42 protein-coding genes are annotated in these 45,359 nt (G+C 40.6%); 41 read left to right on the top strand and 1 reads right to left on the bottom strand.

Annotated features, from left to right (window positions below; translation table 11 throughout):
• Window positions 1-155: 155 nt before the first annotated feature.
• The 24 genes from JOC28_RS04365 to JOC28_RS04480 all read left to right on the top strand — a co-directional run bounded on the left by JOC28_RS04365 (window position 156) and on the right by JOC28_RS04480 (window position 26,496).
• Window positions 156-1,019, top strand: a complete 864-nt coding sequence (locus JOC28_RS04365) for a helix-turn-helix domain-containing protein (RefSeq protein WP_205009422.1) — start codon at window positions 156-158, stop codon at window positions 1,017-1,019.
• 97 nt (window positions 1,020-1,116) lie between these two features.
• Window positions 1,117-2,208, top strand: a complete 1,092-nt coding sequence (locus JOC28_RS04370; protein ID WP_205009423.1) for an MFS transporter — start codon at window positions 1,117-1,119, stop codon at window positions 2,206-2,208.
• Window positions 2,209-2,318: 110 nt separating this feature from the next.
• A complete protein-coding gene (locus JOC28_RS04375) occupies window positions 2,319-3,644 on the top strand; it encodes a bifunctional metallophosphatase/5'-nucleotidase (protein WP_205009424.1) in 1,326 nt (441 codons plus the stop codon).
• An 18-nt stretch (window positions 3,645-3,662) separates the two neighbouring features.
• Window positions 3,663-4,304 (top strand): YutD family protein, encoded by a 642-nt coding sequence (locus JOC28_RS04380; protein WP_205009425.1) that lies wholly within the window; start codon window positions 3,663-3,665, stop codon window positions 4,302-4,304.
• Window positions 4,305-4,550: 246 nt separating this feature from the next.
• On the top strand, window positions 4,551-5,645 hold the full coding sequence (rlmN, locus tag JOC28_RS04385; RefSeq protein ID WP_205009426.1) for a dual-specificity RNA methyltransferase RlmN: 1,095 nt from the start codon (window positions 4,551-4,553) through the stop codon (window positions 5,643-5,645).
• A 2-nt stretch (window positions 5,646-5,647) separates the two neighbouring features.
• On the top strand, window positions 5,648-6,148 hold the full coding sequence (locus JOC28_RS04390; RefSeq protein ID WP_205009427.1) for a VanZ family protein: 501 nt from the start codon (window positions 5,648-5,650) through the stop codon (window positions 6,146-6,148).
• A 147-nt stretch (window positions 6,149-6,295) separates the two neighbouring features.
• A complete protein-coding gene (locus tag JOC28_RS04395; protein ID WP_205009428.1) occupies window positions 6,296-8,047 on the top strand; it encodes an ABC transporter ATP-binding protein in 1,752 nt (583 codons plus the stop codon).
• A complete protein-coding gene (locus JOC28_RS04400) occupies window positions 8,037-9,782 on the top strand; it encodes an ABC transporter ATP-binding protein (RefSeq protein ID WP_205009429.1) in 1,746 nt (581 codons plus the stop codon). Before JOC28_RS04395 ends, JOC28_RS04400 begins: the two co-directional genes overlap by 11 nt.
• 109 nt (window positions 9,783-9,891) lie before the next feature.
• A complete protein-coding gene (locus JOC28_RS04405; protein WP_205009430.1) occupies window positions 9,892-10,938 on the top strand; it encodes a hypothetical protein in 1,047 nt (348 codons plus the stop codon).
• 297 nt (window positions 10,939-11,235) lie between these two features.
• Window positions 11,236-12,351, top strand: a complete 1,116-nt coding sequence (locus tag JOC28_RS04410) for a hypothetical protein (RefSeq protein WP_205009431.1) — start codon at window positions 11,236-11,238, stop codon at window positions 12,349-12,351.
• 130 nt (window positions 12,352-12,481) lie between these two features.
• Window positions 12,482-12,697, top strand: coding sequence for a hypothetical protein (locus JOC28_RS04415; RefSeq protein ID WP_205009432.1), 216 nt, complete (start codon window positions 12,482-12,484; stop codon window positions 12,695-12,697).
• A 1-nt stretch (window position 12,698) separates the two neighbouring features.
• On the top strand, window positions 12,699-13,577 hold the full coding sequence (locus JOC28_RS04420) for an ABC transporter ATP-binding protein (RefSeq protein WP_205009433.1): 879 nt from the start codon (window positions 12,699-12,701) through the stop codon (window positions 13,575-13,577).
• Complete coding sequence (locus JOC28_RS04425; protein ID WP_205009434.1) at window positions 13,574-14,314, top strand: ABC transporter permease; 741 nt, start codon at window positions 13,574-13,576, stop codon at window positions 14,312-14,314. Before JOC28_RS04420 ends, JOC28_RS04425 begins: the two co-directional genes overlap by 4 nt.
• Window positions 14,311-15,393 (top strand): sensor histidine kinase, encoded by a 1,083-nt coding sequence (locus JOC28_RS04430; RefSeq protein WP_205009435.1) that lies wholly within the window; start codon window positions 14,311-14,313, stop codon window positions 15,391-15,393. The genes JOC28_RS04425 and JOC28_RS04430 overlap by 4 nt, the downstream gene beginning before the upstream one ends.
• A gap of 317 nt (window positions 15,394-15,710) precedes the next feature.
• Window positions 15,711-16,313, top strand: a complete 603-nt coding sequence (locus JOC28_RS04435; protein ID WP_205009436.1) for a response regulator transcription factor — start codon at window positions 15,711-15,713, stop codon at window positions 16,311-16,313.
• Window positions 16,314-17,019: 706 nt separating this feature from the next.
• Window positions 17,020-18,375: an anthranilate synthase component I gene (trpE, locus tag JOC28_RS04440; RefSeq protein WP_205009437.1), complete on the top strand. Its 1,356-nt coding sequence runs from the start codon at window positions 17,020-17,022 to the stop codon at window positions 18,373-18,375.
• Window positions 18,372-18,938: an aminodeoxychorismate/anthranilate synthase component II gene (locus tag JOC28_RS04445; RefSeq protein WP_205009438.1), complete on the top strand. Its 567-nt coding sequence runs from the start codon at window positions 18,372-18,374 to the stop codon at window positions 18,936-18,938. The genes trpE and JOC28_RS04445 overlap by 4 nt, the downstream gene beginning before the upstream one ends.
• A gap of 337 nt (window positions 18,939-19,275) precedes the next feature.
• Window positions 19,276-20,280, top strand: a complete 1,005-nt coding sequence (gene trpD / locus JOC28_RS04450) for an anthranilate phosphoribosyltransferase (protein ID WP_205009439.1) — start codon at window positions 19,276-19,278, stop codon at window positions 20,278-20,280.
• On the top strand, window positions 20,277-21,044 hold the full coding sequence (gene trpC / locus JOC28_RS04455; protein WP_205009440.1) for an indole-3-glycerol phosphate synthase TrpC: 768 nt from the start codon (window positions 20,277-20,279) through the stop codon (window positions 21,042-21,044). The genes trpD and trpC overlap by 4 nt, the downstream gene beginning before the upstream one ends.
• Window positions 21,031-21,612 carry a phosphoribosylanthranilate isomerase gene (locus tag JOC28_RS04460; RefSeq protein WP_205009441.1) on the top strand — a complete coding sequence of 194 codons (582 nt, stop codon included), beginning with the start codon at window positions 21,031-21,033 and terminating at the stop codon, window positions 21,610-21,612. Before trpC ends, JOC28_RS04460 begins: the two co-directional genes overlap by 14 nt.
• Window positions 21,609-22,811 carry a tryptophan synthase subunit beta gene (gene trpB / locus JOC28_RS04465; protein ID WP_205009442.1) on the top strand — a complete coding sequence of 401 codons (1,203 nt, stop codon included), beginning with the start codon at window positions 21,609-21,611 and terminating at the stop codon, window positions 22,809-22,811. The genes JOC28_RS04460 and trpB overlap by 4 nt, the downstream gene beginning before the upstream one ends.
• A gap of 3 nt (window positions 22,812-22,814) precedes the next feature.
• Window positions 22,815-23,597, top strand: a complete 783-nt coding sequence (gene trpA, locus JOC28_RS04470) for a tryptophan synthase subunit alpha (RefSeq protein ID WP_205009443.1) — start codon at window positions 22,815-22,817, stop codon at window positions 23,595-23,597.
• Window positions 23,598-23,827: 230 nt separating this feature from the next.
• Window positions 23,828-25,192, top strand: a complete 1,365-nt coding sequence (locus JOC28_RS04475; RefSeq protein ID WP_205009444.1) for a GHKL domain-containing protein — start codon at window positions 23,828-23,830, stop codon at window positions 25,190-25,192.
• A 137-nt stretch (window positions 25,193-25,329) separates the two neighbouring features.
• Window positions 25,330-26,496 (top strand): sensor histidine kinase, encoded by a 1,167-nt coding sequence (locus JOC28_RS04480; RefSeq protein ID WP_205009445.1) that lies wholly within the window; start codon window positions 25,330-25,332, stop codon window positions 26,494-26,496.
• Here the strand turns inward: JOC28_RS04480 and JOC28_RS04485 are convergent.
• Entirely contained in the window at window positions 26,474-26,848 is a 375-nt protein-coding gene (locus JOC28_RS04485; protein WP_205009446.1) for an A24 family peptidase, read from the bottom strand. The two genes, JOC28_RS04480 and JOC28_RS04485, sit on opposite strands and share 23 nt — an antisense overlap.
• A 293-nt stretch (window positions 26,849-27,141) precedes the next feature.
• On the opposite strand from JOC28_RS04485, the gene JOC28_RS04490 reads away from it, so the two are divergent.
• From JOC28_RS04490 to ileS, 17 genes are all read left to right on the top strand, one after another.
• On the top strand, window positions 27,142-27,648 hold the full coding sequence (locus JOC28_RS04490; protein WP_205009447.1) for a Dps family protein: 507 nt from the start codon (window positions 27,142-27,144) through the stop codon (window positions 27,646-27,648).
• Between the two features lie 266 nt (window positions 27,649-27,914).
• Window positions 27,915-28,130 (top strand): YqgQ family protein, encoded by a 216-nt coding sequence (locus JOC28_RS04495; protein ID WP_205009448.1) that lies wholly within the window; start codon window positions 27,915-27,917, stop codon window positions 28,128-28,130.
• A gap of 12 nt (window positions 28,131-28,142) precedes the next feature.
• Window positions 28,143-29,114, top strand: a complete 972-nt coding sequence (locus tag JOC28_RS04500; protein WP_205009449.1) for an ROK family glucokinase — start codon at window positions 28,143-28,145, stop codon at window positions 29,112-29,114.
• A 10-nt stretch (window positions 29,115-29,124) separates the two neighbouring features.
• A complete protein-coding gene (locus tag JOC28_RS04505; RefSeq protein WP_205009450.1) occupies window positions 29,125-29,502 on the top strand; it encodes a rhodanese-like domain-containing protein in 378 nt (125 codons plus the stop codon).
• A 184-nt stretch (window positions 29,503-29,686) separates the two neighbouring features.
• On the top strand, window positions 29,687-31,528 hold the full coding sequence (typA, locus tag JOC28_RS04510) for a translational GTPase TypA (RefSeq protein ID WP_205009451.1): 1,842 nt from the start codon (window positions 29,687-29,689) through the stop codon (window positions 31,526-31,528).
• A 35-nt stretch (window positions 31,529-31,563) separates the two neighbouring features.
• Window positions 31,564-31,887, top strand: a complete 324-nt coding sequence (locus JOC28_RS04515) for a DUF3165 family protein (protein ID WP_205009452.1) — start codon at window positions 31,564-31,566, stop codon at window positions 31,885-31,887.
• A 431-nt stretch (window positions 31,888-32,318) separates the two neighbouring features.
• A complete protein-coding gene (gene murD / locus JOC28_RS04520; RefSeq protein ID WP_205009453.1) occupies window positions 32,319-33,674 on the top strand; it encodes a UDP-N-acetylmuramoyl-L-alanine--D-glutamate ligase in 1,356 nt (451 codons plus the stop codon).
• Window positions 33,675-33,676: 2 nt separating this feature from the next.
• The gene (locus JOC28_RS04525) at window positions 33,677-34,747 is read left to right on the top strand and encodes a UDP-N-acetylglucosamine--N-acetylmuramyl-(pentapeptide) pyrophosphoryl-undecaprenol N-acetylglucosamine transferase (protein WP_205009454.1); all 1,071 of its coding nucleotides are present in this window, start codon (window positions 33,677-33,679) and stop codon (window positions 34,745-34,747) included.
• Between the two features lie 10 nt (window positions 34,748-34,757).
• The gene (locus tag JOC28_RS04530; protein ID WP_205009455.1) at window positions 34,758-35,894 is read left to right on the top strand and encodes a cell division protein FtsQ/DivIB; all 1,137 of its coding nucleotides are present in this window, start codon (window positions 34,758-34,760) and stop codon (window positions 35,892-35,894) included.
• A 131-nt stretch (window positions 35,895-36,025) separates the two neighbouring features.
• Window positions 36,026-37,417 (top strand): cell division protein FtsA, encoded by a 1,392-nt coding sequence (gene ftsA / locus JOC28_RS04535; protein ID WP_205009456.1) that lies wholly within the window; start codon window positions 36,026-36,028, stop codon window positions 37,415-37,417.
• Between the two features lie 21 nt (window positions 37,418-37,438).
• The gene (ftsZ, locus tag JOC28_RS04540) at window positions 37,439-38,752 is read left to right on the top strand and encodes a cell division protein FtsZ (RefSeq protein WP_205009457.1); all 1,314 of its coding nucleotides are present in this window, start codon (window positions 37,439-37,441) and stop codon (window positions 38,750-38,752) included.
• Window positions 38,753-38,754: 2 nt separating this feature from the next.
• Window positions 38,755-39,429, top strand: a complete 675-nt coding sequence (locus JOC28_RS04545; RefSeq protein ID WP_205009458.1) for a YggS family pyridoxal phosphate-dependent enzyme — start codon at window positions 38,755-38,757, stop codon at window positions 39,427-39,429.
• A 9-nt stretch (window positions 39,430-39,438) separates the two neighbouring features.
• Window positions 39,439-40,062 carry a cell division protein SepF gene (locus tag JOC28_RS04550; protein WP_205009459.1) on the top strand — a complete coding sequence of 208 codons (624 nt, stop codon included), beginning with the start codon at window positions 39,439-39,441 and terminating at the stop codon, window positions 40,060-40,062.
• Window positions 40,063-40,065: 3 nt separating this feature from the next.
• Complete coding sequence (locus JOC28_RS04555; protein ID WP_205009460.1) at window positions 40,066-40,320, top strand: YggT family protein; 255 nt, start codon at window positions 40,066-40,068, stop codon at window positions 40,318-40,320.
• Complete coding sequence (locus JOC28_RS04560) at window positions 40,320-41,108, top strand: YlmH family RNA-binding protein (RefSeq protein ID WP_205009461.1); 789 nt, start codon at window positions 40,320-40,322, stop codon at window positions 41,106-41,108. Before JOC28_RS04555 ends, JOC28_RS04560 begins: the two co-directional genes overlap by 1 nt.
• Window positions 41,109-41,125: 17 nt before the next feature.
• Window positions 41,126-41,941 (top strand): DivIVA domain-containing protein, encoded by an 816-nt coding sequence (locus JOC28_RS04565; protein ID WP_205009462.1) that lies wholly within the window; start codon window positions 41,126-41,128, stop codon window positions 41,939-41,941.
• 271 nt (window positions 41,942-42,212) lie between these two features.
• Entirely contained in the window at window positions 42,213-45,014 is a 2,802-nt protein-coding gene (gene ileS, locus JOC28_RS04570; protein ID WP_205009463.1) for an isoleucine--tRNA ligase, read from the top strand.
• The last annotated feature ends 345 nt before the right edge of the window (window positions 45,015-45,359 follow it).

Here is a 45,359-nt window from a genome sequence, read left to right on the forward strand (position 1 = left end):
GACTTAACAAGACACCTCTACTTTAGCATAAAGAAAAAGTAGTGAGTACTCTCTCCCGTCGGAGATTTCCTCACTACTAATCTTAGTATGTTTTTCTATATTGTATGCTATTATTGAGAAAATATATTCCCATATATGCGTAATGGAGGTGTGATATGAAAAATTTTGGAGAAATTTTTAGAACTTTTCGAGAATCAAGAGGATTGCGATTAAAAGATGTTGCAAGGTCTGGTATATCAACATCTCAACTCTCTAGATTTGAGAAAGGGGAGACCGATTTAACGATATCGAAGTTTATGTTTATCTTAGATGAGATTAAAATGCCGATTGATGAATTTATGTATGCTGTTCATGATTTTCATCGTGATGATTTAAATGAACTTCTGTCTAAAGTTCGACAATTTGTATCAAGTCATGATGTTGAAGGTTTAAAAAAGTTACTATACTCACAAATAGAGTCTCATTCTGAGCGAGAGAAATTTCATCAAATTAATATTATTTTGTTAAAAATTCGTTTGCAAGATTTGTCTGGAGAAAGCTATTATTCAGAACAAGATTTGCTGGAATTAACAGACTATCTCTTTGGTGTTGAATATTGGGGATATTATGAATTATTGATTTTTTCCAATACCCTGGATGTCTTAAAACATGATGTTTTTATGATTTTGGCTAGAGAAATGTCAAGGCGGTCTGATTTTTATAAAGAAATTCCAAATAATAGGCGCTTAATCTCTACAATGTTATTAAATGGTTATATCACTTGTATTGAGAGGGGAGCATTGCTAGATGCTTTGTATTTTGAAAAGCAGTTAGACCAATGTTTCTTTATAGAAACAGAAATGTACGAACGTTTGGTATTTCAATATGCAAAAAATCTATATCGATACAAAAAAGAAAAAGATAATAAGGTAATTATTGAAATGAAGAAATGTATCGCAGCAATGAAACTTGTAGGAAGTAATCATATAGCAAAGACTTATGAAGGACATTTAGATAAAATTTTAAGAGAAAATAGCTAGTCAGCAGATATGGGAATGAAATGCTTGACAGATTGATTTGATGTAAAATAACTTAAGGAGTGTTCATATTTTAAGTTAGCAACACAGCGAGTCATTTATGAATAAAACGTTTTTCAACCTATATGGAATGAATATATTCCTGTCTGCTTTACCATATTATTTTATAGAGATACTACTGCTGAATCATTTGGGTTTTTCTTTTACAGAAATAGCAACATTATCTGTTATTACTGAATTATTTGGCTCAGTTTTTGATATTCCTTTAAGTTTTGTCGCCGGCAAAATGGGCTATAAAAAGATTTTAGTTATATCAAATGTATTATTGATTTTAGCATTATCTTGTCTGCTATTTGGAAAATCAAATCTAGTCTATATTTCAGCTGTATTTTTTGGGTTGTCAGAATCACTATCATCAGGTGTTCTTAATGCATATAATTTTGAAATTATTGATGATGAGGTAGTTTATAAATCGTTTTTGAAATATCTAAATACAATAAAGTATATATTTATTGCTGTTATTACGATATTGTCACCATTTTTACTAAATAGGAATGACGATTATCCACTTATTATTTCTATTGTATTTGTGGTAGTTAGTTTATTGAATTTAAGTTTTTTACCTGAGATAAAGAAGAGCTCCAGTAAGGAAAGTGACTTTTTCACGATTAAAACGATTAGTAATATTCCATGGCATCTAATAGTGTTAGGGACAGCATTTTCAACTTTGATTATGATTAGTAATTCCTATGCAAGTATTTTTTTGAACAAACAGGGTCTATCTCTTGATTTGCTAGGAATTGTATTATTTCTATTCAATATATCTATGGCAGTGGGGAGTTATTTAAAAATTAGGTTTGAAATAAGTTTATTGTTGCCTTTACTAGCAATTTTCATATTTTTTCAAAATAGTTTACTCCTTCAGATTATTATTTTTATAGCCATGCGTATATTGAATGCAAACTACAATAATCACTTCTATGCTAAATTTAATGTGGCAATAGAAAATAATAGAGCGGTATCATGGTCAGTCTATAATCTGTGTATTTCAATTAGTTTTATGATATCGGATTTTCTTGCAGGAATTTTTGCAGATAGCTTTAGTATAAGGAGTAATTTCTTAATATTTGGTATCGTGGCATTTCTTTGTTTAATCGTTTATTTATCAACAACCAAAAAGCAGAACAATTAATATAAGGCTTGAAATCAATATTGTTGACATTTGATTTCAAGTCTTTTTTGTTTTTATCTTTTCTCATCCTTTTCAAACCCACTTTTGATAGAAAGTGCTACAATGAAGGTATGATTGAACAGATTCGACTCTTACATTTAAATGATTTGCATTCGCATTTTGAGCATTATCCCAAGGTCAAGCGATTCTTCGAGAGGGCTTGTCCTGATGAGATAGAGACTATTCGTCTTGATATCGGTGACAATGTGGACAAGAGCCATCCCTTGACGGCAGCAACATCAGGTCGTGCCAATGTTCACCTGATGAATCGGTTGCAGCTTGATTTTGCGACGATTGGCAACAATGAAGGGATTGGTCTCAGTAAAGCTGAGATGAATAAACTCTATGATGAGGCTGACTTTCAGGTCTTGCTTGGCAATCTTGAGGATGGTACAGGTCAGCCTGCCTGGGCGAGTCCCTATGCCATCTATAAGACCAAGGCTGGGACTAAAATCGCCTTTCTAGCCTACACGTTTCCTTATTATCTGACCTATCAGCCTAATGGCTGGCAGGTTCTGGACCCTTTGACCTGCCTAGAGCGTGACCTTACGAGAGAGGAAGTTGCTGAGGCAGATTTGATCGTCCTTCTCAGTCATCTAGGGCTTCCTTATGATGAAAAAATAGCAGAGCGTTTTGATCAGATTGACCTTATCATAGGTAGTCATACCCACCACCTCTTGGAGGAAGGAGCGGTGGTCAATGGGACCTATCTGGCTGCTGCAGGTCGTTACGGTGAATATGTTGGTCAAATTGACCTTAACTTAAAGGATGGTCAGATTGACCAGATAGAGATACTGGCACATAAGACCTCACATTTACCAAGTTTGCCAGAGGATGAGATTTGGATTGAGGAACAAGTGAAGAGAGGTTTTGACCTTTTATCTGAGGATAAGATTTGCCAGTTTGACCATGATTTAACGCTTGAAGCGTCAGCGGATTTAACCATGAAAGCTATGAAATCCTATGCGCAAGCTCCTTTTTGTATCATCAATTCAGGCTTGATTGTAGAGCCTTTTACCAAGGATTTGACCATGGCAGAGCTCCAAAGGTCGCTCCCTCATCAGATGCGTCTGGTTAGGTTGGAAGTGACGCTGGATGAGTTAGCAGAGATTTGTCAGGAAGTCTTTGGCAAGGAGGAGCTTCTCAGAAGTCAGCAGATCAAGGGAATGGGCTTTCGTGGAAAGATTTTTGGAAACGTTTTGACGAGTGGATTTACTTACAAAAACGGAAAAATAGTGTATAATGATAAGGTTATAAGAAAATCAGATCGCTACAGTCTCGTTCTTGTTGATCAGTATTATTTTGCCTCTTACTTTGAGACGATTAAGTCTAAAAAGGCAGAATTACTGTTCCCAGAGCTTTTGAGAGAGTTAGTGGCGGATGATTTGCGACAGTAGAGTCTATGGGAGGAGTTAATGAGAAAAGAAATCACGGCAGATATGTACAATTACAACAAGTTTCCTGGTCCGCAATTTGTCTTTTTTGACGATCAGGTCAAGAGTGATGACTACCAGTTCAGACTTGTTGAAAATGTCAAAGATGCCTTTGATGCGACTGTCTTTAGTCAGCGTTTTTCAGAAATTCTCCTCAAGTATGATTATATCGTCGGAGATTGGGGTAATGAGCAGTTGCGTTTGCGTGGTTTTTACAAGGATCGTGCAGATATCAAGAGACTAAGCCGCATCTCGCGTCTGGAGGATTATATCAAGGAGTACTGCAACTATGGTTGTGCCTACTTTGTTCTTGAAAATGATCAGCCGATTGAGATTGTCTTTGAAGAGGAAAAATTTCCTAAGCGCAAGCGTCGTCGTAAACCAAAGAGCAAAGCGCAGACAGAATCAGCTCAGCAGGAACAAGTTAAGTCGAAAAGGTCTAGAAGTAAGAAACCTTCTCAGGCTAAATCTCAAGACCAGTCTCCTAAGAGTGAAGCTAAGACCTTCACTAGTAAAAAGCGCAAGCCGTCTAGAAGTCAGAAAGCTAGACCTACTAGAGAAGAAAATCAGTCAGCAAACAAGGGACAGCAGAGCTTTACCATTCGTAAGAAAAAATCTGATTGATTGTAAGTCTGGCGTTTTGCTAGTTTCAGAGTTGAGTACAAGCTAGGAGCGGTATAAGAGGCTAGTAGCTTAAATGCTCTTTGTATCATTGTATTCGAACACGCCCTAAATACTGTGTCAAAAAGATGAACATTTCCTAGACGCTTTGCGTCTTCGTCAAGTTCCCTATTTTGACTATGCCCGCTTAACGCCCTTTGTATCATTAGAAAGGAAGGTCAGTCTTTGGGCTGATCTATGTAAAAAATCATGTCAAACAAACCATCTATTTACGGTCTTACTCGTGATGAACTTATCGAGTGGACAATCGAGCACGGCGAGAAGAAATTCCGTGCAACACAAATTTGGGATTGGCTTTATCGCAAACGTGTTCAATCTTTCGAGGAAATGACTAACATTTCAAAAGAATTTATCGAGACTTTAAATGCTAATTTCTGCGTTAATCCATTGAAACAACGTATCGTTCAAGAGTCTAAAGATGGTACGGTTAAGTACCTCTTTGAATTGCCAGACGGTATGCTTATTGAGACTGTTTTGATGCGTCAGCACTACGGTCTTTCTGTCTGTGTGACAACTCAGGTTGGTTGTAATATCGGTTGTACCTTCTGCGCCAGCGGATTGATCAAAAAACAACGTGACCTTAACAATGGTGAAATCACTGCTCAAATCATGTTGGTTCAAAAATATTTTGACGATCGTGGTGAGGGCGAACGTGTCAGCCACGTGGTTGTTATGGGTATCGGTGAGCCATTTGATAACTACACAAATGTGCTTAAGTTCCTTCGTACAATCAATGATGACAATGGTCTTGCCATCGGTGCCCGTCACATCACCGTTTCAACGTCAGGTCTTGCTCACAAAATCAAAGAATTTGCCAACGAAGGCGTTCAAGTTAACTTGGCGGTTTCCCTTCACGCTCCTAACAATGAGCTGCGCTCAAGCATCATGCGTATCAACCGTTCATTTCCGCTTGAGAAGCTCTTTGAAGCTATCGAGTACTACATTGAAACGACTAACCGTCGTGTGACCTTTGAATACATCATGTTGAGTGAAGTCAATGACCACCCTGAGAATGCACAGGAGTTGGCAGACTTGACTAAGAACATTCGTAAGCTCTCTTACATCAACTTGATTCCTTACAATCCAGTTTCAGAGCACGATCAATACAGTCGTTCATCTAAAGAGCGCGTGGCTGCCTTCTACGATGTTCTTAAGAAAAATGGTGTTAACTGTGTGGTTCGTCAAGAGCACGGTACAGATATTGATGCAGCCTGCGGTCAATTGCGTTCAAACACAATGAAACGTGACCGTCAAAAAGCTGTAGCGGATGCTGCTGGTAAATAAGCATGGCACTCTTGCCAAAGAATCTAAGTTCAACTTGGACTAGAATCGTCTCTTGCATAGCGATAGTCTACACCCTTTTTATCTGCCTGCTCTGCTTTTCGCCACAATGGGGACTGGCTGATGGCGTTACAACACCCAATATCATTTATTGGGGGCGTTTGAGATTGCTTTTGGTACCCTTTAATTCATTGGTTAGCGCTGGACAATTAACCAGTCTTAAGGAGATTATCTGGGTCTTCGGGCAAAATCTTTCTAACGTTTTTCTCCTCTATCCTCTAGGGCTTTGTCTGGTCTTTTTACGAAAAGAATGGCGGAGCGTCAAATCAAGTTTGCTTTACGGCTTTTTGATTAGTTTGGGGATTGAGACGGGACAGATTTTGGTAGATTTGCTCTATGATGCCAATCGTGTCTTTGAGATTGACGACCTCTGGACCAATAGTCTGGGTGTTCTCCTAGCCTATCTGACCTATCGTCTCTTAACAGGAAGTAGAAAGACTGACTAGGCGAGTAATTTGGCAGACAAGGCATAAGCAATCTTTGATAACTTATGTTATAATGAGACTTATTTTAAAGAACATGTGAAAAAGTGACGGTCAGACGCCGTCCTTTTTTCTGTGATATGACTTTGGATTATTTTAGAAAGGAAAGTTATGTCTATTATTAGGAAGCTTTGGTGGTTCTTCAAGCTAGAGAAGAAACGCTATATTTTGGGGATTTTGGCGCTGAGTCTGGTGTCGGTCTTGAATCTGATTCCTCCTGCGGTTATGGGGGATGTTATTGATGGTATCGATGTTAAGACTCTAACCAGCAATCAGCTTTTGCTGGATTTATTCTATCTGCTTTTGGCTGCTTTTGCCATGTATTATCTACGCTATGTCTGGCGAATGTTCATTTTGGGGACTTCATACCGTTTGGGGCAAATCATGCGTTCGCGTCTCTTTGAGCACTTCACACGTATGTCTCCGTCCTTTTATCAGAGTTATCGTACGGGTGATTTGATGGCGCATGCGACCAATGATATCAATGCATTGACTCGTCTTGCAGGTGGTGGGGTTATGTCTGCGGTGGATGCTTCCATCACAGCTTTGGTGACCTTGATTACCATGTTTTTCTCTATTTCTTGGGAAATGACGCTGGTTGCTATTATTCCACTGCCTTTCATGGCAATTGCGACCAGCCGATTGGGTCGTAAGACCCACAAGGCTTTTGGAGATTCTCAGGCTGCCTTTTCTGAGCTTAATAATAAGGTTCAGGAATCTGTTTCAGGGATCAAGGTGACCAAGTCCTTCGGTTATCAAGAAGAGGAGCTCCGCTCTTTCCAAGAGACCAATAAAATGACCTACAAGAAGAATATGGTAACCATGACCTACGACACGCTTTGGGATCCGATGGTTCTCCTCTTTGTCGGGGCATCTTATGCGTTGACGCTTTTGGTGGGTGGCTACATGGTTGCTCAAGGTCGTGTGACTGTCGGTCACATGGTGACTTTCATTACCTATTTGGATATGTTGGTTTGGCCTTTGCAGGCGGTTGGTTTCCTATTCAATATGATTCAGCGTGGGGATGTTTCTTACGACCGTATCAATCGTCTTTTATCTGAGGAGTCAGATATCAAGGATCCTGAAAATCCTGTCAAACCGATTGAAAATGGTCGTTTGGAATATGATATCGACAGTTTTTCATTTGAAGATGAGGAGACTTTGGCTGCTGTGCATTTTGCCCTTGAAAGAGGTCAGACACTTGGTTTGGTTGGGCAAACTGGTTCAGGTAAGACCAGTCTGGTTAAACTCCTCCTTCGTGAATACGATGTTAACAAGGGGAGTATTAAGCTCAATGGTCACGATCTTCGTGATTACAGTTTGGAAGACCTGCGTGGTCTTATGGGCTATGTTCCTCAGGATCAGTTCCTCTTTGCGACAACAATTATGGAGAATATCCGCTTTGGTAATCCAAGTCTGTCTGAAGATCAGGTTAAAGAGGCTGCTAAATTGGCTCAGGTCTACGATGACATTGAAGCCATGCCTGCTGGCTTTGAGACCTTGATTGGTGAGAAGGGTGTTTCACTTTCAGGTGGTCAGAAGCAGCGTATTGCCATGAGTCGTGCCATGATTTTGGATCCAGATATTCTGATTTTGGATGATTCGCTTTCTGCGGTTGATGCCAAGACAGAGTATGCTATTATTGATAATCTTAAGGAAACACGTCAGGATAAGACGACGATTATCATTGCCCACCGTCTCAGTGCTGTTGTCCATGCGGATCTGATTTTGGTTATGCAGGATGGTCGCATTCTAGAGCGTGGACGTCATGAAGACTTGATTGCTCAAGATGGCTGGTATGCGGAGACCTATGAGTCTCAACAACTTGAATTAGAAGAAGGAGGGCTAGAAGATGTCCAATAATGATCAACAATGGCGCGTCTTTAAGCGCCTGCTCAGCTATTTGAAACCCTATAAATGGTTGACCTTCTTTGCGCTGGCTTTCTTGTTATTGACAACGGTTGTTAAGAGTATCATTCCTTTAGTTGCTTCTCACTTTATCGACCACTATCTGACCAATATCAATCAGACAGCTCTGATGATTTTGCTAGGCTACTATGGTCTTTATCTCTTGCAGACCATTATCCAATATGTGGGGAATCTTCTCTTTGCGCGTGTGTCTTATAGTATTGTCAGAGATATTCGCCGTGATGCCTTTGCCAACATGGAAAAGCTAGGCATGTCTTACTTTGACCGCACACCTGCGGGCTCGATTGTTTCTCGTATCACCAATGATACTGAGACAATCAGCGATATGTTCTCAGGGCTCTTGTCAAGCTTTATCTCGGCTATCTTTATCTTTGTCACAACCCTTTATGCCATGTTGCTTTTAGATGTTCGTTTGACAGGTTTGGTAGCAATCTTCCTGCCCTTTATCTTTATTTTGGTTAACCTTTACCGTAAAAAGTCTGTTCATGTTATCAGCCGAACACGTGCCCTTCTTTCAGATATCAACTCTAAACTGTCTGAGAGTATTGAAGGGATTCGTATCGTTCAGGCCTTCAATCAGCAGAAGCGTCTTAAGGAAGAGTTTGACAAGATCAATGCTGAGCACGTTGAGTTTGCCAATCGTTCTATGGCCTTGGATTCTCTCTTTTTGAGACCAGCTATGTCACTTCTCAAGCTCCTTGCCTATGCGGTTCTCATGGCCTACTTTGGTTTTAGAGGGCTTGATATTGGGATTTCAGCTGGGGTTATGTACGCCTTTATTCAGTACATCAACCGTCTTTTCGACCCACTGATTGAGGTCACTCAGAACTTCTCAACCCTGCAAACCTCTATGGTTTCAGCAGGTCGTGTCTTTGACCTTATCGATGAGCGTGGTTATGAGCCTCATCAGGAAAATAGCGGAGCTAAAGTCGTGGATGGTAATATCGAGTTTAAAGATGTGTCCTTCTCTTATGATGGCAAGCATCAAATTCTTGATAAGATTTCCTTCAAGGTTAACAAGGGTGAAACTATTGCTTTTGTTGGACACACAGGTTCAGGGAAGTCATCTATCATCAACGTTTTCATGCGTTTTTATGAGTTCGCATCAGGTCAAGTTCTCCTAGATGGCGTTGATATCCGTCAATACGCTCAGCAAGAACTTCGTGACAATGTGGGACTGGTCTTGCAGGATCCCTTCCTCTATCATGGAACGATTAAGTCTAATATTGCCATGTATCAAGACCTTTCAGATGAAGAGATTAAGGCGGCAGCCGAGTTTGTTGACGCAGACCAATTCATCCAGAAACTACCTGACAAGTATGACCAAGCTGTTTCAGAGCGTGGCTCAAGCTTTTCAACAGGTCAGCGCCAGCTATTGGCCTTTGCCAGAACAGTTGCCAGCCAACCTAAGGTGCTAATCCTAGATGAAGCGACTGCCAATATCGACTCAGAGACAGAAAGCATCGTGCAAAATTCGCTGGCTAAAATGCGTCAGGGTCGTACAACCATCGCTATCGCCCATCGCCTCTCAACCATCCAGGACGCCAACTGCATCTACGTGCTGGACAAGGGACGTATCATTGAGAGTGGTAGCCACGAAGAGCTTTTAGCACTCAAGGGCACTTACTACAAAATGTACCAACTCCAAGCAGGGTCTATGGGGGAATAAGAATAAGCAATCAAGTAAAAAACTTGGTTGTTTTATTATAAAGTGTAAAAATAAAAGAAATTTGGAGTATAATGTATTCGTATAGTTTAAAGTTTTAGGAGGAAAAGAAATGACTACGGATAATATCTCTTCAGCAATTTCACGTCAAACTGAAGTGCTTAATAGGAATGCGATAAAAAATAAGATATTTCAAATTGAGTTAGCTCTGACACAAACAAAGGACCCTGAAGAAATTGAAAAATTACAGGCTCTCCTCGCAGTTTATAAGGCAGAGTTGGCTAAGTTGATAAGACGCCGTCGGATAATTCAATTAATCTCTTTTGTTGTTGCCTTTATCTTTATTATCATAGTCTTTTTATTTTGGCAATTTCAAGTTCATAGACAGGCTTCGGAGACTGTTTGGAATCCTTCAACGACTACAGTTTCTTCTAGTTCAAGTTCTCCAAGCAGCTCTTCTTCGTCCACTACAACAGTATCTAGTTCGACTGCAAGTTCAAGCAAGACTGTTTCAGCTGTTCCCTCTGCTCTAGTAGGAACTTGGGGTGGGACTTATTTTACAGGTCGAGTGACTGTCGTCGTTGACGAGTCAGGTTTGATTACTCGTTATGAAGCCGGTCGATATAGTTATAGCCAAATTTCATCCTATACTCTGGTGGGACAAAACACTTATCGAATTGATTCAACCACAAATAGCCTACCATTTTTATTTGCACAAATTGGAGATGCGGGTCTTGAAACTATTTCAGGAGTCTATATTTCAGGAGATACTCTATATCCTCAATATTGGCAGACTACAATCGGTGGTGAATATGATTATAGTAAGATTTCTAAAGATGTTGCCCTAACTAAGGGAGTTTCTTACCTGCCATCATCAAGTTCATCTTATGTTGATACAAAGAACCTAACAGAATCACAGGTTCAATCATGGGTTTTAGCAACTTATGCCTCTACTTATCGCTTATCAGAAAGTGAAAAGGCCAATTATTTTGTTAATGTAAAATCTTATAATGATGGCTTAGTTTATGCTAGTGTAAGACGATATAGTGATAAAAACACTAGGATTGCCCTTTATAGGGTTAATTCAGATGGTGAGCTGGAAGAAGGAAATCTTGACTCAACCAACTGGCGTATTGTAAGTAGTACTTTTACGGAATAGATTGAGAGAAATTAGTTTCTTTTTTCTCAAACTAATATTCAATTTTAGTTTTACTTGACCTATCATATTGCATACTAACTAGATTTATCGTTTTTCTGCGATAAATCTTTTTCTTTACGTTTGTCATCAAATTGTAAACTAATCTACAGTTCCGTCATGAAATAGATAGGTTCTTTAGATATAATGGAGTAAAAGTTTAGTGGGAGAGGGCTGAGAATAGGTTATGCTTGCTATCTCTCTTTTTTATCTTAGTGTTGTATGGAAATACTGTGAAATTATAGTTTAAGGAGTAAGGATTTGTCAGAACAGCAATTTCGTCGTCAGGATTCAGAAGAAAATCTGAATAAGAGACAAGTTAAGATTAAAATCAAAGAACTCGAAGCAGCTTTGAAACGAGCTGAAACAATGGAGCAAGTTCGTGAGATACAAAATTTACTCAAGGTTTATGAGTCAATGTTGGAAAAACAACCAACCTCGGCAGGCAAAAAAGCTTCAAAGAAGAAATCTTGGTTGAAGTATCTTATTGTTGTGATTGTCTTGGCTATTTTTTCAATTATCAGCTACCTTTTCTGGCAGTTCCAAGTACAAAGTCAACAATCGGATAGTACCAGTATGTCTACTGGCATGACCATGTCCTCAACTAGTAGCTCTACGAGTTCGAGTGACACGATCGGTCAAGCCATTTCTGGTGTTCCTTCTTCCCTAGTTGGAACCTGGGGCGGTACGACTTCGACTAGTAAGGTAACATTGATTATTGATGATTCTGGTTACATTACTCGTTATGATAGCAAAGCTGGTTACACTTATGGGCAGATTGAGTCATACCAGTTGATTGGTAAGGGACTCTTTAAGCTTAATTTTGTTTCTGGAGATGCTTCCGCTTTTCAATTTGACCAGACTGGAACATCTTATGGTGTCTTGATTTCATCAGAGAGCATCTATCCTCAAACATGGCAAACAAGTAGTGACCTCAGCTCAGACTATACGAGCTCAAAAGCGCTAGCTTTGACCAAAGGTACCTCTTATATCCCAAGCTCAAGCTCAAAATCATCAAGCAGTAGTTCATCGTCGAGCTCAAGTTCATCAAGTTCGTCATCATCGAGCTCATCTTCAACGACTGAAAGTTCGAGCTCAACAAGCTCAGTTGACACGAAAAGTTTGACGGAATCTCAAGTTCAGTCATGGGTTTTGGCAACCTATGCTAGTGCTAAAAATCTATCATCCAGCGACCAATCCAACTATTTTGTTAATGTCAAATCATACGACGACGGTCTTGTTTATGCCAGCGTCAGAAAGACAAGTGACAGCGGCACAAGACTGGCTCTCTACCGTGTCAATTCAGACGGACAACTAGAAGAAGGTAACCTAGATGCAACCAACTGGCATGTCGTCAGCGACAGTTTTAGTAATTAAGAAGGAAGAACTAATCTAATGTTGGTTCTTTTTTCTATGACAAATGTCATATCATCTTATGACTGATAGAACTAAAAAAGATGACAGAGCAAGCAGTAGAATAAGACTATCAAATGTAAGGAGACAACCGATGAAAAAGAAAATTATGGTCGTCAGTTTTATTTTATCTATTCTTGTCATAAATCTATTATTTGTATCAGGATTTATTAAGCCTGACGATAGTCTTTTTTGGGAAATAGCAGGGCTATCAGGTCGGTTGATTGGACTTGTTTACTCAATAACCATCCCCTTACTTGTTGCCCTTGCTATTTTGAAAGCCCTATTTAAAGAAATTTTGGAGAAATAAGATGATTACAGTAGAAAAACTATCAAAAAGCATAAAAGATAAACCTATCCTGTCAGATATTTCCTTTGAGATTGAGGCGGGTGAATGCGTTGCCCTTATCGGACCAAATGGTGCAGGTAAGACGACTCTCATGTCATGTCTTCTAGGGGATGTGGCTTATCAAAAGGGAACCATCCGTCTATTTGGTTTGTCACCAAAGGACAAAGCCTTACGTCATCAAGTTGCTGTTCTCTTTCAAGACAATGTCGTTCAAAAAAAGATGACGGTTAATGAATTGATTACTTTTCAACAAGCAATTTATAAGGATTGCCTGACACGTGATGAGATTGAGAAGTTCTTGCAATTTTCACAAAAACAGTATGCGGATTTTGCTGAGAAACTATCTGGAGGACAAAAGCGACTCTTACAATTTGTTTTAGCCTTGGTAGGTAAGCCAAAACTCCTCTTTTTAGATGAGCCGACTGCAGGTATGGATACTTCAACAAGACAATATTTCTGGGAAATGATTGAAGAATTGAAGTCTAAGGGAATAACCATTATCTATTCTAGTCATTATATTGAAGAAGTTGAGCATACGGCTGATAGGATTTTGGTTCTAAATCAGGGACGTTTGTTAAGAGATACAACGCCTTATGCCATGAAAGCAGAAGAGAAGCAAAAGGTCTTTACAGTTCCTAGTCGATTTAAGTCAGAAGTGGAGAAATGGAAAGAGATATCAGATTTAGAGGTCAATCGAGATAATCTTATATTTGTAACAAGAGAGCCAGACTTTGTCTGGAAACGACTAGAAAATAGTGGATGTTCCATTAGAGATATTGAAATGTCCAATCGTAGTTTGCTAGACAGTATTTTTATGACAACAGAAAGGGAAGAAAAATGACTTATTTTAAAGCTTTGATGAAGGTTGAGTGGCTGCTGACAAAAAGAGGAATGCAATCTCTGATTACCTGTATCTTACTACCAATCTTTTTCTTTCTATTTTTTTCATCCAATGTTGATGATACGGTATCTAATCGTGAGCTTGTTAGGAATTATTTGATTTCTATGACCGCTTTTTCAAGTCTGGGACTTACCTTTTTTACGCTTCCTTTTTCGCTTAAGGAAGACCAAGTGAGTAATCGTCTCCGCTTGCTTCGTCATAGTCCAGTACCGATTTGGGTTTATTATTTGTCAAAATTGCTGAGAATGTTACTCTTTTACTCGTTAGCAATCCTTGCAAATTTCGCAGTTGGACATTTCTTTAGACAGGTTGATATGTCCGCTAAAGATTGGATTTTGTCTGCCTTACTTCTTTTATTTGGAGAATTGACCTTCATGCCATTTGGACTATTATTAGCACAATTGAAATCATCAGAAAGTATGTCTGCACTAGGAAATCTTCTTTATATTGGACTTGCAATGCTTGGAGGAATGTGGATGCCTTTGACAACCTTACCAGATTGGATTCAAAGTATTGGTAAGTGGACGCCAACCTATCGTTTTCATGAGTTAGTTACAAATTATTTAGAAAGTGGTAAAATAGTTAATCATTCATTTATTATCCTAGTTTCTTATAGTTTGGTGACTCTCTTGATTTTAGGATATCTTTTGAAACAAAAGGAAGTTGGAGATCGTTGAGTAAGGAAAGACGTTTTCGGTTTTTGAGATATGATGCCGCTTTGGTATTTCTTATCTTTTCACTAACCGCCATAAATTCAATAACGAGTGCTGTTTTTATAGTGCTAACGACGCTTTTGTTTGTTATTGGCTATTTAGCCATCGTTAGAGATTTTTCTAGAAAGTATGATTGGTTCTTCTGGTACTTACTACTAGCTTACATTTTAGCCTATATCATTTTATATCATGTCAATTTTTTCTGGTATTTCTTTTTTCTCAGTAATTTACTGATTTATAAATATCATGACTCTTGGCTTTCTAAACGATTTATTAGCTTTCATATAAGTATCTTGCTCAGTTTGCTGCTGATTTTCTTTTTACCTAGCTACTCAACTGATGAAAAATTGCAGTTGCTCATATTGCCTGTCTTTATTTATGTTATGACCTTTATTGGAAAAAGAGAATATAATGATCGCCTGTTACGTGCTAAAATGATGGAGCAACACAAAACCATCAATCTGTTAGCTGCTGAAAATGAACGGAATCGAATTGGGCGTGATTTGCATGATAGTCTGGGGCATACCTTTGCTATGATGACTCTGAAAACTGAGCTTGCCCTTAAGTTGTTGGAGAAGAAGGAAGTCGATTCGGTCCGCAAAGAGTTGCTTGAACTCAATCAGATCAGTCGCCAGTCCATGCAGGAGGTTAGACAGATTATAAGTAATCTTAAGTTTCGTCGTTTTGATGAGGAACTTCTTAGTTTGGAAGAAATGTTTACCAGCTCTGCTATTACCCTAAAAATAGACAATCAGTTGGCAAACCAAGTGCTTTCGCCAGTGCTGGAGTCGAGTCTCATCATGATTGTGCGAGAACTGACCAATAATGTGATTAAGCATAGCCTGGCTCAGAAGGCTAGTCTAAAAATTTGGCGTGAGCAGGGGATTTGCATTCGTATGGAGGATGATGGTCTTGGCTTTTCTGAGTGGACAGGGCAGGAGTTGCACACTATTCGAGACCGTTTGGAGATGATTGGAGGAAGTATTGAACTGACTTCTCCCAAAAATCCTACCGTACTCCTAGTCCGACTATCAGAAAAATGATACCTATAGTGAATTGAATAAAGGTTAGGACACAGTTCAAGTCGCTTTGATGAACGCCAGTTCTATTCTTCCGCTCCTTGCCTAGTCCTATTGAATGATACAAAGCCCTCCAAAAACGACTGAATTTTAGGAAATCAGCGCAGTGTACTTGCACACAAGATGATTTACACAAAAGTAGCCGTATCTGTAAGCAGTTAAAACTGCAACAGCTACGTCTCTAAATTCCGAGTTTTTAGGGCGTGTTCTAATTCCTTTCTCAATCCACTATAAGAAAAGCAACAACAGATGGATTTTTTATATCATAGAGAGAAGATAAAATGAGAATTTTAGTAGCTGAAGATCAAGCCATGTTAAGGGATGCCATGTGCCAGCTCTTATTGATGGAGGATGAGATTTCTGAGATATTTCAGGCTGGAACTGGCTTGGAGGCGCAGCAAGTCCTCGAGCAAGAAGCGGTAGAACTCGCTATCTTAGATGTGGAAATGCCTGAGAAATCTGGTTTAGAAGTTTTGGAGTGGGCTAAAAAGCAGCAACCAAATCTAAAAGTTATTATTGTTACAACCTTCAAGCGGACAGGCTATTTTCAAAGAGCCGTCAAAGCAGGAGTGGATGCCTACGTGCTTAAGGATCGCTCGACGAGTGAATTGATGGGAACGATTCAAAAGGTAATGGCAGGGCAGAAAGATTATTCGCCAGAGTTGATGGAGAACCTCTTTGTTGCTGAAAATCCTCTGAGCTCTCAAGAACAAAAGGTCCTGTACTTGCTTAGCCAAGGACTGACCAATAAAGAAATAGCTGCGCAGCTCTTCCTATCAAATGGAACTGTCAGAAATTATGTCTCCTCTATCTTTAACAAACTATCAGTAGGAACAAGGATTGAGGCTATGACAAAGGCGCGTGACATGGGGTGGTTGGAGTGAATTGTTCGTCTTTCCACTTGAAAACAGGGTAGAAAACCTTTGCATTTGTCAGAAAATAACAAAAATAACTTGCAATTTTCAAACAATGGTGTATAATAGTTATCAAATCAGAAGAAGTACTTTAAGAGTGATGTTCAGAAAGCTGACGGTTGTTGCGAGTCAGTCGAGGTCTTATAGGAAATGGGCTGATTGGTATCAAGTGAAGGTAAGACATGTCCTTCAGGTAGGCACCCCTTACAGTGCGAGTCCTTGATAGAGGATGATGAGATAGTAGTTGCCAAATAGAAGACTAACTACTAATTGAGGTGGTACCGTGTTAAACCCGATTTAGCGCCCTCACACAGATTTTTTCTGTGTGGGGCTTTTTGTTTATGAGAAACATTTCTGCAATTGCTGTCCTAAATTATACAAAGGATTACTGAGTCGCAAAAATAAAAATTCTACAGTAAATGGTGTTTTTACACTTTGAGGCAGTGGATAAAGCAAACGAAGTTTGCAACAAATGTAGGCGTACGTAGTACGCCGCCTCCGATAGTCTCCGCCGTGGTGCTAAGAGCGACAAAGTCGCTCGGGGGAAAGTAAAAGACCTTAGGCTTTTACTTTAGTAATGAAACCGAAGGTTTGCTTACGACCCCACCACCTAAGGAGACTATCAAAAACAAGAACAAGAAAAAGTAATTAAACAAATCAGAAAGAGGAAGAACAGATGCGTAAAATTTTGAATGCTGACACATTAACACCCATTCTTGCTTACATGCGTGTACAGGGCGAGCACAAGGTTATCCTTGAGTCCATTCCTCGCGAGAAGGAAAATGCCCGCTTTTCTATTGTTGCCTACAACCCAGTCTTTGAAATTAAGTACGATCAAGGTGTTTTGACGGAAAATGGCAAAGCGGTTGATCAAGATCCGCTTGATTACCTCAATCAGCTGACTGTCAAGGGATCAAGCACTGACCTACCTTTTGGTGGCGGTGCTATTGGATTTGTTGGTTATGACATGATCAGTCTCTATGAAAATATTGGAGATATTCCAGAAGATACCATCGGCACACCAGATATGCACTTCTTTGTCTATGAATCTTATTTGATTTTTGACCATAAGAAGGAAAAAGTTTACGTGGTTGAGGATAATATCTACAGCAAACGTGACAATGATGCGGTGCGTCAAGCTCTTGGACAGGTGGTCAAAGATTTACAGACCCAAGCCAGCAATGAGTTCAGTCCACAAGACTTACAAGCTCTGCAATTTTCTAACCATATCGAAAAAGAAAACTTTGAGACCATGGTGGCTGAGGCTAAGCGTCTCATTCGTGAGGGAGATATGTTCCAATGTGTGCTCAGTCAACGTTTTTCTAGTCCTTTTGATGGCGATCCGCTGGACTACTACCGTAATCTGCGCGTGACTAATCCTTCTAACTACCTTTATTTCTACGATTTTGGTGACTATCAGATTATTGGGGCAAGTCCTGAGAGTCTGGTGTCGGTCAAGGATGGTGTTGTAACGACCAATCCAATTGCAGGAACGCGTCCTCGTGGTGCCAGTGAGGAGGAAGATCAAGCCCTAGCTGAGGATCTTTTGGCAGATATTAAGGAAACAGCAGAGCACCGCATGTTGGTTGACCTTGGACGCAATGACATCGGACGCATTGCTACTAACGGCAGCGTCCAAGTGACCAAGTACATGGAAGTTGAGTATTTCCGCTATGTTATGCACTTGACCAGCGTTGTCAAAGGGCAGTTGCTTCCTGAGCTCAATGCCATGGATGCCCTCAAGGCGACTCTGCCAGCAGGTACCGTGTCAGGAGCACCCAAGATTCGTGCCATGAAGCGTATCTACGAGCTTGAAAAGGAAAAACGTGGTGTTTATGCGGGAGCTATCGGCTACCTGTCAGCTACTGGCGATATGGATTTTGCCATTGCTATCCGTACCATGATTTTGAAAAATAGCAAAGCCTACGTTCAGGCTGGAGCAGGGATTGTTTACGACAGCGTTCCTGAAAATGAATTCTACGAAACCATCAACAAGGCCAAGGCCATGACCAGAATAGGAGATGTGCAATGATTTTATTGATTGATAATTACGATTCTTTCACCTACAACCTAGCCCAGTATCTGGGGACATTTACAGAGGTTAAGGTGCTTCGCAATGATGATGACTCTCTTTATGAAGCAGCAGCAGAGGCTGATGGTTTAGTCTTTTCACCAGGACCAGGATGGCCTGCTGACGCTGGCAAAATGGAAGACATGATTCGAGATTTTGCAGGCAAAAAACCTATTCTCGGTGTTTGTCTTGGACACCAAGCTATCGCTGAAACCTTTGGTGGCAAACTAGGATTGGCAAAGAATGTCATGCACGGTAAGCAGAGCAATATCACTTTTGAAGCACCATCACCAATCTATGATGGTATTGACAATGATGTCCCAATCATGCGTTACCACTCAATCGTGGTTGAGCAAATGCCAGCAGATTTTGAAGTGACAGCCATCACCACAGATGACCAAGAAATCATGGCTATTCAGCACAAGGAACTCCCAATCTACGGAGTGCAGTATCACCCAGAAAGTATCGGCTCACCAGACGGCCTCAAAATGATTGAGAATTTTATTAAGATTGTTGCTGGATAGAGCAAATAAAGTTTGTATTAGCTATTGGTGTATGAAGTAAGCTTTTACTGCACTACTTAAGAAAAGCAATAAGTCATAATGGATCAAAAAATTTTATTTGAACACGCCCTGAACACTGTGCAAAAAAGATAACTACGCCTAGACGCTAAAGCGTCGTCGTTATAGTTCCTATTTTTGCTTTGTGTTCCGCGGGCTTTGTATCAGGTGTATTTGAACACGGGCTAAGGTCTTGGCAAAAAAGACTCTTTTTCCTAGAGTCTGACGACCCTTTGTCAAAATCCCTATTTTTGCTGAAACCTTTTAACGCCCTTTGTATCATAAAGAAAGGTAAGTTACAATGAAAGATATTTTTACAAAAATTGCTAATGGTCAGGATTTGAGTCAAGAGCAGGTTGAGAGTCTCTTTGATGATATCCTCAATGACCGACTCAGTGAATCGCAGATTGCCGCCTTTCTTATGGGGCTCAAAGTCAAAGGAGAGACGGCTGATGAAATCACAGGCATTGTGCGTGCTCTCAAAAAACATGCCGTCGTCCTACCAGAAACCTACACAGATGCCATGGATAACTGTGGAACTGGTGGCGACCAGTCATACAGTTTCAATATTTCAACCACAGTCTGCTTTGTATTGGCAGCAGGTGGCATTCGTGTTGCCAAGGCTGGTAATCGTTCCGTTTCTTCAAAATCAGGTTCTGCTGATGTTCTTGAGGCGCTAGGCATCAATATTTCAGCCAGCCCAGAGACGCTCAGCAAGGCGCTTGATGAGGTAGGGCTTGCCTTTATCTTTGCTCAAAGCATGCATCCAGCCATGCGCTTTATTGGTCCAGCCAGACAGGCGCTAGGCATTCCAACTATCATGAACTTGGTTGGTCCCCTGGCAAATCCACTTGACCTTGAAACGCAGCTCATGGGTCTCTACCGTCAGGAATTGCAGGAGACCTTGGCTCAGGTTATGGACAAGCTTGGTCGTAAGCGTGCTATCATCATCACTGGTCCAGACAATATGGACGAGGCGGCTCTCTACGGTGTCAACCATTACACCCTCCTAGACAATGGTGTCATCAGCCAGCACAGCTTTACCTATGAAGACCTTGGCATGCCTAAGGTTGAGTTAGCTGATATCACGGGTGGCGATGCCCAGGAAAATGCTCAGATTCTCCTTAGCGTCCTGCGTGGCGAGGCTAGCCCTTATCTTGAGACAACTGTTCTTAACGCTGGTCTTGGTTTTTATGCTAATGGCAGAGCTGACAGTTTGAAAGAGGGGGTTGACCTAGCTCGTCAGCTGATTGCGGACGGCTCAGCCCTTGCTAAATTCCAAGCACTCAAAGAGGTACAAGTATGAGTAAGACCTTTCTCCCAACCATCTTAGACGAAAAAGAAAAAGAAGTGGCAAGGCTTGTCATGGAGGACTTGCAGCCACTTCGTCAGACCTATTCTTTTTACGAACACGTCAAGGAAAATCCACAGCGACTCCAAATTATCTCTGAAGTCAAGAAGGCTAGTCCTAGTCTTGGTGATATCAATCTTGATGTGGATATTGTTGCCCAAGCCAAGACTTATGAGACAAATGGCGCAGCCATGATTTCTGTTTTGACAGACCAAGTCTTCTTCAAAGGCGATATTGATTATCTCCGTCAGATTTCTAGCCAGGTTGCCATTCCGACCTTGGCTAAGGACTTTATCATCGATGAAAAGCAGATTGTGCGTTCCCGCAATGCAGGTGCAACGGTTATTCTCTTGATTGTGGCTGCTCTGTCAGAAAGTCGTCTAAAGGAACTCTATGACTTTGCGACTGGACTGGGACTGGAAGTCTTGGTTGAAACCCATAATCTGCCAGAGCTTCAAGTGGCTCACCGTATCGGTGCCAAGATTATCGGTGTTAATAATCGTAATCTGGTCACCTTTGAGACCGACCTCAATACCAGTCTTGAGCTGTCAACGCATTTCAAGTCTGAGCCTATTTACATCTCAGAGTCAGCCATCTTCACAGGAGAAGACGCAGGACTCGTGGCACCATTTTTCGATGGTATTCTAGTTGGCACGGCTCTTATGAAGGCTGATAATGTGGCGGATAAGATCAAGGAGCTTGCCATTGACAAAGGTTAAAATTTGCGGATTATCAAGCCCTGAAGCTGTCGCTCAGGCCGTCAAGAGCGGAGCTGATTATATCGGATTTGTATTGGCACCTAGTAAGCGTCAGGTAACTTTGGAGCAGGCAAGAGAGCTAGCGCAAGCTATCCCAGCAGGTGTTCAAAAAGTCGGTGTCTTTGTCAGTCCAAGTCTAGCAGAGCTAGAAGAAGCCATTGCAAGCATTCCCTTGGATGTGGTTCAGGTGCACGGTGACTTTGATGACAAGCTTTTTGAAGAGTTGAGGGTGCCGAGTATTAGAGCCCTTCAAGTGACGAGTGATGCGACTGTTCTTGATAGCGCAGCTGATTTTCTGCTCTTTGATGCACCAGTTGCTGGCTCTGGTCAGACCTTTGACTGGAACTTATTGGCGGATAAAGACATCAAAAAGCCTTATTTTATCGCAGGCGGGCTGACAGCAGACAATGTAGCAGAAGCGCAAGCCATTTTCCAACCCTACGCCGTCGATGTCTCTTCTGGCGTGGAAACTGACGGTGTCAAGGATCTGAACAAGATAGCAAGATTTATAGAAAGTGTGAAAAAATGACCTATAATCAACCAGACAATAAAGGATTTTACGGAAGATTCGGTGGACAATTCGTCCCAGAAACGCTGATGACAGCAGTCATCGAACTTGACGAGGCCTATCGTGAGGCTAAGGCAGATCCAAGTTTCCAAGAGGAGCTGGATGCCCTTCTCAAAAACTATGTGGGGCGTGAGACACCGCTCTATTATGCAGAGCGTCTGACGCAGCATATCGGTGGTGCCAAAATCTACCTCAAACGTGAGGATCTCAACCACACAGGTGCCCACAAAATCAACAACGCCCTTGGTCAAGTTCTCCTTGCCAAACGCATGGGTAAAAAGAAAATTATCGCTGAAACAGGAGCAGGTCAGCACGGTGTTGCCACAGCGACAGCCGCAGCCCTCTTTGATATGGAATGTACTATTTACATGGGTGAGGAAGATGTTAAGCGTCAAGCCCTCAATGTTTTCCGTATGGAGCTGCTTGGAGCTAAGGTCTTCTCAGTGACTGACGGTTCGCGCGTGCTAAAGGATGCGGTTAATGCAGCTCTTCGTGCTTGGGTTGCTAATATCGATGACACTCACTACATCATGGGTTCAGCTCTTGGACCAGCACCATTCCCAGAAATCGTTCGTGACTTCCAGTCTGTTATCGGTAAGGAAGCTAAGCGCCAGTATGCGGAAATCTCAGGCGGTCAACTGCCAGATGCAGTCCTAGCTTGTATCGGTGGTGGTTCAAATGCCATCGGTCTCTTCCATCCCTTTGTGGAAGATGAATCTGTTGCCATGTATGGTGCAGAAGCATCAGGTTTGGGACTGGATACTGAAAAACATGCAGCTACCTTTGCCAAGGGTCGCCCTGGTATCCTACACGGAGCTCTTATGGAGGTTCTTCAAGACGAGCATGGTCAAATCATGGAGGCCTTCTCAATTTCAGCTGGTCTTGACTATCCAGGTATAGGTCCAGAGCACTGCTATTTCAATGATATTGGTCGTGCAACCTATGACTCTATCACTGATGACGAGGCACTTGAGGCTTTCAGTCTTCTCTCACGTCTTGAAGGTATCATTCCAGCTCTTGAATCTAGCCATGCTATTGCCTTGACTCAGAAGGTCGCTAAGGAGCTTGGGCCAGACAAGTCTATCATTGTCTGCCTATCAGGTCGTGGGGACAAGGATGTTATGCAGGTGAAAGAACGCTTTGAAGCAGAAGGGAAGTAAGCTATGACAAAGACATTGACCAAACATTTGGAAGCCATTAAGGCAGCAAAAAAAGGGATTTTCGTCCCTTACATCATGGCAGGAGACCATGTCAAAGGCTTGGATGGGCTCTTTGATACCATTACTTTTTTGGAAAATAGCGGAGCTTCTGCCATTGAGGTCGGAATTCCTTGGTCAGATCCAGTCGCTGACGGACCAGTGATTGAGCTGGCGGGACAGCGCAGCCTTGCCAAGGGTGTCAATCTGACAGCCATCGTTAAAAAATTGCAGGAAAAAGAGAGTCAAGTGCCATTGGTTATCATGACCTATATCAATCCTGTTTATCAGTACGGCATTGAGAAATTTATAGCTGACCTGAGAGAGACATCTGTCAAGGGTTTGATTATTCCAGACCTTCCTCATGAGCATGAAGACATGATTAAGCCATTCTTGGCTGATACAGATATTGCCCTTGTTCCGCTTGTCAGCTTGACAACGGGACTGGATCGTCAGAAGACCTTGATTGAGGGAGCAGAAGGCTTTATTTATGCTGTTGCCATCAATGGTGTTACTGGTAAGGCAGGCAACTACCGTGATGACCTCGATAAGCACTTGGCAAATCTGACTGACCTGGCTGACATTCCAGTCTTGACTGGTTTTGGTGTCTCAACAGAAGAAGACATTGCTCGTTTCAACAAGGTTTCAGACGGTGTTATCGTTGGTACCAAGATTGTCAAAGGCTTGCATGAAGGACAGGATCAGGATATTGCAGACTTTGTTCAACAGGGTTCAAACTACGCTAAATAATAATTTTATAAAAAGAAAGATTATGTCTGACAGAAAAAAATCTCTGTCAAACATGATCTTTTTTGTGAGTTTCAAGTAAATCAGTATAAAAATTTAAGGAAGTTGACAAAATGTCAATTTTAATAAGTTATTTAGGCTGTTTTTATTGCTTTAATCATGACATATATGATAAACTTAGGGAACAAGAATTCGATTAAAATGTATTGCAATATAATCAAAAGGAGAAAAGAATGACAAGTACGCATTATCTTTTACTTTTTTTGTATGGTGCTTTTATTGAATTTTCCATAGTTTCTATCACCTACTACGTTTATACGACGATTTCTAATAAAAAGTGGTCTATCAAGCTTAACATCTTACTTTATCTTGCTCTATTTATCTCATATGTGATTTTTAGGCAGGGAGCTATTCTGCTTAATTTGCTGGCTTTTTTCATATTAAGCTACTGGCAAAATAAAGAGAAGGAGTGGCGTTATCGTCTCTACTATGCGTTTTTTCCAGTTCTTTATGTTGATTTGTGGTCGCGATTTTATTCTGTCATCGTCTTTACCTATATCTTTTCAAAGTCGATAGAAGAGGTCAATTACAGTACTGAACTCTATTTTGCTTCTTATCTGTTAGTTTTTCCGACCTATTTTATCAGCAGAAGCATTCTGATGAGAGAAAACTCTCAGGCAGATCTTTACAATCCTAAGGATGCTAGAGAGGCTGGATATGTAAAAACGATCCTCTATGGCTTACTGGCTTATTTTTTGGTTATTTATGCAATTCCTGCCATCCATGGAGAAATCTATTACTTCAAATTTATGAGTCAAGTTCCACTTCTAACCTCCTATCGCAAGACCTCGATTTTTATTTTCGGCATGCTAACAGTTCTCTTACTTTCTTATCGTAATCAATTTCTAAAAATTCGTTTGAAAGAGAGGCTGAAGAGGCAGTACGATGACCGTTTAGCTAATTTAGCAAATTATGGTAAGCAGTTGGAGGTACTCTACAAGAATATCGCTTATTTCAAACTGGAATCAGGAGTTGAGCTCAAGGAATTTGAAGAAGTGCTTAATAAAAACGACCTTGAACTGGCCAATCAGTATTTTCAAGATGTCATGTCTGAGACACATCATTTTGATAAAAATTATTACAGTCTGACCAAGCTAGCCAATCTTAAAATCACTTCTCTTAAAAGCTTTCTGGCTTCTAAGATTATCTCGGGTGAGGAAGAAGGAATTGAAATCAATCTGGAACTTCCAGATCTTCTTACTGAGACTCCACTTACCGAATTGGAACTTGTTAGGATTGTATCCATTTTTTGGGACAATGCTGTCGAAGCAACACGACTCAGTCAGAAACCGCAGATTAACTTTGCCTTTTTTCACGTAGATGACCAGCTCATGCTTATTATTGAAAATACGACTTCTGATGAAAAAATTGATATTGGAGAGCTTTTTGAAGAAGGTTTTTCAACCAAAGGTAAGGATAGAGGAATTGGTCTATGGACAGTTCAAAAAATATTAAATGACCATTCAAATATCAGTCTGACCACTGAAAGTAAAAAATACCGTTTTAGCCAGCGATTAATCATGAATCTGGAGGAGTAAGAATTAAAGAGAGGTGAGAGATGGACTATTATTTATCATTTGTCTTATTCTATGTTGTGCTTTTTTTAGACAACTGGATTATATTTTCCCATAGTAGCCAGTTGAAACTCCCCCTTCGGAGATTATGGTGGATTGGCTTGATTTTTTGTCTTGTCACCTATACGACAGACTACTTGACGGTACCCTTGGATTTCGTTTTTCTTTATGCCTTGGGCAGATTGGCGGATCCAAAAAGAAAGAGATTGGAGTGGTTTTTCTTTTCAATCTTTACAGTGCTAACCGTTGAAGTTTTGGCTTATGTTCTCTTGATTCTGGTTTTTCCAGCTCTCTTCAGACTGTCTGCGGATACCATCAGCAGCAATAACTGGATCATGGTTCTCAGTTACCTGCTCATTATTCCCTTTTACTTCTTTATTGCTTTTGCGATGCGCTTAGATTTTTCATCCATTCGTCATTATAAGAAGGGAATGCATCCTTGGGGCTTCTATCTAGGGGTTGCTTTGATTTTTTTCTTCTACGCCTATACGCATATTGAAGGTGTACTGATGGTTATCATACCAGGTTATCTTCCTATCTATTATAGGTTTCAGAGCTATTTTATCCTTGCAAATATTTTGATGCTAGCCCTGATATTGGTCTATTTAAACCATCGATCTAAGCAACTTTTGGAAGAAAAGCTGGCGCAGGAAGAAAGAGAGACTCTTAAAAATCTTCAAGAGTATAATGAGCATATTGAAGACCAATATAAGGAACTGCGCAGCTTTAAACATGACTATGAAAATATCATGCTGACGCTGAGAAGCAGTATGGAGAGTCAGGATATTGACAAGGTTAAGGAAGTTTACAATCAGGTTGTCAAACCGTCCTTAACAACTATTTCAGATGAGATTGATGTTTGGCAGTTAGAACACATCAAGGCACCAACTCTAAAGGGATTTTTGTCCTCTAAGATGATTGAAGCGAAACAGCTTGGAATGCAGTTAGATCTAGATTGTCATTTGGTGCTAATGCAGGATTATCAGACTGTTAGTCTTATAATTGCTTGCCTAAATCAGATATTTGAAAGAGCGTTTGAGCTGAATAAAGCTTATAAAGATCCTTTGCATTTTCGTTATGTAGAGCTAAAAGATAGATCTTGTCTACGTTTAGAGCTTCCCTTGAGAGAAGAGACCTTGCTCTTTGATCAGAAGTTTAGGCTAAAAGACTTCAAGGAAGAGTTCCCGAACTTGGATTTGGATTATTTTAGTGAAGAAAATTGTCAAGTCTTTGCCATTCATCTTCCTAAAAATCAAGAAGAAGGATGATTGCTAGTCCCATATAGAGACAAGGGATGAAGGCAATCGCCTTTTTTTCTTTGGTCAGAAGAAAATAGCCCAGTCCTAGTAGACAGGAAATCTCAATTAAGTAGAGAATTTCTTGGAGGTTGAGAAGGAGTGATGCTGTAGCTAGATAGAGAAAATCTCCCTCACCCATCCTGATCCAACCAAGAAAAGCCAGTCCTGCTAAAGCAAGCAGAATCCATGTTAACCCAGTCATAGGATAAAAGCAGACTAAAAGAAAACTAGCAAGAAGCCAGACAAATAGAGGATAAGTTTTAGTCTTGAGGTCAAAGTAGCTTAGTAGCAGTCCGAGAAATAGGAGAATAAGTCGTCCCATACTTTCTTCTTCAAACAATAAAATGATAAGAAATATGAGACTCAGTCCAAGCAAGCAGACTTGTAATTTTTTGAAAGTGTACTTAAAAGATGTCATACTTATTTATTCGAAAAAAGTCTTTTACTTGCAAAAATGGCAGAAAAAGACTAGAATAGAATTATAAAGTTAACGATAACCATTCTAAATAAGTTTGTCGTTACATTACTTAAAAATCATCATGAGCTAGCTGCTGAGGAAGTAATCAATACGGTCAGTCAGCTAACACTATTTATTTAAATAAAAGGAGAAATCAGATGACACCAGTTATTTCAGTTGAACTTCAAGAAACTCAAGTTAAGAATTATGTCAAAACTAAGGTTATCCTTAATCAAGCAGTTGCAGATATTTCAGTGGCAGCTTCTATCATTCACCAAACACACTGGTATATGCGCGGAGCAGGTTTCATGTATCTTCACCCAAAAATGGATGAGCTTATGGACAGCCTAAATGATACACTTGACGAAATGAGCGAACGCTTGATCACCATCGGTGGCGCACCATTTTCAACTTTGAAAGAATTCTCAGAGCAATCAAACTTGGAAGAAAAGCCAGGAACTTACGAGACTTCAATGGAAGACCGCTTGGCAAATCTTGTGGATGTTTACAAATATTTGGCTAGCCTTTTCCAAACAGGACTTAACATCACTGATGAAGAAGGCGATAACCCAAGTAACGACCTCTTCTCAGATGCCCTCGCAGAAACAGAAAAAACAATCTGGATGCTCCAAGCAGAGATTGGACAAGCACCAGGACTACGTTAATCAAAAGAAGGAGGCTGGGACAAAAGTCCTATCCTTCTTCTTTTTTATAATCTAGTTTGCAAGACGCAGTGGTTGAGTGGGCTCTAATTCGTTGATAAATCAACTCTTACAGCCCTACTCAACTGTGCGGAGGTGGGACGACAAAATCGAATTCCTTTGGAATTACCGATTTTTGTCCCACTCTCTTTTTGAGGAATTCAATATTTTGTGCAAACGTTTGCATTTAACTCTTGAAAACTCTTTCTTTTTTTGTTAGAATCTAAATTATGAAAACCTTATACGATGTACAGCAGTTATTAATAGGCTTTGGAATCTATGTCTATCTAGGCAAACGATTATATGATATTGAGATGATGAAGTTGGAACTTGAGCGACTTTATGACAATGGTTTAGTTGACAAGGAAGACTATATGATTGCGGAGCTGATTTTGCGACGAGAGCATCGCATTGAAGAAAAAAATGAGGCTTCTAAAGAAGATTAAAGAGGTAAAAAGATGGCACAAAAACTTTTAGGAATTGACCTTGGTGGAACAACTGTTAAATTTGGGATTTTGACTCTGGATGGACAGGTTCAGGAAAAATGGGCGATTGAGACAAATATTTTGGAAGATGGAAAACATATTGTTCCAGATATTGTAGCTTCTATCAAACACCATTTGGATCTTTATGGTTTGACGAAGGATGACTTTGTCGGTATCGGGATGGGCTCTCCTGGGGCGGTTGACCGTCAGGAAAAGACAGTAACAGGTGCCTTCAACCTCAACTGGTCTGAGACTCAGCAGGTTGGTTCTGTTATTGAAGCTGAAGTCGGTATTCCATTTGCTATTGATAATGATGCCAATGTGGCTGCGCTAGGTGAGCGCTGGGTTGGAGCTGGCGCTAACAATCCTGATGTTGTCTTTGTGACACTTGGAACTGGTGTCGGTGGCGGTGTTATCGCTGATGGTAATCTCATTCACGGTGTTGCTGGAGCGGGTGGTGAGATTGGTCACATTATTGTTGAACCAGAAAATGGATTTGACTGTACTTGTGGCAACAAGGGTTGCCTTGAGACTGTGGCATCTGCGACAGGTATCGTACGCTTGGCTCACCAGATGGCAGAAAGTTACGAAGGCGCTTCTCCAATCAAGGCTTCACTTGATAATGGTGAAAGTGTGACGTCGAAAGATATCTTTGAGGCAGCGCAGGCTAATGACAGCTTTGCTAACAGCATTGTTGATCGTTTCACTTTCTACTTAGGGCTTGCGACGGCAAATATTTCAAATATTCTTAACCCTGATTCAGTAGTTATCGGTGGTGGCGTTTCAGCAGCAGGTGAGTTTTTGAGAAGCCGAGTTGAAGACCATTTCAAAAAATATAGCTTCCCGCAAGTGCGTCAAACAACACAAATCAAGTTGGCTCAGCTAGGCAATGATGCAGGTATCATCGGAGCTGCAAGCTTGGCAAGTCAGTTTATTGAAGCCTAAGGAGGAAAACATGTCTCTTTTGATTTTTCTTCTTACAGTTCTTATTGTCTTTACTGCTTGGACTGCCTGGAACTATTATGGACTACGTCGCAAGGCTAAATTTGTAGGAAATGAAAGTTTCAAGGACTTGATTCATCAAGGTCAGCTTATTGATGTCAGAGAAGCGGCAGCCTTTCAGGAAAAACATATTCTGGGTGCTAGAAATCTCCCACAATCTCAATTGAAACAGTCCCTATCAGCACTTAGAAAGGACAAACCTGTCCTCGTCTATGATTCTGGGAATGGTCAGGTTATTGCGAGATCAATTGGGATTTTACACAAGGCTGGTTTCAAAGACATTTATGTACTAGAGAATGGTTTAGCTGGCTGGAATGGTAAAACAAAATAATGAATTAAAAGATTGAAAAGATAGGTTGAAAGAATCATACTTTCTGACTTATAACTTTTCAGTCTTTTTCCTTTTCTATCCTGTAAAGGATATGAAAACATTTACACTCAGTTGAGCTCTGCCATTTTCCAAAAAATGTGATATACTTGAAAAGTTAAAATAAATTATGCAATAAGAGGAAAAAATGACTAATTTAAGAGAAGATATCCGTAACGTTGCCATCATCGCCCACGTTGACCACGGAAAAACTACCCTTGTTGACGAGCTTTTGAAACAATCTCAAACGCTTGATGCACGTGCTGAACTTGATGAGCGCGCAATGGACTCAAACGATCTTGAAAAAGAGCGTGGTATCACAATCCTTGCAAAAAATACAGCTGTTGCCTATAACGATGTTCGTATCAACATCATGGACACACCAGGACACGCGGACTTCGGTGGAGAAGTTGAACGTATCATGAAAATGGTTGACGGTGTTGTTCTTGTTGTCGATGCTTACGAAGGTACAATGCCTCAAACACGTTTTGTTTTGAAAAAAGCTCTTGAGCAAAACTTGACACCTATCGTTGTTGTTAACAAAATTGATAAACCATCTGCACGTCCAGAAGAAGTTGTTGACGAAGTTCTTGAACTTTTCATCGAACTTGGTGCTGATGACGAACAATTGGAATTCCCAGTTGTTTATGCTTCAGCTATCAACGGAACATCATCACTTTCAGATAATCCAGCTGATCAAGAAAAAACAATGGCACCGATCTTTGATACTATCATCGAGCACATTCCTGCTCCAGTTGATAACTCAGATGAGCCACTTCAATTCCAAGTGTCGCTTCTTGACTACAACGATTTCGTTGGTCGTATCGGTATCGGACGTGTCTTCCGTGGTACTGTTAAAGTTGGTGACCAAGTTACCCTTTCAAAACTTGACGGTACAACTAAAAACTTCCGTGTTACAAAACTTTTCGGTTTCTTTGGTCTTGAACGTCGTGAAATCCAAGAAGCTAAAGCTGGTGATTTGATTGCCGTTTCAGGTATGGAAGACATCTTCGTTGGTGAAACTGTAACACCTACTGATGCGGTTGAGCCACTTCCAGTTCTTCGTATCGATGAGCCAACTCTTCAAATGACTTTCTTGGCAAATAACTCACCATTTGCAGGTCGTGAAGGTAAACACGTAACATCACGTAAAGTTGAAGAGCGTCTTTTGGCTGAGCTTCAAACAGACGTATCTCTTCGTGTTGAAGCAACTGATTCACCAGATAAATGGACTGTTTCAGGTCGTGGTGAGCTTCACTTGTCAATCCTTATCGAAACAATGCGTCGTGAAGGTTATGAACTTCAAGTTTCAAAACCAGAAGTTATCATCAAAGAAATCGATGGCGTGAAAATGGAACCATTCGAACGTGTTCAAATCGACACACCAGAAGAGTACCAAGGTGCTATCATCCAAGCCCTTTCAGAACGTAAAGGTGACATGCTTGACATGCAAATGGTTGGTAACGGTCAAACACGTATTATCTTCTTGGTACCAGCTCGTGGTCTTATCGGATTCGCAACAGAGTTTCTTTCAATGACGCGTGGTTATGGGATCATCAATCATACCTTTGACAAATACATGCCGTATATCAATGCTGAAATCGGTGGTCGTCACCGTGGTGCCCTTGTTTCTATCGATAACGGTAAGGCAACAACTTACTCAATCATGCGTATCGAAGAACGTGGTACAATCTTTGTTAACCCAGGTACAGAGGTTTACGAAGGTATGATCATCGGTGAAAATGCTCGTGAAAACGACCTCGGAGTCAATATCACAACTGCTAAACAAATGACAAACGTCCGTTCAGCAACGAAAGACCAAACTGCTGTTATCAAGACACCACGTATCTTGACACTTGAAGAATCAATCGAATTCTTGGATTATGATGAGTACATGGAAGTTACACCAGAGTCAATCCGTCTTCGTAAACAAATTCTTAACAAGGCTGCACGTGATAAAGCTAACAAAAAGAAAAAATCAGCTGAATAAGACAATTCTAGTCTAGATTGGTAGAAAGGAGTCCTATGTTCTATCTCATTATCATTATTTTGATCTTGCTATATCTCATTTTTATGGCTCCTAAAACCATTCGTTCAACGGCTGGTCTTATTGGGATTGTTGCTCTCAGTGCCCTCTTATTGATTTTGGGAATTGCTGCGCTGCTAAAGGTTTTTAGTTTGCCCATCGAGTATTTCCTAGGTGCTGCTATGATTGTCTTTGGCTACTTTGTTGTCAGAGATGTTCTGAGATTATCAGCAAGACCAAGACCTGAAAATATGCCAGAGCTTAGCTTATCTAGTCTTTATCGAGGAGTCAAAAAGCTCCTTCAATCAAGACAAAAGCAATAATCTAATAGAGCTACAAAATTGTAGAGTCTGAGAACAAGTGTTTCAGACTCTTTTTGTTTTGATATCAACTTATTAGAGTGATTTCCTTTGGAATTATTTTCTTTTGTTGTTTAATCTAATTCCGACAAGGATTGCTGAATCGCAAAAATAAAATCGCCAAGAGAAATTAAGGAACACATCATATGGGATGGCAGTTAATTTTAGAAGCGTTAGCTCAAACAGTCTGGGAGACTGTTTGAGGTAGGAAATAGAGAAAGCGTAGCTTTCATCAAAACAGTCTGGGGATAGATTGTTTGAGCCCACCACTTAAGGAGACTATTAAAACAAAACAAAAACTCCAACAAGGAGAATGGCTCCCTTAATCTCAAACTTGAAAAAATCCCTTATTTCATGTACTATTAAAGGATAGAAAAGCATAGATTGGATAAACGATGAAAGCAATTAAGCAATTTGAAAATAAAAAAGTTTTGGTACTCGGTTTGGCTCGTTCTGGTGAGGCAGCGGCTCGCCTTTTAGCTAAACTTGGAGCAATTGTAACAGTCAATGATGGCAAGCCTTTCGATGAAAATCCATCGGCTCAAGCGCTCTTGGAAGACGGTATCAAGGTTGTCTGCGGTAGCCATCCTTTAGAACTTTTGGATGAAAATTTTGAACTTATGGTCAAAAACCCTGGTATTCCTTATTCAAATCCAATGGTTGCCCGTGCCTTGGAAAAAGGAATTCCTGTTTGGACCGAAGTTGAGTTGGCTTACTTGATTTCAGAGGCGCCGATTATTGGGATTACAGGTTCAAATGGTAAGACAACAACGACGACCATGATTTCAGAAGTTCTTAACAATGGTGGTCAATCTGGTCTCTTGTCAGGAAATATTGGTTTCCCTGCTTCAGAAGTTGCTCAAACAGCAAGTTCAGATGATACGCTTGTTATGGAATTGTCTTCCTTCCAATTGATGGGTGTTGACGCTTTCCGTCCTCACATTGCTGTTGTTACTAATTTGATGCCGACTCACATCGATTATCATGGTGATTTTGAAGGTTATGTTGCTGCAAAATGGAATCTGCAGAATCAAATGACAGCAGATGATTTCATGATTCTCAACTTTAACCAAGATTTGGCAAAAGAGCTAGCGCAAAAAACAGCAGCGACTGTTGTTCCTTTTTCAACCACTGAAAAAGTTGATGGTGCTTACCTAGAAAATGGATCTCTCTACTTCAAGGGTGAGAAGGTCATGGAAGCTAGTGAAATCGGTGTTCCAGGAAGCCACAATGTGGAAAATGCCCTCGCAACGATTGCAGTAGCTAAGCTATCTGGTATTTCAAACCAAGTGATTAAAGAAACCTTGTCTGCCTTTGGCGGAGTTAAACACCGTCTTCAGTATCTTGGTGACATCAAGGATGTCAAGTTCTATAATGATTCTAAATCAACTAATATCTTGGCAACACAAAAAGCATTGTCAGGATTTGACAATAGCAAGGTTATCCTGATTGCAGGTGGACTTGACCGTGGTAATGAGTTTGATGAACTTGTACCAGACATTCAAGGTCTTAAATTGATGGTGATTTTAGGGGAATCAGCAGAGCGTGTTAAACGTGCAGCGGATAAGGCTGGCGTTGCTTATCTCGACGCTAAGGATGTTGCTGACGCGACTAAAATTGCTTTTGAGAATGCAGAAGCTGGTGATGTTGTTCTGCTCAGTCCTGCCAATGCCAGCTGGGATATGTATAAGAACTTCGAAGTTCGTGGTGACGAATTCATCGCAAGCTTTGAGACTTTAAAAGGAGAATAAGCATGGCTAAAAAGATTGTCTTCACAGGTGGTGGAACAGTTGGGCATGTGACCCTAAATCTTCTTTTGATTCCTAAATTTTTGAAGGATGGCTGGGAAGTTCACTATATTGGTGATAAAAAAGGTATCGAGCATGAGCAAATCATCAAATCAGGTCTCGATGTAACCTTCCACTCGATTGCAACTGGAAAGCTGCGCCGCTATTTTTCATGGCAAAATATGCTAGATGTCTTTAAAGTTGGCTGGGGCGTCGTTCAATCACTGGCTATTATCGCCCGTATCCGCCCCCAGGCACTTTTCTCAAAAGGTGGTTTCGTATCGGTACCTCCAGTTATGGCAGCTAAGCTTCTAGGAGTTCCAGTCTTTGTCCATGAGTCTGACCTTTCTATGGGACTCGCCAATAAGATTGCCTACAAGTTTGCAACAACCATGTACACAACCTTTGAGCAAGTTTCAAGTTTGACCAAGGCTAAGCACGTCGGAGCGATCACTAAGGTTGCGACAGTGACTGATCAAGTAGAGTCTTCTCAGGTAAAAGAAATCAAAGAACGCTTCTCAGCCGATAAAAAGACCCTCCTCTTTATCGGTGGTTCAGCAGGTGCCAAAGTTTTCAATGACTTTATTAGTCAAAATCCAGACTTAAGACAGAGTTTCAACGTCATCAATATTTCAGGAGATGCTAGTCTCAACACTTTGGAAGACAGCCTCTACCGTGTTGATTATGTGACTGATCTCTATCAACCTCTTATGGACATGGCTGACGCAGTTATTACTCGAGGTGGATCTAACACGATTTTTGAACTTCTTGCTATGCAAAAACCTCATATCATTGTACCTCTCGGTAAGGAAGCCAGTCGTGGTGACCAGTTGGAAAATGCTGCTTATTTTGAGAAGAAAGGCTACGCCCGTCAACTGGCTGAACCAGATCTGACTTTGGAAAATCTACAAGTGGAATTAGCTCAGCTATTTGACAAGGAAGAAGATTACAAGGCGGCCATGGCAGCAACTCAAGAACTTAAGTCACAAGATGAGTTCTATGCCTTGCTCAACCAAGATATGGCTCAAGTAAAATAAAGGAAAGAAGATGGCTAAGAATAAATCTGAAGACCAAGCGGAGAAAAAAGAAGAACTGACCGAATGGCAGAAGCGAAACTTAGAATTTCTTCAGAAAAAAGAACGTGACAAGAAGGAAAAAGAAGAGCAGGATGCCAGACTTCGTGCTCAAAAACGCGCCAGAATTCTAGGTGAGGAAATTGAAGAAGAAGCTCCTAAGCCTAGTAAGACTAAGAAGAAAAGAGTCAAAAAAGCAAAGAAAGTCAAAACGAAGTCTGTCAAAAAACTCAGTAAAGCTGAAGAGAAAGCTAGACGACGTTTACGTAGTATTGTAATACCATCTGTGCTAATCTTCTTTTTCTCCCTCTTTATGGTGTCACCACTCAGCAAGTTGCGCGTGGTAAAAGTTACAGGAAATACCAATTCGACGACTCAAGAGGTTGAAACGGCATCTGGTATTCAAGCATCAGACTATTTGGTCGAAACCATGCTCAATCAGTCTTCTATTGCAAAAGAAGTAGTTGCAAATGATAAGTGGGTCAAGTCTGCCAAAGTATCTTATCAATTTTGGAATACCTTCGTCATTTCAGTTCAAGAGTACAGCGTTGTTGCTTACTTACAGACTAGCAAGGGCTACTCTCCTGTTTTGGAGGATGGAACAGTGGTGTCAGAAACCAATCTAACAAGTCCTCCTGATCAAAGTATGGTATTGACATTGACAGATACCAAACAGATTAAGAGCTTTATCAAGCAGGTAGATGACTTGAGTGATAGTTTGAAGCAGAACATGCATATTGTTTCATTGGCAAATTCAGCTTCAACACCTGATCTTCTTTCAATCGAGATGTATGATGGAAATACTGTCAAGGTTCCGCTGTCACAATTGACAACTAAGATGCCATACTATACTAAGATCGTTGCTAATATGACCGAGACTGGTATTGTTGATATGGAAGTTGGTATTTATACGACAACAGCAAGTATTGAGGAGGGTGTTGCTAGCGCTCTAGCTGCTGCTACGGAAACAACTACAGCTACTAGTGACCAATCATCGACAGATGCTTCTGAGACAACAGCTGCAGTCAGTGAAGCAAGCTCTTCTGAGACAAGCTCATCAGAGCAGACAAATAGTGCAGAAATGACAACAGAAGTTGCTGCCACAGAGTAAGATAAACTTAATAATAAAATGCGTAAAATGTTATCATTTTACGTTTTTTTATGATATAATATTTTCTGAATAATTCTGTTTTTACAGACTTTAGAATAGTATAGTAGTAGAAAGATTGAGAGGTCGAGTTAATGGCTAGAAATGGCTTTTTTACGGGTTTAGATATAGGGACAAGCTCGATTAAAGTACTCGTTGCAGAATACGTCAACGGAGAAATGAATGTTATTGGTGTGAGCAATGTTCCAAGCGCTGGCGTTAAAGATGGAATCATTGTTGACATTGAAACAGCAGCAACAGCAATTAAAACTGCAATTGAACAAGCAGAAGAAAAATCAGGTGTAACGATTGATAAGGTTAATGTCGGCTTGCCAGCAAACCTTCTTCAAATCGAACCAACACAAGGAATGATTCCAGTTCCTAGTGAATCAAAAGAAATCAAGGATGAAGATGTTGACAGTGTTGTCAAATCTGCATTGACAAAGAGTATCACTCCTGAGCGTGAAGTGATTTCGCTGGTACCTGAGGAATTCATCGTAGATGGTTTCCAAGGTATTCGTGACCCACGTGGTATGATGGGGATTCGTTTGGAAATGCGTGGTCTGATTTACACAGGTCCAAGTACTATCCTACATAACCTTCGTAAAACAGTTGAGCGTGCAGGTATCAAGGTTGAAAATATTATTATTTCACCACTTGCCTTGACACGTTCAGTTCTTAACGAAGGTGAGCGTGAATTTGGTGCAACTGTTATTGATATGGGTGGCGGTCAAACGACTGTCGCATCAATGCGTGCCCAAGAACTTCAATATACTAATACCTATTCAGAAGGTGGCGAGTATGTAACTAAGGACATCTCAAAAGTTCTTAAAACATCAAGCCAAATTGCTGAAGCTTTGAAATTTAATTTCGGAACTGCAAACCTTTCTGAAGCAAGCAACAGTGAAACCGTTCAAGTTGAAGTGGTTGGCAGTGAACAACCAATTGAAATTACAGAACGTTACTTGTCTGAAATTATTTCAGCACGTATCCGCCACATCCTAGATCGTGTCAAACAGGACCTAGAACGTGGTCGTTTATTGGACTTGCCAGGTGGTATTGTTATCGTTGGTGGTGGTGCTATCATGCCAGGTGTTGTTGAGACTGCTCAAGATATTTTTGGAACAAACGTGAAGCTTCATGTACCAAATCAAGTTGGTATTCGTAACCCAATGTTTGCCAATGTTATCAGCTTAGTTGAGTATGTTGGTACAATGACTGAGGTTGATGTGATTGCACAGAGCGCTGTTTCAGGTGAAGAACTTCTTAGAAGAAAACCAATTGATATCGCTCCTAAACCACAACGTATTGTAACACCACGTGTTGAAGCTGCTCCTTCAGCACCTGTTCAAACAGTACCTGTATTTGAAGAAGAGCGTCCAGCTCAAACCAATAGAACTGCTCATCAAGAACCAGCTGCACAACGTGAACCTAGACAAAAACTAGGTGATCGTGTCCGTGGTATCTTCGGAAGCATGTTTGATTAAAAGTTAAAGCGAGGAAATAATATGGCATTTTCATTTGATGCAGCATCAGTACAAGGTGCAGTAATTAAAGTTATCGGTGTCGGCGGCGGTGGTGGTAATGCCATCAACCGTATGATCGACGAAGGTGTTGCTGGTGTAGAATTTATCGCAGCTAACACAGATATTCAAGCGCTCAGCTCATCAAAAGCTGAGACAGTTATTCAGTTGGGACCAAAATTGACTCGTGGTCTCGGTGCTGGAGGTCAACCTGAAGTTGGTCGTAAAGCAGCTGAAGAAAGCGAAGAAATTTTGACTGAAGCTCTTAACGGAGCTGATATGGTCTTCATTACTGCAGGTATGGGTGGTGGATCTGGTACAGGTGCTGCACCAGTTATCGCACGTATCGCTAAGAGTCTAGGTGCTCTTACAGTAGCCGTTGTGACACGTCCATTCGGCTTTGAAGGTAATAAACGTGGTAGCTTTGCCATTGAAGGGATTCAAGAACTTCGTGAGCAAGTAGATACACTTTTGATTATCTCAAACAACAATCTTTTGGAAATTGTTGACAAGAAAACACCGCTTCTTGAAGCACTCAGCGAAGCAGACAATGTTCTCCGCCAAGGTGTTCAAGGGATTACAGACTTGATTACAAGTCCAGGACTTATCAACCTTGACTTTGCCGATGTGAAAACAGTTATGGCAAATAAAGGTAATGCCCTTATGGGTATCGGTATCGGTTCTGGTGAAGAGCGTATCGTTGAGGCGGCTCGTAAAGCCATCTACTCGCCACTTCTTGAAACAACAATCGATGGTGCAGAAGATGTTATCGTTAACGTAACAGGTGGTCTTGATATGACACTTACAGAAGCTGAAGAAGCATCTGAAATTGTTGGTCAAGCTGCAGGTCACGGTGTTAATATCTGGTTGGGTACATCAATTGACGACAGCATGAAGGATGAAATCCGTGTGACTGTTGTAGCAACAGGTGTTCGTCAAGAAAAAACGGAACAAGTTTCTGGAATCCGTTCAACACCACGTACTTTCACACAAGCTAGCCCTTCTTCATCAAACACAACAAGTTTTGAACAACCTGCTAAATCTACATTTGATCGCCGTCAATCTGGTTATGATTTTGATATGGCTCAAACAGTTGATATGCCTGCACAACAAGCAGCCCCAAGTCAAGATTTTAGCAATACACAACAATCTGCTTTCGGTAATTGGGATCTTCGTCGTGATAATATCACACGCCCTACCGAAGGTGAGTTGGATAGCCAATTGACAATGTCAACATTCTCAACTTCATCTGAAGCAGATGACGAATTAGATACTCCCCCATTTTTCAAAAACCGTTAAGCATGACTCTAGCAGACAATAAGGCAAAGGTTTTTTCAGAAGTTCAAGAGGCATGTCTTGAAGCGGGGAGAAATCAAGAGTCAGTTTCTATCATTGCTGTTACTAAGTATGTTGATAGTCACATAGCAGGACAACTTATTGATACGGGTATTAGCCATATTGGTGAAAACCGTGTTGATAAGTTTCTTGATAAATATGAGGCCCTTAAAGATAAGGAAAACCTCACCTGGCATCTGATTGGTACTTTGCAAAGACGCAAGGTCAAAGATGTTATCAACTATGTTGACTATTTTCACGCTTTGGATTCTGTTAAGCTTGCTCAAGAAATTGATAAGCGAGCTGACCACACCATCAAGTGCTTCCTTCAGGTTAATATTTCTGAAGAGGAGTCAAAACATGGTTTCAAACTTGAAGAGATAGATCAAGTTCTTACTGAGCTTGAAAATCTTTCAAGTATTGAATTAGTTGGTTTGATGACAATGGCACCAATTGATGCAACTGAAGAAGAACTCGAAGAGATTTTTGAAAAAACTGATGAGTTGCGTATTAGGTTACAAGAAAAACAAATCAAGAATATGCCGATGACAGAGCTTAGTATGGGTATGAGTGGTGACTTTAAACTTGCTATTAAGCACAATGCCAGCTTTGTTCGTATCGGAACTGCATTCTTTAAGTAGGGAGACGCTATGGCACTAAAAGATATTTTTAATAACATGGTTAACTATTTCGATACAGAAGAAGCTAGCGAAGTTGAAGAGGAAGTAACAGAAGCGCTTCGAGCTCAGGCTAGCCAGTCTGAAGCAGTGCGATCTGCCGCAAGACCAAGACAGAGTCAGGCTAGTCAACCAAAACAAACTACTCGAACAGAGCAAGTAGCTGCACGACCTGCAAGTCGTCCACAAGCTGCGCCAGCCTCTGCTCAAGTAAATAACTATCAAGCTTCAGGAGAAAATATGTCGACGTTACGTTCACGCCAAGAACAATTTGCCGCACAATCAAATCCTCAATCAAATCGTACAACAATTGCTCTTAAATACCCTAAGAAGTATGAAGATGCAACTGAAATTGTAGATCTCTTAATTGAAAATGAGTGTGTCTTGATTGATTTCCAATATATGCTTGATGCTCAAGCACGTCGCTGTTTAGACTTTGTAGACGGAGCTAGTCGTGTCCTTTCAGGAAATCTTCAAAAAGTTGGAGCTTCTATGTACCTCTTGACACCAATCAATGTTATTGTTGACGTTGAAGAAATGGGTCTACAAAATGCTGGTCAAGATATTAACTTTGACTTTGATATGAAGAGACGCTAAGCTATGGCATTGTTATTTATCATACTTTCTAGATTAGTTACTATCTATTCCTATATTTTGATTGCTTATGCTCTGATGTCATGGCTACCAGGTGCCTACAATTCTGCAATTGGTCGTCTTCTGAGAGCCTTGGCAGAGCCTGTTCTAAATCCTTTTAGAAAACTAAGATTACAGTTCTTTGGACTTGATTTCACGATCATTTTTGTACTCTTTCTTTTCAATATAGGCTTGCAAATTTTAGCAGCAATACTATTCTAATGGCTACAGATCATAAAGATATTTATCAGCATTTCAGACCTTCAGAAACCGACTTTGTCGATAAGGTTTTTGGTTGGGTCAGTCAGGTTGATAATAGCTATACGACCTATTTAACTGACTTTCTAGATCCCAGACAGGTGACAATTGCCCAGTCAATTATTGCTTCAAGTTCATTGCAGAGCTTTGTCAGCAGTGATTTTATTGGTGGCGAGTATGCTAGATTGCTGATTGCTCCTGATTATTACCAGCTTGATCAAGCTGACTTTGAAATCAGCCTTTTAGAAGTTGATTATAATCGTAAATTTAACCAAATCAGTCATGGTCAAGTTATGGGAACCTTGATAAATCAGCTGGGAATCAGAAGAACAGTTTTTGGAGATATTCTTTTAACAGATGATCATCTGCAAGTTTATGTGATGACTTCGATGCTCAGCTATTTCCAAGAAAATGTAAAGAAAATAGGTAAGGCCTCAGTTAAATTGCGCCAGTGCAAACTTGAGGAGAGAGTCCAGGTCAAGGAGTCTTTCAAAGAAGATTTGGTCTTGGTATCTAGCCTAAGACTTGACAAAGTAGTAGCATCAGTATTAAAATTATCGAGATCTGTAAGTTTGAAATTGATTGCCTCTCAGAAGGTCAAATTGAACTATAGTATCGCAGATAGGGCATCTGAAGAGCTCTCCATCGGAGACTTGGTCAGTGTCCGAGGTTATGGACGCTTTACTCTAGATAGTCTAGCGGGTCTGTCAAAACAAGGCAAACATAAGTTAATCATAAAGAGAACCACATAAGATTAAGGAGGCTTGTAATGGCAATTACAGCACTTGAAATTAAAGATAAAACATTCGGTAGTAAATTCCGAGGTTACAACATTGAGGAAGTTGATGAATTTCTTGACATCGTTGTAGCTGATTACGAAGCACTAACGAGAGCAAATAAAGAGCAAGAAGCTCGCATTAAAACACTCGAAGAAAAAATTGCTTACTTCGATGAAATGAAGGAATCACTCAGCCAATCTGTAATTCTTGCTCAAGAAACAGCAGAAAAGGTTAAGACTTCTGCAACAGATGAGTCAACTAACATTTTGAACAAGGCAAACTATGATGCTGCTCACTTGATTGAAGAAGCAAAAGCAAAAGCAAACGAAATTTTGCGTGATGCAACTGATGAAGCAAAACGTGTAGCAGTTGAAACAGAAGATCTTAAACGTCAAAGTCGTGTCTTCCACCAACGTTTGCTGGCTGCGATTGAAGGACAACTTGGACTTGCAAATTCTCCTGAATGGAATGAACTTTTGCAACCAACAGCTGTTTACCTTCAAAACTCTGATGCTGCCTTCCGTGAGGTTGTTGAAAAAGTATTGGATGAGCACGTTCCAGAATCAACTGATGAAACTTCATTTGATGCGACACGCCAGTTCACCCCAGAAGAAATGGCAGAGCTTCAACGTCGTGTTGAGGAAAGCAACAAGCAACTTGAAGAAGTTCACCAACAAGAGCAATCTTCAGAAGTTGTAGCGGATGATTTTACTGCTGATTCAACATCATTGACTCAAGAAGAGACACAAGCAGTTGAAGTTAACCTCAACGAAACACAAACATTCAAACTAAATATCGAAGAATAAGAAAAACAAGAGTCTAAGTCAATATTTCCAGCGAGCAGGTGACGGTGTGAGTCCTGTAATCCCTTGCCTTAAACTTATCACTTTCTTTCTTTCCAGCTGAAATCTACTAGGTTGGGAGGTTTGGTCTACCATACAGACCATTGAGGGTTAGAAGGAGAGAGAGTCTTCTTTCTAACTAAACTAAGGTGGTACCACGAGCTCTCGTCCTTTGCGATGAGAGCTCTTTTTATATTTTTGCAATTCATATATTTTTAGAGGAGTCCGACCTATTATGAAATTAAAAGAAACCCTAAACCTTGGGAAAACAGCTTTCCCAATGCGTGCTGGTCTTCCAAACAAAGAGCCACAATGGCAGGAAGCTTGGGATCAAGCAGAGCTTTACAAAAAACGTCAAGAACTTAATGAAGGTAAGCCAGCCTTCCACCTTCACGATGGACCTCCATACGCTAATGGAAATATCCACGTAGGTCATGCTTTGAACAAGATTTCAAAAGATATCATCGTTCGTTCAAAATCAATGTCTGGCTTCCGTGCACCTTACGTTCCAGGTTGGGATACTCACGGTCTTCCAATCGAGCAAGTCTTGGCTAAACAAGGTGTTAAGCGTAAAGAAATGGACCTTTCAGAATATCTTGAAATGTGCCGTGATTACGCACTTAGTCAAGTTGACAAACAACGTGCTGACTTCAAACGTCTCGGTGTTTCAGCAGATTGGGAAAATCCATACATCACTTTGAAACCTCAGTATGAAGCAGATCAAATCCGTGTCTTCGGTGCTATGGCTGACAAGGGCTATATCTACCGTGGTGCTAAGCCAGTCTACTGGTCATGGTCATCAGAATCCGCACTTGCAGAGGCTGAAATCGAATACCACGATATTGATTCAACATCACTTTACTATGCCAACAAGGTTAAAGATGGTAAAGGAATCCTTGATACTGATACTTATATCGTAGTTTGGACAACAACACCATTTACAGTAACAGCTTCTCGTGGATTGACAGTAGGTCCAGATATGGAGTATGTGGTTGTAGTTCCAACTGCTAGCGACCGTAAATACCTTCTTGCAGAAGTTCTTGTAGATAGCCTTGCTGCTAAGTTTGGCTGGGAAGGTTTTGAAGTGGTAGCTCGTCACACTGGTAAAGAGCTTGATCACATCGTAACAGAACACCCATGGGATGCTGACGTAGAAGAACTTGTTATCCTTGGAGACCATGTTACAACTGACTCAGGTACTGGTATCGTCCACACGGCTCCTGGTTTTGGTGAGGATGACTACAATGTCGGTATTGCCAACGGACTTGAAGTTGTCGTAACTGTAGACAGCCGTGGTTTGATGATGGAAAATGCAGGGCCTGACTTCGAAGGTCAATTCTATGATAAAGTGACACCACTTGTTCAAGAAAAATTGGGTGACCTCCTTCTTGCAAGCGAAGTTATCAACCACTCATACCCATTTGACTGGCGTACGAAAAAACCAATCATCTGGCGTGCTGTACCGCAATGGTTTGCCTCAGTTTCAAAATTCCGTCAAGAAATTCTTGATGAAATTGAAAAAACTGCCTTCCAACCAGAATGGGGTAAGAAACGTCTTTACAATATGATTCGTGACCGTGGTGACTGGGTTATCTCACGTCAACGTGCTTGGGGTGTTCCACTTCCAATCTTCTATGCTGAAGATGGCACAGCTATTTTGTCAAAAGAAGTCACAGATCACATCGCTGACCTCTTTGAAGAACACGGTTCAATCATTTGGTGGCAACGTGATGCTAAAGATCTTCTTCCGGAAGGATTTACTCACCCAGGTTCACCAAACGGTATCTTTGAAAAAGAAACAGATATCATGGACGTTTGGTTTGACTCAGGTTCATCATGGAACGGTGTTATGAACGCTCGTGAAAATCTTGGCTACCCAGCAGATCTTTACCTTGAAGGTTCTGACCAATACCGTGGTTGGTTCAACTCTTCACTCATCACATCAGTTGCGGTTAATGGTCATGCGCCTTACAAGGCAGTCTTGTCACAAGGTTTCGTCCTTGATGGTAAGGGTGAGAAAATGTCTAAATCTAAAGGAAATATCATCTCACCAAACGATGTTGCGAAACAATACGGTGCTGAAATTCTCCGTCTTTGGGTAACATCAGTTGACACTGACAATGATGTTCGTGTATCTATGGATATTCTTGGCCAAGTTTCTGAAACTTACCGTAAAATCCGTAACACACTTCGTTTCTTGATTGCTAACACATCAGATTTCAACCCAACAACTGATACTGTTGCCTATGAAGAGCTTCGTCAGGTTGACCAATACATGACTGTAAAATTCAATAAATTGGTTGAAACAATTCTTGAAGCCTATAACAATTATGACTTCATGGCAATCTACAAGTCTGTTGTAAACTTTATTACTATTGACTTGTCAGCCTTCTATCTTGATTTTGCCAAAGATGTTGTCTACATCGAATCAGCTGATAGCAAGGTTCGTCGTCAAATGCAGACAGTCTTCTACGATATCTTGGTTAAAATCACAAAACTCTTGACACCAATTCTTCCTCACACTGCAGAGGAAATCTGGTCATACCTTGAGTTTGAAGCAGAAGAATTTGTTCAATTGTCAGAAATGCCAGTAGTTGAAAGCTTTGCTAATCAAGAAGACTTGCTTGCAAACTGGGATGCCTTCATGAGTTTCCGTACACAAGCTCAAAAAGCCTTGGAAGAAGCTCGTAACGAGAAAGTTATCGGTAAATCTCTTGAAGCTCACTTAACTGTTTATGCTTCAGCTGAGGTCAAAGCCTTGCTTGAAAACATTCAAAGTGATGTTGCACAACTTCTTATCGTGTCACAATTGACAGTAACTGAAGATGCTGCACCAGCAGAAGCTGTTAGCTTTGAAGATGTTGCCTTTACAGTTGCACATGCAGAAGGTGATGTTTGTGACCGTTGTCGTCGAGTTGATCCAACAACTGCAGACCGTAGCTACAATGCTCATATCTGTGACCACTGTGCTGAAATTGTGGAAAATAATTTTGCTCAGGCAGTTGCAGAGGGATTTGAAGCAAACGCTAAAAAATAAGAAAAAAACTAAAAATGAGTTTGGAATTATTCCAGACTCATTTTTGGTTGAAGACAAAGTCTTTTTTCGATACTTTCCTTAAGTGATTTCAGGAAACCAAGGAATTTCATTTGAGCATTCTCGCTTCTCAATTTTAATGTTCAGACCTGAAACAGTCCAGCGGACTGTTTCACTCTCAAATATTCCGAGTGTAAGAAATGCTTGGCATTTCTTACATTTTCCTCACGGCGGAAGCATTAGGTAAATGCCTAAGAGGCTGGGCAAAAACGAGCTTCAACATAAAACCACCCAGTGATTTCTGTCTCGAAAACAATCAAGACGAAAGAATCACTGGGTGGTTTTTGA

The organism is Streptococcus loxodontisalivarius, assembly GCF_016908645.1.
Taxonomy (GTDB): Bacteria; Bacillota; Bacilli; order Lactobacillales; family Streptococcaceae; genus Streptococcus; species Streptococcus loxodontisalivarius.

What these genes read in the sequence shown, in the direction of transcription:
- JOC28_RS04555 (WP_205009460.1), top strand. Translation starts at nt 40,066, where the DNA reads ATGGCATTGTTATTTATCATACTTTCTAGATTAGTTACTATCTATTCC.
- JOC28_RS04475 (WP_205009444.1), top strand. Translation starts at nt 23,828, where the DNA reads ATGACAAGTACGCATTATCTTTTACTTTTTTTGTATGGTGCTTTTATT.
- JOC28_RS04515 (WP_205009452.1), top strand. Translation starts at nt 31,564, where the DNA reads ATGTTCTATCTCATTATCATTATTTTGATCTTGCTATATCTCATTTTT.
- ileS (WP_205009463.1), top strand. Translation starts at nt 42,213, where the DNA reads ATGAAATTAAAAGAAACCCTAAACCTTGGGAAAACAGCTTTCCCAATG.
- JOC28_RS04365 (WP_205009422.1), top strand. Translation starts at nt 156, where the DNA reads ATGAAAAATTTTGGAGAAATTTTTAGAACTTTTCGAGAATCAAGAGGA.
- JOC28_RS04425 (WP_205009434.1), top strand. Translation starts at nt 13,574, where the DNA reads ATGACTTATTTTAAAGCTTTGATGAAGGTTGAGTGGCTGCTGACAAAA.
- typA (WP_205009451.1), top strand. Translation starts at nt 29,687, where the DNA reads ATGACTAATTTAAGAGAAGATATCCGTAACGTTGCCATCATCGCCCAC.
- JOC28_RS04565 (WP_205009462.1), top strand. Translation starts at nt 41,126, where the DNA reads ATGGCAATTACAGCACTTGAAATTAAAGATAAAACATTCGGTAGTAAA.
- JOC28_RS04530 (WP_205009455.1), top strand. Translation starts at nt 34,758, where the DNA reads ATGGCTAAGAATAAATCTGAAGACCAAGCGGAGAAAAAAGAAGAACTG.
- trpE (WP_205009437.1), top strand. Translation starts at nt 17,020, where the DNA reads ATGCGTAAAATTTTGAATGCTGACACATTAACACCCATTCTTGCTTAC.
- JOC28_RS04560 (WP_205009461.1), top strand. Translation starts at nt 40,320, where the DNA reads ATGGCTACAGATCATAAAGATATTTATCAGCATTTCAGACCTTCAGAA.
- JOC28_RS04505 (WP_205009450.1), top strand. Translation starts at nt 29,125, where the DNA reads ATGTCTCTTTTGATTTTTCTTCTTACAGTTCTTATTGTCTTTACTGCT.
- JOC28_RS04375 (WP_205009424.1), top strand. Translation starts at nt 2,319, where the DNA reads ATGATTGAACAGATTCGACTCTTACATTTAAATGATTTGCATTCGCAT.
- JOC28_RS04525 (WP_205009454.1), top strand. Translation starts at nt 33,677, where the DNA reads ATGGCTAAAAAGATTGTCTTCACAGGTGGTGGAACAGTTGGGCATGTG.
- JOC28_RS04370 (WP_205009423.1), top strand. Translation starts at nt 1,117, where the DNA reads ATGAATAAAACGTTTTTCAACCTATATGGAATGAATATATTCCTGTCT.
- rlmN (WP_205009426.1), top strand. Translation starts at nt 4,551, where the DNA reads ATGTCAAACAAACCATCTATTTACGGTCTTACTCGTGATGAACTTATC.
- JOC28_RS04485 (WP_205009446.1), bottom strand. Translation starts at nt 26,848, where the DNA reads ATGGGACGACTTATTCTCCTATTTCTCGGACTGCTACTAAGCTACTTT.
- JOC28_RS04400 (WP_205009429.1), top strand. Translation starts at nt 8,037, where the DNA reads ATGTCCAATAATGATCAACAATGGCGCGTCTTTAAGCGCCTGCTCAGC.
- murD (WP_205009453.1), top strand. Translation starts at nt 32,319, where the DNA reads ATGAAAGCAATTAAGCAATTTGAAAATAAAAAAGTTTTGGTACTCGGT.
- JOC28_RS04415 (WP_205009432.1), top strand. Translation starts at nt 12,482, where the DNA reads ATGAAAAAGAAAATTATGGTCGTCAGTTTTATTTTATCTATTCTTGTC.
- trpB (WP_205009442.1), top strand. Translation starts at nt 21,609, where the DNA reads ATGACCTATAATCAACCAGACAATAAAGGATTTTACGGAAGATTCGGT.
- JOC28_RS04390 (WP_205009427.1), top strand. Translation starts at nt 5,648, where the DNA reads ATGGCACTCTTGCCAAAGAATCTAAGTTCAACTTGGACTAGAATCGTC.
- trpA (WP_205009443.1), top strand. Translation starts at nt 22,815, where the DNA reads ATGACAAAGACATTGACCAAACATTTGGAAGCCATTAAGGCAGCAAAA.
- trpD (WP_205009439.1), top strand. Translation starts at nt 19,276, where the DNA reads ATGAAAGATATTTTTACAAAAATTGCTAATGGTCAGGATTTGAGTCAA.
- JOC28_RS04490 (WP_205009447.1), top strand. Translation starts at nt 27,142, where the DNA reads ATGACACCAGTTATTTCAGTTGAACTTCAAGAAACTCAAGTTAAGAAT.
- JOC28_RS04395 (WP_205009428.1), top strand. Translation starts at nt 6,296, where the DNA reads ATGTCTATTATTAGGAAGCTTTGGTGGTTCTTCAAGCTAGAGAAGAAA.
- JOC28_RS04545 (WP_205009458.1), top strand. Translation starts at nt 38,755, where the DNA reads ATGACTCTAGCAGACAATAAGGCAAAGGTTTTTTCAGAAGTTCAAGAG.
- trpC (WP_205009440.1), top strand. Translation starts at nt 20,277, where the DNA reads ATGAGTAAGACCTTTCTCCCAACCATCTTAGACGAAAAAGAAAAAGAA.
- JOC28_RS04380 (WP_205009425.1), top strand. Translation starts at nt 3,663, where the DNA reads ATGAGAAAAGAAATCACGGCAGATATGTACAATTACAACAAGTTTCCT.
- ftsA (WP_205009456.1), top strand. Translation starts at nt 36,026, where the DNA reads ATGGCTAGAAATGGCTTTTTTACGGGTTTAGATATAGGGACAAGCTCG.
- JOC28_RS04435 (WP_205009436.1), top strand. Translation starts at nt 15,711, where the DNA reads ATGAGAATTTTAGTAGCTGAAGATCAAGCCATGTTAAGGGATGCCATG.
- JOC28_RS04500 (WP_205009449.1), top strand. Translation starts at nt 28,143, where the DNA reads ATGGCACAAAAACTTTTAGGAATTGACCTTGGTGGAACAACTGTTAAA.
- ftsZ (WP_205009457.1), top strand. Translation starts at nt 37,439, where the DNA reads ATGGCATTTTCATTTGATGCAGCATCAGTACAAGGTGCAGTAATTAAA.
- JOC28_RS04445 (WP_205009438.1), top strand. Translation starts at nt 18,372, where the DNA reads ATGATTTTATTGATTGATAATTACGATTCTTTCACCTACAACCTAGCC.
- JOC28_RS04420 (WP_205009433.1), top strand. Translation starts at nt 12,699, where the DNA reads ATGATTACAGTAGAAAAACTATCAAAAAGCATAAAAGATAAACCTATC.
- JOC28_RS04550 (WP_205009459.1), top strand. Translation starts at nt 39,439, where the DNA reads ATGGCACTAAAAGATATTTTTAATAACATGGTTAACTATTTCGATACA.
- JOC28_RS04495 (WP_205009448.1), top strand. Translation starts at nt 27,915, where the DNA reads ATGAAAACCTTATACGATGTACAGCAGTTATTAATAGGCTTTGGAATC.
- JOC28_RS04405 (WP_205009430.1), top strand. Translation starts at nt 9,892, where the DNA reads ATGACTACGGATAATATCTCTTCAGCAATTTCACGTCAAACTGAAGTG.